The organism is Shewanella putrefaciens (assembly GCF_016406325.1).
Lineage (GTDB): Bacteria > Pseudomonadota > Gammaproteobacteria > Enterobacterales > Shewanellaceae > Shewanella > Shewanella putrefaciens.
The window spans coordinates 2,593,499-2,651,169 of sequence record NZ_CP066370.1 but is presented as its reverse complement, the minus strand read 5'-3'; the positions used below and the strand labels follow the sequence as shown (position 1 = coordinate 2,651,169).

Below are 57,671 nucleotides of genomic sequence, written 5' to 3'. Positions count from 1 at the left end.
GCCAACGACGGGGTGGCTTAGTTCATTGATTAGAATATTGGGATGAAGTAGAAATTTCCCCGTGAGCAGTAATAACAAAACCGCACCGATGAGTGCGCCTGTCAGTTGCCCCATGCCATTCAGTGAGGGCACCATATTCTCCCAGGTCCAACCTAAGCTCGCAATGGCAAGGGCTAAACCTGCCATTGGGCTTGGTAATTTAGCGGCTTGTGCAGTCCAGCGTTTACGTTTTGAAGTCATTTTAACTACCTCTCAATACTGACGTTACTTAACATTGTCTCGATGGAGAGTTCTGTTTTAATGACCTCAGTTTACATCCGTCCTTTGTGTTAAATAAAATTGATTATATTTATTCGTATAGTAAGTTTTACTTACTTAGTTGGTTTTAGCTTACAGCGAAGCAGAGTATGCCCAAGACCGAGATTGTCGATATCTTCATCGACATACAGCCCCGCTTGATGCAATAGGGTTAATAAATCCTTTGAGTGGTACATACGGCTATTGCCATTCGCTATTGCACTGAAATAGAGGCTAGTAGCATTGACACAATAGGCTGAAGCGGCACAGGGTTGTCTATCCCAAAAGGTTTCGACGATAAAGAGTTGGCTATCCATGGTCATCGCTTTGGCGGTGCGCTGCAAGATGCTTAGTATTTGTGCTTTAGAGAAGCAATCTAAAAACTGGCTCATCCAATAGGCGTCTGCGCCTTCAACAAAGGGGCTAGATTCATCCAGTAGATCGGTGGCAAAGGTATGCAAACGGGAGGTATAGCCTTGGGCTGTGGCATGCTCAGAGGCAACGTCAAGCTGTCCAGGAAAATCCATGATAGTCACTTCAACCTCTGGATTGTATTGACAACAGCTCAGTGCCCATTTTCCGGTATTTCCACCAACATCGACTAAGTGTTTGGGGTTGTGGGCAAATACTAAGGGTAAAAGCTGTGGGAAGGCATGATCAGAATAGTAATGATCAAAGGCAAACCAACTTTCTTTGGCTTTGGGGGGGCAAATCCTTTAGTGCGGGATAAATCGTCTTCCAATCACCAAATACGTCGAGTCCAGCGGCTTTTCCCTCGAGCAAGGCATTATCTAACTTAAACAGACCTTGGTAGCAAACATCTTGGATAAAATGAAGATTGATAGCAGCCATATCATCATGTAGCAAAAAATATCCTGTTTTATCGAGCACATAAGCTGAATCATTTCGCCAAATTAACCCCATGCTTAACCCCATATCGAGTAAGACACTGAGGGCGTATTCACTGAGTGTTGAGGATAGGCATAACTCTGCCAAACTGATCCCGTCTTCAGCAGCTTTATCAATCGTGGCCAAAATATCAAACTTGAGTAGGCAGTGAGCCACTTGAAAACTAATGGGACCAAAGGCGATTTTTTGAGCTTCAAATTTAGCATCGAAGGCGCTTATATTGCGAGGTGTATGATAGAACGGCATAAAAAAGAATGAGTAGACTTGCGATGTTCCCTTTATAGCGAACTCTGCCTTGAAAGTCTGTTTAGTGATAAAGAACTATGAACTGTGTCCTACTTGATGTATGAAATTGTCCTTTCCATTAAAAGCATAATGTAGTTAATTGAATTTCAAATATAAAAATACCCAGCCATAGCCGGGTATTTTGTATGAGTTTAGTCACTATTGAATGTTTTCTTCGTCGCCAAATTGGCCTTGGAATAAAACAGAAGATAAATAGCGTTCTGCTGCCGATGGCAATACCACTACAATGGTTTTATCTGCAAATTCTGGTAATGCAGCAATACGGTTTGCCGCAACCACAGCAGCCCCCGATGAAATACCCACTAAAATGCCTTCTTCTTGCATTAAGCGGCGTGCCATTTCGATGGCCTCATCGTTGGTAACGGCTTCAACGCGGTCAATCAATTCCAGATCTAAGTTGCCAGGGATAAAGCCAGCACCAATACCTTGGATTTTATGTGGACCGGGTTGGACTGGTAATCCCGCTAAGGTTTGAGTGATAACTGGAGAGTCAGCTGGTTCAACCGCAACAGAAGTAATGGTTTTGCCAGCCACTTTTTTCAAGTAACGGCTCACACCTGTGATAGTACCGCCAGTGCCTACACCAGCAACAAACACATCTACTTCACCATCGGTATCATTCCAGATTTCTGGACCTGTGGTTTTTTCATGGATTTCTGGGTTTGCAGGGTTATTAAACTGCTGCAGTAAAATATATTTTTCAGGTGCTGATTGACGAATTTCTTCTGCTTTATCAATTGCGCCTTTCATGCCCTTTGCGCCCTCAGTCAGCACAAGGTTCGCACCAAGTGCTTTGAGCAGCTTACGGCGCTCTAAACTCATGGTATTTGGCATGGTTAAGGTCAGCTTATAGCCACGGGCTGCAGCAACATACGCCAACGCAATACCTGTATTGCCAGAAGTTGGCTCAATCAGTTCGTGATCTTTCGTCAGTAACCCCTTTTTCTCGGCATCCCAAATCATATTGGCGCCGATACGGCATTTAACACTGAAACTTGGGTTACGTGCTTCGACTTTAGCCAGTACTTTACCTTGGCTAACGCGGTTTAAACGTACTAGCGGTGTATTACCGATAGTATATGAATTGTCTTCGAAAATTTTGCTCATGGATTGCTTGCTCCTATGTTGGCACTATTGAATCATAATCGGCTGTGGCGCTTTGAGAAGTGATTGTTTGTTCTTCTTTATTCGATTTAGTTATTAAAGGGTTCTCTGTTATTCGCAAACCCTGATTGGCAGCCAGTTTAACTGTGTTAACCTCTTGCTAACATAAAAAAAGATTGTTGCATTCTTAAGGATAACGCCTTGATGTTTCAATCGTAAAACAAGCCTACCACTCGTATTGGACAAGCGCAAAGATGAAGCAACAGCAAATGGATTTGGGTGAAGACCCAAAAACAATGGTAACACCAAGGGCATTTACCATTGCACAAACCGTGCTATATACCCCATTGGCAACGCCGCTAAAGCGGGCATTAGCCATCATGATTGATGGTTTGTTAATCACTGTGTTAGCCGAACAGATGGATTGGATGTTTATCTTGCTGGTGATCGGCATTATCTGGATTGAAAAGCGCAGTCGTAAGTTTGGTCGTCTACTCAAATGGGGACTTTATGCTGCGCTGTTAGCTTTTATGCTGCTTACCACAGTGGGTAATCTGTTTAATCTAAATACCTCAGTCGGTAAACATGATGAGCAAACCGAGTCGCAGTTGGCCGTAGGAGAACAAGTGATTAGATCGCTACCCGCATTGATTTCGTTAAACCAGTGTACCAGCTACGATTGCGGTAAGACCCAAATTCAAGCTTTACGGACAACGACAGAGCGTGTTGCGAGATCAAATGGAATGAAGGACATAGAGTTACGGGAAATGGTTTTACAAACCATCGCAGACAGCAGTCTACCGACAGAAGATCGCGCTAAATTGCGGGAGGACGTCCTTAACGGCACTCTTTGGCCTGTTATAACACTTCACACTGAGTTGGCTACGACTGGCTCCCCACTCGAACCCATATCAAATCAATCCCTATCTTCCGCTCAATCACCACACCGTACGGCGGATATCGAACTCGCCGCTTCTCAATCTTCTCGCACAACAAGTAGCGATGAGGATGAAGCTACTCGCCATAGTATTATCGCTTGGATTAAGGGCTTTATGAGTGATATGGGACTAGGCTTTGGTTGGGCCGCATTTTACTTTACCGTTTTTACTGCGCGGTTCGATGGCCAAACCTTAGGTAAGAAAATACTGGGTATTCAGGTGATTCAACTTGATGGTGCCAATATCAGTTTATGGGCCGCGTTTGGTCGTTATGGAGGCTATGCCGCCGGTTTTACCACAGGCTTACTTGGCTTTATGCAAATATTTTGGGATCCCAATCGGCAGGGGATCCAAGATAAAATATCTTCAACAGTCGTGATAGACTTAGTGCAAATGCATAAAAAGCAACGATTAGAGCAGCAAGCACAGCGTCAAGATGTGATGCCTGTGCTGACGAATGATCCTTCTACGTCTGCTCACCTTACAACAAGCACCCGTTCGGAGCACCTATGAAACAGGTCGTTATTTCTGGGAGTGGCTTATTTACGCCGCCCTACAGTATTTCCAATGAAGCTTTGGTTGAAAGCTTCAATGCCTATGTTGATATTTTCAATCTTGAAAATGCAGGCTTAATTGAACAAGGCCATGTTGCGGCCTTATCCTATTCATCAAGTGAGTTTATTGAAAAAGCATCTGGGATTAAGCACAGATATGTGATGGTGAAAGAGGGCATACTCGATCCTGAAATTATGATGCCGCTCATTCCTGAACGCAGTAGCGACGAGTTATCAATGCAGGCTGAAATAGGGGTTGAGGCGGCGCTGATGGCGCTAAACAATGCCAATCTTAAGGCGGAGCAAATTGATCTTGTGATTGTTGCCTGTGCTTATACTCAGCGCGCTTATCCCGCGATGGCGATTGAAATCCAACGCGCCCTTGGTACGCGGGGTTACGGTTACGATATGCAGGTGGCTTGTTCATCGGCGACCTTTGCGATTGTTGCGGCTGCTAATGCGATTGCGACAGGTTCTGCCTCAAGAGTGCTAGTGATCAACCCCGAAATTTGCTCGGCGCAGGTGAATTATCGCGACCGTGATAGCCATTTTATCTTTGGCGATGTGGCGACGGCCCTTGTACTTGAAGAGCAGAGTTTAGTCGAGCCCAATAAAGGCTTTACGATTCTCTCAAGCCGTTGCTTCACCGATTACTCAAACAATATTCGCAGTAATTTTGGCTTTTTAAATCGCTGCGATCCGAGTTCGGCACATCAAGCCGACAAGTTATTCCACCAACAAGGGCGCAAAGTATTTAAAGAACTCTTGCCGATGATTTATCAGCATTTGGATGAACATCTGGCCGAGCAAGCATTAACGCCACAGTCCTTCAAACGGTTGTGGTTGCACCAAGCTAACATCAATATGAACCAATTTGTGGTAAGAAAAATGCTTGGGGATGAGGTATCGCCGGAGCAAGCGCCAGTGGTGTTAGATGAATATGCCAATACGGCATCGGCAGGTTCTGTGATTGCATTTCATAAATATTCCAGCGATTTTAAGGCTGGCGATTTAGGTCTATTAAGCTCCTTTGGTGCGGGTTACTCCATCGGCAGCGTGATCCTGCAAAAACGCTAAATTAATCTAGGAATAAGCAGATTGTTCTACAATTTTTTAATAAAAACAGCCTCATTTGAGGCTGTTTTTATTTTGTAGGGATTTGTTGCTTAAACTACTCTGGAGCTATCACTGGATTACGGTAGGCTTCGCGGTACTTATCGACCCACATGGCGGTGGCGCCACAAATCGCCACTGGCATCACGATAAAGTTAACCACAGGGATCATCGAAAACAGGGTGACCGTGGCGCCAAAGGTAAAAGTGGTGCCTCGGGTCTGATTCAGAGCAAAGCGCATATCCTTAAAACTCACCTTATGGTTATCAAAGGGATAATCACAATATTGAATTGACATCATCCAGGCACTGAATAAAAACCACAGAATAGGCGCTAAGGTTTGCCCCACCATGGGGACTAAAAACAGCAGTAAAAACACCAATGCACGGGGTAAATAGTACTTAAGTTTTATCCACTCACGTCCAAAAATTCGCGGAAGATCTTTAACAACATCAATACTTGTGCCGGTATAAAGAGGTTTTCCTGTCAGAATTTGTTCAACTTTTTCCGCTAAAAGGCCATTAAATGGTGCTGCAAGCCAGTTCATTACTGAGCTAAATACAAAGGCAAGCATGACTAGCATAGTCGTAATGGCAAGCGGCCAGAGTAAAAAGTTTAGCCAACTTAAATACTCTGGTAACTGAGCATTTATCCAAGTGAACATCGTTTCTAACTGGCCGATGGCCACATAAATCACTCCTGCAAACAGGATCAAGTTAATCATTAACGGAATAAATACGAAGGTACGGAGGCCTTTACGTGTGATTAACCCAAAGCCTTCGAGAAAATAGTTAACGCCACTTTTAGTTGGGAAGGGTAAAGATGTTTTATGTGTCATATCGTCTTTCCAAAAAGTTAAGCTACGGCTTTATGCGATTGTGATCAACTCATCGGCAGATGACAAGCTAAAAGCCACATGAATTCAATAAAAAGCGTTACAAAATACGGTTTGCTTTGCTAAAGTTGCCAGCAGAATGCATTTGCACCATTAGGTCGATTGGCGGACCACACTTCAGAGACACACTAACTGGCATTATGAGATTAAAACAGATAAAACTTGCCGGCTTTAAGTCGTTTGTCGATTCCACTAAAATTCCTTTTTTACAGGCATTAACCGCCATTATTGGCCCAAATGGTTGTGGTAAATCTAACGTGATCGATGCAGTGCGCTGGGTGCTAGGGGAAAGCTCGGCGAAACACCTACGTGGCGATTCAATGAGCGACGTGATTTTTAACGGCTCAAGCGCGCGTAAACCTGTCTCTGTGGCAGGGGTTGAACTGGTCTTTGAAAACAAAGAAGGGCGCCTTGCTGGCCAGTATGCCAGCTATGAAGAAATTTCGGTAAAGCGTCAAGTGAGTCGCGATGGTGAGTCGTGGTATTTTCTCAATGGGCAAAAGTGTCGCCGTAAAGATATCACCGATTTGTTTATGGGCACGGGGCTTGGCCCGCGCAGTTATGCCATTATTGAGCAGGGCACCATCTCTCGGCTTATCGAATCTAAACCCCAAGATCTACGTACTTTTATCGAGGAAGCAGCGGGGATATCCCGCTATAAAGAGCGCCGCCGCGAAACCGAGAATCGCATTCGCCATACCCGTGAAAACCTCGAGCGTTTAGGCGATATTCGTAGCGAGTTAGGTAAGCAGCTAGATAAATTAGCCCAGCAGGCCAAGGCCGCTAAACAATATCGTGAGCTAAAACAGGCAGAGCGTAAAACCCACGCAGAACTCCTCGTGATGCGCTACCAAGAGTTACAAGATCAGATGGCGAGTTTGTCTGAGCAAATCAGCGCTATCGAAGTGCAACAAGCGGCCGCACAATCACTCGCCCAAACCGATGAATTAAAGGCAACAGAACTGCAAGTACAGCTTGCCCAATTGGCTGAGCAGGAGCAGCGGGCAGTTGAAGCTTATTATCTAACTGGCACTGAAATCGCCAAGTTAGAACAACAGTTACAGAATCAAAAACAACGGGATTCACAGCTTCAAACTCAACTTACCCAAGTTAACGATCAAGTCCGTCAACAAACGGATAAACTCGCAGGTTATCAGTCCAGTCTCAGTGCGTTGGAGTTAGAGTTGTCTCAACTGGCGCCACAGCACGAACAGCAGCAAGAGATAATGGATGAACTGCAATCCCAATGGGAAATGAGTGTTGAGCGCAATGAGCAGCAGAGCGAAACGGCACGTCAACAGGCCGCCATTGTATCTCAGCATCAATTGCAGCTTGAACTGCGTCGCAGTCAGTTGGTGCATCAAGAGCAGTTATTACAGCATAAACAGCAACAACATGATGAACAGCAAACCGAGCTTAATGCTCTGGCTTGTATTGATCTTGAAGATAAGGTTACGCCACTGACTCAAGATCTTACTCTTTTAGATGAAGCGATAGCAGCGCAAATTGACGTTAATTATCAGTTAGAAGCGCAGGTGAGTTTGAGTACTCAAGGTTTAGATGAGGCGCGCGTGAGTGTTGGTCTTATTCAACAAAAGCTGACGGCGACTCAGGCTCGTTTTGATTTAGTTGAACAATGGCTCTCTAAACAGGAGCAGCTCAGTGATAAGCCGCAGTTGTGGCAAAGTATTAGGGTAGAAAATGGTTGGGAAACCGCAGCAGAGCTGGCATTAAGTGGATTACTGACCTTACCCGTTGGTGTGTTAAATAACGAGGTCGGGTTTCAGAACTTAGCGCAAGAATCGGCCTGCACATACATTCAGGATGAGCATTGCACCAAGATCCAGTCTAACGTCAATTTAGCGCCTTGGTTAACAGGGCTTAAATGGGCACAAGATCTTCAATCTGCGAAACAGATGCTAGCAAAGCTTAAGGATGATGAACGTATCGTCACCGCCGATGGTTATTTGCTGGGGCGAGGCTTTTTAATTGCCAAGCAAGACAGCGCAGAATCCTTAGTACAACTGAGTAAAGAGCAGGCACAGCTTGCGCAGAGTATCGCAGATTTAGACATCGCGCTTGGCTTGCAGCAAATCAAGCTAACCGAATTAACGGAGATGTTGAATCAACAGAAACTGCAACTTGTCACAAGTACGCAAAAGTTGCACCAATTGCAGCTTGATAAAGCCACAAAGACCACTCAACTCACTAATGCAACAGAGCAAGCTAAGCAACTCACCGTAAAGCGTAACCAACTTAATGAAGCCGTAGCGCGAAGTGTGGCTGAAATATCAGCTTTAACCGAACAGTTAAATCTGCTTGAGGAGCAGGAGGCCGAATTAGATGAAGTGCTACAGTTAAGCCTTGAAAAACAATTACAACTTAGTCAAGACGCTCAAGCAGATTTGGCGCGGCATCAAGCATTAAAAGTGCGTTTGACTGAGGTTGAACGTGTTTTATCTACCTTAAGTGCACGTTTGCAATCTGTGTCGATGCGAATTGCTGTTAATGTTGAACAAATTGAATTGCAGCAAGTACGTGTCAATGAATTGATTCAGTCTCAGGAAACCGTATCAGCGCAGCTTGCTATGGCTGCTGAACAAAGTGGCGTGGATAATAGTCATCAGTTAACTGATCAATTAACCAGCTTGCTTAAACAGCAACAGATGCAACAACAGGGCTTAAAAGCCGTGCGAATGGAACAAAGTTCCCTTACTGAGACCTTAAATAGTATAGGAATAAAGCAAAAACAAGAGCTTGGTAGGCTTGAGGGCTTGACTCAAAGTCTGAGCACGTTAAAGTTACGTCGTGAGGGTTTAAAAGGCCAAGCAGAGAGTCAGTTAGCAGCCTTACAAGAACAGCAAATTGTTCTGTCACAGATTATCAATACATTGCCCGCTGAAGGCAGTCCTGATAAATGGCAGAGTGATTTAGATCATATTCGGCAAAAAATCGTTCGTTTAGGTGCTATTAACCTTGCAGCGATCGAAGAATTTGAACAGCAAAGTGAGCGAAAATCCTATCTTGATCATCAAGATGAGGATCTCAATAAGGGGCTTGCGACCTTAGAGGAAGCCATCCGTAAAATAGACAAGGAAACCCGCACGCGCTTTAAGGCAACGTTTGACTCTGTTAACGAAGATCTTGGGCGTTTATTTCCGAAGGTGTTTGGTGGTGGAAGAGCCTATTTGGCGCTCACCGAAGATGACTTACTCGAAACGGGTGTGACCATTATGGCGCAGCCACCCGGTAAGAAAAACAGCACAATCCATCTTCTTTCGGGTGGTGAAAAAGCATTAACCGCTTTATCATTGGTATTCGCAATATTTAGGCTCAATCCTGCCCCCTTCTGTATGCTAGATGAAGTGGATGCGCCATTAGACGATGCTAACGTAGAGCGTTTCTGTCGATTACTGAAAGAAATGTCACAGAGTGTACAGTTTATATATATTAGCCATAACAAAATAACCATGGAGATGGCTGATCAACTTATAGGGGTAACTATGTACGAGCCGGGTGTATCTCGTATAGTTGCAGTAGATATAGAGCAAGCGGTGGCGATGGCTGACGCTGGATAACTAGAAGAAAGACAGGGTAACCAATGGAAGATTTGCAACTAGTTTTGTTCATTTTGGGCGCCATAGCCATAGTTGCTGTGCTGGTGCATGGATTTTGGTCTATCAGAAGGCAACAACCTAAGTCATTAAAAGATAGCCCTATGGGCAACTTTTATAAGCAACAAGCGGATAAGGAAAGCCCGCCTAAACGTGTTGATGCCGATGGATTTGATGCGGACGGTATTGGCGCTGTACGAGTGCGTAAGGTGGGGGAGTCGAATCCCCATGAGACGCCACCAATTAGCCCCTATCTTAAACAAGACGTTAAAGCTGAACCTAAACCATTATTCAAGCACACAACGTCAACTGAGATAAAGCAAGAACCCGTTCCACAACCGGATTTCAGTTTGCAGTCGCCTTTAGCGACAGAACAACAGCGTGGCGCTAAAGTATCCCGCCAAGAACCTGTGCTAAATGGTCATGTCCCGCCGTTAGGCCAATCCCATGCGGCGATGGTCGCTCAAAAAGCGCTTGAACAGGAAAAACACGCCCAAAGCACAACGGTACCGACTCAAACAGCCCTATTTGATGAAGACGCTTATCTAGAAAATACTGAGTCAGAAGATGAGTATGCTGAAGAAACAGTGGACGAAGGTTTAGATGAGCCCCGTGATGTTTTGGTATTACACGTGGTCGCCAAAGAAGGGCAGCAGTTAAATGGTGCTGAATTACTACCGTGCTTTTTAACCTTAAATTTTAAATATGGTGATATGAATATTTTCCACCGCCATGTTGATAATGCAGGTAATGGGAAGGTATTGTTTTCCATCGCTAATATGTTAAAGCTTGGAGTCTTCGATCCCGATAATATGGAGCAATTTAGCACTCAAGGAGTGGTGTTTTTTATGACCTTGCCTTGCTATGGCGATGCCTTAATGAATTTTTCTATTATGCTGAACTCAGCGCGCCAACTCGCTGATGATATTGATGCAGTCGTGCTCGACGGTCAACGCCAACCTTGGGGCGAGTTCACTAAACAAGATTATTTACACCGTATTCGCGCTAATGCGTAACATTAAATCACTCTGACATCATGAGGCCGCAATTGCGGCCTCATTTTTGTGTTCTAAAGAGATCTGGATAAAAAATATGCAAGACATTCAACTCGATAAACTCCTTTCTGCCGATATGTCACCTGAGAATGCACAGCAGGTGATGCAGGCCCTTAGCCAATCGCTGAACGAACACAATATTCGTTACTATGTGGATGATGCGCCAACTATTACTGATTCTGAGTATGATAGGTTGATGCAATGCTTGATAAAGCTCGAAGCGCAGTTCCCTCAGTTTATCGTTGCCGACTCGCCAACCCAGCGAGTCGGTGGGCTGGCGCTGGCCAAGTTTGATCAAATCACTCACCTTAAGCCTATGTTGAGCTTAGATAACGCTTTCGGTGAAGCGGACTTCAGCGCTTTTCATAAGCGCGTTACCGATAAAGTCGGTGAGGTGAGTTTTTGTTGTGAACCTAAACTCGATGGTTTAGCTGTTAGTATTTTGTATCGCCATGGTGTACTCGAGCGCGCAGCGACCCGTGGCGATGGAACAGTAGGTGAAGACATCACTGAAAATGTGAAGACCATTAAATCCATTCCACTTAAATTGCGTGGCAATGATTTTCCTGAAGTGGTTGAAGTTCGCGGTGAAGTTTTTATGCCCAAGGCTGCTTTTGAGGCTCTCAATGAGCGTGCGCGCGCAAAGGATGAAAAGCTGTTTGTCAATCCACGTAACGCGGCGGCGGGGAGTTTACGTCAACTCGACAGTAGAATTACGGCCTCTCGCTCACTTGCTTTTTATGCTTATGCATTGGGTGTGGTTGAGCCCGATTCTTATTCGTTGGGCAAAACCCACTATGAACAGTTACAGCAGCTAAAATCTTGGGGTTTACCCGTTAGCAACGAAATCAAAGTGTGCGAAGAGTTAGATCAAGTATTCGATTATTACAAAGATATTCTTACCCGCCGCAGCGATTTACCCTTTGAAATCGATGGTGTGGTGATGAAAGTCAACGATATTGCCCAACAGCAACGCTTAGGTTTTGTGGCTAAATCCCCCCGTTGGGCCATTGCCTATAAGTTTCCCGCTCAAGAGGAAATGACATTACTTGAAGGTGTCGATTTTCAAGTAGGGCGTACCGGTGCCGTCACCCCTGTTGCACGCTTAAAACCAGTATTTGTAGGCGGGGTAACTGTTTCTAATGCCACACTACACAATGCCGATGAGATTGAGCGTTTAGGCATTAAAATCGGTGATACTGTGATTATTCGCCGTGCTGGCGATGTTATCCCACAAATTGTGGCGATAGTGCCCGAAAGACGTCCTGAAACGGCGACTAATATCGTCTTTCCGCACAACTGTCCTGTTTGCGGCAGTTTAGTCGAGCGTCTTGAAGGAGAGGCGGTGGCTCGCTGCAGCGGCGGTTTGTTTTGTGAGGCGCAGCGTAAAGAAGCGATTAAGCATTTCGCATCCCGCAAGGCGTTAGATATCGATGGTATGGGCGACAAAGTCGTCGAGCAATTGATTGATAAAGAACTCGTCCAAAGTCCTGCAGATTTGTTTAAGCTTACCGCTTCAATGATGACTATGCTCGATCGCATGGGCATGAAGTCGGCAACCAATTTAGCGGCAGCGATTGAAGCGGCCAAAACCACAACACTTGCACGTTTCTTATATGCCTTAGGCATTCGTGAAGTGGGCGAGGCGACGGCGGCAAACCTTGCGGCGCACTTTGCCAGTTTAGATGCGCTGCGCGTTGCGACTGTTGAGCAGTTAACTGCAGTGGAAGATGTGGGCGTTGTTGTTGCTCAGCATGTAGCACATTTTTTTGCTCAGCCCCATAATCTTGAAGTAATTGATGCCTTGATTGCAGCAGGAGTCCACTGGCCTGCTATTGAAGCGCCGAGCGCGGATGCACAACCCCTTAAAGGTCAGACTTGGGTATTAACGGGCACCTTAAACCAACTTAATCGTAACGATGCTAAGGCGCAGTTGCAGACCCTTGGGGCGAAAGTGGCTGGCAGTGTTTCCAAAAATACCGATTGTTTAGTGGCAGGTGAGGCGGCAGGTTCAAAACTGGCTAAAGCGCAGGAACTGGGGGTAAAGGTGATTGATGAAGAGGCGCTATTAGCACTCTTCGCGGCTAATCGCTAACAGCCACTCTCCCGTAAAGAGCACTCAAGTGTTGAATACGAAAAGAGTCTTGCGGTGCAAGGCTCTTTTTTAATTCAGTGTTAAGTATTTGGTATCGGACAAAGAACCATTGAAATTGGCAGAATAGACACCATCTTACCTTTACACTGTAGTTACTTCTTTAATTGGAAACCTATTTGAATTTCAGTCACATCACTTGGCTTGATGATCAAGGCCATATCAAACCTCCCATTTTCCTCTACGCGATTTTAGCTTTTTTAGCCCGCGGCTGGTGTATTTTTATCGCATCTTTAACACAGGCAAATGATAGGACTGAATTAGTACGGATTTTTTACCCTGAAAAATCTGACTTTTTACTTGCCCTTGCCACAGGCTTTGGGGCTGTACTGCTTTATATTTTAGTGCTTTGTGAGCGTCGTCGTTCACCTCAATGGTTAAGCCCTTTTTTTGCACACCTAAAATGGGGCTTATGGCCGTTGTTATTGGTGGATGCTGTTCTGCTTGGGCAACGATTGACGCATGGGCAGTTTATGTTTCACTGGAGCCTTGCTCTTGATGCACTTGTATTGTTTTGGTCCAGTTTATATGTTCTAAAATCGAAACGGCTTCATTATTATCTTGCCGATTGGCCTAAAATGGTGGATGTTGGACCCAAAATATAAATTATCTATCTGTTTGTAATTAAAAATGATTTCACATTATTGGCATAAGGTTTTTAGCATAGTGTGTGTTACCCCCCAGTTTGATAAGCATTTTTTGACTGATTACGTACTGAATTTCCTTAATCATCTATAGTTATATGTACTTAGCTTGAATATGTTGGTTGATTCATGGTGTGCCTATCCATTTTCTTCCGCATATTTTAAAGGAGTCATATTGCGTGGCAAAAGCAGCTCAACGAAAACTATTATTGTCTGAACTTCAGCTAGGGATGAGAGTGAAGTTGCCTTTGTCATGGACAAATCATCCCTTTTTATTCAATCGTGTAGATATAAACAGCCCTGCTCAAATTGAAATGATCCGCGGCTTGGGGGTGCCATATGTTTTTTTACTCTCCGAAGTTAATACTAAGAGTGAACAACCTAGTACAGATAACAAAATCATTGAAGTTCAAGAACGACCAAAAACGGAACGGGATATTAAGAGTGCTACACGCAAAGCGATGCGTTTAAGCCAAAAGCGGTTTTTGGAAGGGGTTAATCAATGCCGAAATATGTTTGGTAAGATTGTGAGTGATCCTGAAGGGGCGTATCGGCAGTCGGCAACGTTAGTTGAAGAGATGTTGAGCCATTTACAGGAAGTGGATCAGCCTTTCTTGACGTTGGTAGGAATGGATGAAAACGAGGTAAGTGTCACCCAACATGGCGTATCTGTTGCGGTGATTGCAATGATGATAGGTCATGCCCTTGATTTAACTCCTCGAGAGTTAAGAGATATTGCCCTTGGTAGTTTGCTCCACGATATTGGTAAGTTGAAAGTGCCAGAGAATATTCGCCGAAAGCTCGGCGCTCTAACCACAAATGAAGCGAATTATTTGCAGATGCACCCCAATTTTGGTTATGACATGCTCAACCGCAGCGGCTTATTTCCCAAAGAAGTGCTTAATATTGTGTTACACCACCATGAATTTATTGATGGTTCAGGTTTTCCTGATGGATTAACGGGCAATAAAATTCCCATCGTGACTCAGATTGTGGCCCTTGCAAATGATTTTGATCAGCATCTCAGTGGGCAGCAGGCTTCGTCACCCCAAGTTGCTTTGGGCTACTTATTTAAAAATCGAGCCGCCAAGCACGCTGAGTCCTTAATCTCCGTACTGGTCAAAATTTTGGGTATTTATCCCCCAGGTACGATAGTTAAGCTCTCGGATGACTCCGTCGCTAAAGTGATCATGACGACAAAAGAGGTTGCACAACCCCAAGTATGGGCTTGTAAGCCGGATGGCAGTGAGGCTTCATTGCGCTTTTTAAGTGAGGAGGGCGTAACAGTGCAAAAAGCACTCAAGGCTGAAGAGTTGACGGAGGGTGCTATTCGTACACTACAGGTCGATAAAGGCGTCAGTTTTTATTTTAGTGCGCTGCAGGCTTGAATCTTATCTATTAAGTTCCGTATTCTATCGGCTGATGTTGAATCTTCGGGGCGAATATGGCTGATGTAGTAGATAAGGGTATCTCACCAAAAAGTGTTGCCGTAGTAGGATGTGGTTGGTTTGGATTGGCGTTAGCGACGCATTTAGTCCAAGACGGGTATCGAGTGACAGGATGTAAGCGTCATATTGATGAACTTGCGCCATTGATAGCGGCTGGGATAGAAGCTTTTCCATTGCAATTAGGTGATGAGTGCGACGTTAAACCCGATGCGAAGGTATTGGCAGCGTTATTCCAAACTGATTTTCTCGTAGTCAATATTCCCCCAAGATTAAAGCGTGGTAATAGTGCTTATCTTGAGGAGTTGCAACAACTCTTATCCCTAACCCAAGGTTGGCAATATCAGTGTATCGTGTTTATCAGTACTACGGGCGTGTATCCAACCCAAGATAAATTGATGACTGAAGCGGATGCTATGGCGGAATCGAGTGATAGCCAAGTGCTTTTGGATGCAGAAGCTTTATTTCTCAGTCAAACTAACAGTTGTATCCTGCGTTTTGCTGGGCTCGTTGGGCCTAAACGTCATCCTGGACGTTTTCTTGCGGGCAAAACCGATGTCAGCGGCGCTAATGTGGCGGTCAATCTAGTCCACTTAAATGACTGCGTTAGGGCCGTCAGTGCTATTTTTACAGCAAGCCAACATGGCTTATCCATAGCTCCCATTTATAATCTCTGTGCTCCACAACATCCGACTAAGGTTGAGTTTTACCCAGTTGCAGCTCAGTCTCTGGGTTTAGTTCCCCCCATATTTAATCAACAAGTTATGCCAAGTAAGGTGATCCTCAGTGATGCAATTGTCTCCGACTTAGGTTTTCGTTATCAGTACGAATCCCCCTTTGATATGCTCAGAGTATGTTGAAAAAATGGATGCGTTTTAAGAGATAAGCGGGTACTTAGGTGGTTTTTATGGCTTAGGATTGGCTCGGTAAATGGTTTTTTTTAATCAAATGACAAAATAAAAGAGATAGTATAATGAGCACGTTAAATATTATTGTTAGACCACTGATGTCCCTTGCCTTCGGGTTCATACTCAGTGCCAGTTTTACCTTACAGGCGGCTAATTTTGAGGAAGGTAAAGATTATGTAACAGTGACGGGGATTTCTGAGGCACAACAGCCAGTGTTAAGAGAGTTTTTTTCTTATAACTGTCCGCATTGCTATAACCAAGAGCCCTTAATTGAATCGACCGTTACTTTACTCGGTAAAGAGATCCATTTTGAGCGTACTCCTGTTGGTGCCGGTCGTCCAAGTTGGCAATTGAGCCAGTTAGCCTATTATGTGGCACAAAAACTGAACATGACAAAGCAAACCCATGGTGCCATTTTTAAACAAATCCAAGTGAATGCAGAGCAATTTACTCGCCCAGAACAAGTGAAGGCTTTTTTTGTGTCCCAAGGTGCTAAAGCTGAGGATGTAGAGGCTACAATCAATTCAGTTGATGCCCAATTCACGCTAATGAACTACGACTCTCAAGCTGAGCTTGCAGGTATTAAAGGCGTCCCTTCATTATTGGTTAATGGCCGTTACATGTTGACGTCAACCGCGCACACACCTGAAGAATTGGCGGCGTTAGTTAAGTTTTTAGCGGCGAAATAACGGCATTTCATAGGTGGATGGTATGCGATGAAAGCCGCTTTTTGCGAGTATCGTATAGTCACGTTTCCTCAAGGTAGATTGAATAACCCAGCATAGACTGGGTTATTTTTTGTTGTAAACCTGCAAGGTGACGGTGAATTAAACCGTGATATTTTGACGAAATAACATGATGAAACGGTAAGTAATTGGCCTGATCTAGGTTTGATGAGAGATGTAACGTCTCTAATTGATTGCGAAACTCATTATTAAAATTCTCAATAATTTAGGCTAAAAATCTCAAATCATCTGATTTTCAGCCAGTCTAGAGTCGTATTAAAGCTCATTTAAATTTCTAATTTCCCTAGTTCAGACAATAAGTTATTTCTATTTATTGGTTGCAAAATCCTCTTTCTCCATTCACATATCACTCATTCTTGTTCGACATTGGTCTAACCTGTTAAAAAAGTTAAAACCGTATCAAAATGTAATGTCATTGTTAACTCTTTGAATTTGTTTCTATTCGCTATTTGCAGACAATGTTTTGAATCACGACTTAGACGAAAGTCGTGATTGTGCTCACACCAGCGATTGCTAGATTAAACATGACTTAAAATTAAAACAGCACAGGGGAGTCGCTATGGGTTTTGAAAATAACGAAAAAGCAAAAGGCTACTGGCACGAGAATTTACGTCTCGTCCTTAGCTTATTAGCTATTTGGGCCGCAGTATCATTTGGGTGCGGTATTTTATTGGTTGATGTTCTGAATGAAATCCATTTCATGGGATTCAGATTAGGTTTCTGGTTTGCACAACAGGGAGCTATGTATGTATTCGTTGTGCTTATTTTTGTCTATGCGGCAAAAGCCAACGCCTTAGATAAAAAATATAACGTACAAGAAGACTAAGGGGAATTGGAATGGGTGTTCAAGGATTAACGTATCTTATCGTAGGGCTTTCATTTGCGCTCTACATCGGGATTGCAATTTGGTCACGTGCGGGTTCAACAAAAGAGTTTTATGTTGCCGGTGGTGGTGTGCATCCTGTGGTTAATGGTATGGCGACGGCGGCAGATTGGATGTCAGCAGCGTCATTTATTTCATTAGCAGGTATTGTGTCTTTCGTCGGTTACGACGGCAGCGTTTACCTAATGGGTTGGACTGGCGGTTATGTATTATTAGCCCTGTGTATGGCGCCGTATTTACGTAAGTTTGGTAAATTTACTGTGCCAGATTTTATTGGGGAGCGTTATTACTCTCAGGCGGCACGAACTGTTGCGGTTATCTGCGCCATCTTCATTTGTTTTACTTATATTGCAGGGCAAATGCGGGGTGTGGGCGTGGTATTTTCACGCTTCCTCGAAGTGGAAGTTGACACTGGTGTATACATTGGTATGGCAGTGGTGTTCTTTTATGCCGTACTCGGCGGAATGAAAGGGATTACCTATACTCAGGTTGCTCAATATTGTGTATTGATTTTCGCTTTTATGGTGCCAGCAATCTTCCTCTCGGTGATGATGACGGGCCATATTATTCCGCAAATTGGTTTTGGCGCTGAACTGATTGATGCCGCGGGTAATAATACGGGTGTCTATTTACTCGATAAGTTAAATAACCTCTCTGCTGATTTGGGGTTTGCACCTTATACCGATGGCTCGAAAAGCATGATTGATGTGTTCTGCATTACGGGTGCTCTGATGGTTGGAACTGCAGGTTTACCCCATGTTATCGTTCGTTTTTTCACTGTCCCTAGTGTAAAAGATGCGCGTATTTCAGCAGGTTGGGCACTGGTGTTCATTTCTATCATGTATACAACTGTTCCTGCATTAGCGGCGTTCTCTCGCGTGAATATGATTGAAACCATCAATGGCTCTGATGCTAAAGGTGTTGCCTATGAGACTGCCCCAGGTTGGATTAAAAACTGGGAGAAAACGGGTCTTATTAAGTGGGACGATAAGAATGCTGATGGTAAGTTATATTATGCTGCTGGTAAGTTTGAAGACCCAGCAAGTCGTAATGAGATGAAAATCGATAACGATATCATCGTATTAGCTACACCTGAAATTGCAAACTTACCTGCGTGGGTTATTGCATTAGTCGCTGCTGGTGGTTTAGCAGCAGCGTTATCGACTTCGGCAGGTTTATTGTTGGTGATTTCAACCTCAGTATCACACGATCTGCTTAAAAAGAATTTCATGCCGAATTTATCGGACAAGAAAGAGTTGTTATATGCACGTTTAGCCGCAGGTATTGGGATTGTGATTGCGGGTTACTTTGGTGTGAATCCTCCAGGCTTTGTGGCAGCAGTGGTGGCTTTTGCCTTCGGTTTGGCGGCATCGTCCTTGTTCCCTGCCATTGTCATGGGGATCTTCTCTAAGAAAATGAATAAAGAAGGTGCCATTGCGGGTATGGTAATAGGTTTACTGTTTACCGCGGCTTATATCATCTACTTTAAGTTTGTTAATCCTACGGCAAACGTACCAGCGAACTGGTTCTTAGGTATTTCACCTGAGGGTATCGGTATGGTTGGAATGATAGTCAACTTTGCAGTCGCGGCAATCGTTAGTAAAGTGACAGCTGCAACACCATTACATGTACAGGAAATGGTTGAGTCTATTCGTTTCCCTAAAGGTTCGAGCGAGGCGAGTGGCCACTAGTAAGACGAGTACATAGTTGAAAATAAAGAGCGCTTCGGCGCTCTTTTGCTTTTTAGCCTTGGCCTGACTTTAGTCGAATGTAGCTCACCTGCAATGCGGGCTATAGTGGTGAGAATATCAGATTAAAAATAAGGTGTTGCCTATGAATGCGAGTGAATTACAACCCGTAGTGCAATTTCTCAAGGGGTTAGTTCCCTTTGATACCTTACCTGATGAGGTGGTTTTACGTTGTGCTAAGGCAATCACCATAGGTTATTACAGTAAGGCTTCGGGCTATGTTAGCTTCGATGCCAATGCACCGAAACTATATATAGTACGCAGTGGTGCTTTTGAGGTGAGAGATCCTGAAGGCGTGTTAGTTGATAGAGTGGGTGAAGGTGAATTTTTTGGTTTTTCTACACTGCTATCGGGGGAGAAGGTTGTTAACAAGGTGGCAATACTGGAGGATGGTCTGGTTTATCATCTACCGCAATCTTTGTTTGATCAATTAAGGAGTGAGAGCCGACATTTCGATAAGTTTTTCACCCGAGCTTTTGCAAAGCGTCTTCGGCATGAGGCGCGTTTTAAAGCAAAAGATCTCACGACAACAAGTCGTATCAGTACGTTAATGTCTTCCGATCCTATTATGATTGATGCCCATGCCAGTGTTACCCAAGCTGCACTCCTGATGCGAAATGCGCGCGTATCTTCTTTGTTGGTGACGGATAATCATAAATTAGTGGGTATTTTAACGGATAAGGATTTACGTAATCGAGTATTGGCAGTAGGCCTCGATGGTCGCCTAGCTGTACATCAAGCAATGACGGTTTCACCGATTTCTATTTCGTCGAATGCATTAATTTTTGAAGCTATGCTATTGATGAGTGAGCATAATATTCATCATTTACCTATTATTGATGAAGGTAAGGCTATTGGCATGGTAACCAGTACCGATATCTTGCGTGGACAAGGTTCTCAGCCGCTGTTGCTTATTGGGGAAATTGAGCGTCAGCAGGATCTGGCGAGCTTAATCTCTGTCAGTAAGCAAATTCCACTATTGCTGCAGAATTTAATCAGTGCCGATGCTAGGGCTGAAGAAATTGGACGTGTATTGACTTCGGTTACCGATGCACTGACGCGGCGGTTAATCGTGCTTAATCAGCAGCTTCTTGGTGATCCACCGATGGCTTTTTGTTGGTTAGCGTTCGGCTCTCAAGGTCGACAGGATCAAGCTGCATGTTCGGATCAAGATAATGGTCTACTGGTTGCAGAAGAAATGGATGACTATGCGAAGGGATATTTTGATGCGCTTACCCATGCGGTATGTTCTGGGTTAGATCAGTGTGGCTATGTTTTTTGTCCAGGTAATATCATGGCACAAAATCCACAATGGCGAATGTCACTAAAACAATGGCAACACCTATTTGAAAAGTGGGTGATAACCCCAGAACCTAAAGCGTTAATGCATGCCAGTATTTTTTTTGATATGCGATCGGTTTATGGGCCACAGACCTTATTTGATGCATTGCAGGATAAAGTATTAGCGCAAACCCGTGATAACGATATCTTTCTTGCGGGAATGACGGGGAATTCGTTGATTGAATCTCCCCCCTTAGGTTTTTTCCGCACATTTGTGCTCGAGCGTGATGGTAGTGAAGTAAAAGGTATTGATTTAAAACATAAAGGTAATGCATTAATTAATGATATCGCCCGTGTCTATGCGCTGTCAGCAGGCATAAAAGAAGTCAATACAGCCAAACGTATTCGCGCTTTGATGGATGCCAATATCCTCAATCGTAAGGATGCACTCAATTTGGCCGATGCCCACGAGTTTATCGCCCATATGCGCTTAGCTAATCAAGGTTACCAATATACTCAGGGACAAAAAGTGAGTAACTACTTGTTACCTGGTCATTTATCATCATTAGTTCGCCACCAATTACGGGACGCCTTTAAGGTGGTACATGATGCTCAATCTGGCATGAAAATGAAATTTATGCGGAGCTTTTAGGTGAGTATTCTGTTGATGAAGATGCGATTAAATTGGCGGGCTCTGCGTTGTCAGCATCAATTGTTCAAAGATTATTATCAATCACTTGTGCCTTTACTCTCGATGCCTGTATCCGAAGCCCCTTTAATGGCGATGGATTTAGAGATGACGGGGCTCGATCCTTTGCAAGATCAAATACTCAGTATAGGTCTCGTGCCTATTGAACACGGCGTGATCCCACTTGAGGGGGCACAGCAAAAGTTAGTGCAAATTCGGGGCAGCGTTGGCCAAAGTGCCACTATTCACGGCATTCTCGATAATCATTTAGTACAAGCAGTCACCATTGAAGACGCCATGGCATGGTTTATTGCTAAAACACGTGGCAGAGTGTTGGTTGCGCATCATTCCCCATTAGATTGCCGATTTTTACAGCAGGATATTTTGGCTATTTATCATCAAGCGGTATTTTTACCCTCGATAGATACCTTAATGCTTGAAAAGCGTCGATTGTTACGAGGACATCATGCTATTAAAGAAGGTAGTTTACGCCTTGGTGCTTGCCGTGAGCGTTATGGTTTACCTGTCTATTCAGCCCATAGTGCATTGACTGATGCCTTAGCTTGCGCTGAACTGTTACTCGCGCAGGTGGCTGCAATGGATGGGGCAAGGCAGCTCAAAGTGGCTGAGCTAATGCAGCAATCTTCCTGATGTTGTTTGTTATTATCTCGCTTTTCATAAGGTTAACTAGATGATTATGTTTGTTGTACGTTCGCATTTGTAGACTGTCTTTCATTGCTTTATCAGGAAGAGTGTCGCATCCCTTTTTTGTACGTGATTTTAGTGATTAAAAAAGCCATCATCGGATGGCTTTTTTGGAAGTGGTGATTAATCTTATTGGCCAAAACTTAGTTACAAAAATAATCAACCGCACGTTTGACCAGTTCAATACCACTTTGATCGCAAGGAGGTAACTCTGCATCACTTATATTAAGCGGCTTCACTCGCTCACCCCATTGAAGAAGAAGTGCTGCTGAAGTTAATCCGGCTCCAAAAGCGCATGACAGTATGGTTTGATGTGGCTTGATAAGTTCTTTTTCCAAGGCGTCACAAATGGCAATCGGAATCGTCGCCGCTGAGGTATTGCCATAGTTAGCAATATTCACAAAGGCTTTTTCTTTCGGGATTTTCATTCGACTTACAAGTGTATCGATAATACGTTCATTCGCTTGATGCGGAATGACTAAATCGACCTCGTCTTTATCTACACCACATTTTTCAAGCACTTGAGTGCTTAACTTGTTCATACCATTAATGGCGCGTTTAAAGATTTCTTGCCCATCAAATTGAATATAAAAATCTAAAGATTCGGCGGAGAATCTATCCATAGCGGTACCGAAACCCGCTTTTAGAATATCACGGCCATCAGGGTCATTATTAAGCTCATAACCAAGCACACCACCTGGAATAGTTGAGGCTTCTACTACAACTGCACCCGCACCATCACCAAATAGTACTGCGGTTTCACGGCGCGACCAATCTAAATAGAAAGATAGGCGTTCAGCCCCGATCACTAAAACTTTTTTGCTCTGGCCGCTTTTAATTTGAGAGCTCGCTAAACCTAAGCCGTATAGAAAACCGCTACAGGCTGCGTTGATATCAAATGCAGCGCAGTTTGAACCAATATTGGCTTGTACCGTCGATGCAATATTGGGGATTAATGTATCTGGACTGGCACTTGCCAGAATGATCATATCTATCTCACTGCCATCGATGCCCGCTGCTGCAAGGGCTCGCTTTGCGGCAACGGATGCCAGTTCAGAGGTATTCACATGGCTGATATGACGTTGACTGATCCCTGTGCGCGATTTAATCCATTCATCGGACGTTTCGATAAAAGTTGCAAGATCATCGTTAGTCAAGGTTGCGGGGGGGACACACTTGCCCCAACCTGTGATAGTGGCGTACTGCATGGTAGTTTCTCTCAAATAAAAAAGGCAGAACTTGAAGTGCTGCCTTGAATCGACAACAAAGCTTATCGGTATAACCAATAACTGTCCGTGATCTAGTCCACCTGTTTGGCGACAAGCTCGCGGATAGTCATCGCGGCATGCAAAATATGATGTCGCAGTAACGCCGTTGCTTTCTCTGTTTCTCTTAATTTGCAATGGTTGAGCAAGGCACGGTGCTCATGCTCTGCAGCAGGAATTCCCCCTGCTAACAACAATTGCAAACGAATATATCTATCGCAGTTTGTATTAAGGCCGTGGACGACCTCAAGGGTATGTGGGCGATTAGCGGCTTGATATAAACAAGTGTGAAATTGTGTATTTAGCTCGCTCCAACTGGCGACGGCATCTTCATGTTTAAAGGCCGATTCCAATTGCTCAAGTACCTGTTCTGCTTTAATTAAATCTTGTTCTTGGAGTTGCGGAATTGCCTTTGCAAGCAGATCCGTTTCAATCATTGCTCGTAATTCAAATAGTTCAGTAACTTGTTCGACGGATAATACGGTTGCAGTTGCACCCTTATGCGGTTCGAATTTGACTAACCCTTCCGCTTCGAGTTGCACTAATGCTTCTCTTACTGGGATCCTACTCACATGCAAGGCTTCAGCTAAAGCACTTTGTCTGAGCGGTTCTCCTGCGGCTATGTCCCCTGAAAGAATTTTCTCTCTGAGCGCTTCTACAACTAACTGAGTGCGGGTTTTGTGGACTATAGGCGTAGTTCGACTCATTTTTCCGTCTATTTTCGGCTGTTCTTTCATTATCCGCCCAAGGTTACCGCTAAAAACACCACAAATAAAGGGGCATGCTCGATTGAGTACATGGATAATGAGATGGATTTAACGATATAAAGTGTATGTTTTAACCTTCTTTACCGCTGAGTTGAGATTTTCCGTGTTAGATATCCTTTTGCGTAGCATCACTAAACCCTATTGCTTCTAAGCATGAGTTCCTCTGTATGGGGCCCATCGAAGTAAAGGTGAACTTCGCGGTGCAATTTATTGCAATGAATGAAATAATACCCAACAGAACGCCTTAGGCGATGTTTTGAGTGGAGTAAGTACTGTGGTTGCAGTCAATCGAGCCGTTTTTTTAGACCGTGATGGTGTTATCAATAAAGATCATGGTTATGTACATCAAGTTGATGATTTTGAATATATCGAAGGTGTGTTCGAAGCATGTCTCGCATTAAAAAAAATGGGCTACAAGTTAGTCGTCGTCACTAACCAATCCGGTATAGCCCGCGGTATGTACAGTGAAGATCAGTTTCACAGTTTAACAGAGTGGATGGATTGGAACTTTGCCGATAAAGGGGTTGATCTCGATGGCATCTACTACTGCCCGCACCATGCAGAAAAGGGGATGGGTGAATATAAAGTTGATTGTGATTGCCGTAAACCCAAGCCTGGTATGCTTAACGATGCCGCTAAATTCTTAAAAGTCGACTTATCACAGTCAGTGATGGTGGGTGATAAAGCTGATGATATGCAGGCGGCAAAAGCGGCAGGTGTGCCAACACGTATATTAGTGCGTAGCGGTAAAGTGATTGCAGACAGTAGTGATGCAACAATAGTGCTCGATAGTATTGCTGATGTACCTGATTACTTGAAAGCCTAGGTTAGATTTCACCCTAAACTCAGCAATAGGGTTGATTAAATATACATTTAGTTTAAAAAGTGTGCGCTTGAAGCGTTTTTCGTCATTATTCGCTAAAAAGGGGTTGCGATAAAATCTGCCATCCCTATAATGCGCATCCACTGACCCAGCGGGGTCAAGGTTAAACGCTGAATAAGCCGCTAATCATGCTCTTTAACAATATATCAAGCAAATCTGTGTGGACACTCACAGGTGTTGAGTTAATCGAAACTGCTTAGCCTTCGGGTTGGCAGTCAAAGAATTAAATCAACCAATTCTTTCACGAGAGTGAAGAGTGTCCATAGCAATATGTACAAAGAGTTAATCGCAAGATTAATTCGAACAGAATTCGTTGAGCCGAAACCTTCGGGTTTCACCAAAACTTTAATTGAAGAGTTTGATCATGGCTCAGATTGAACGCTGGCGGCAGGCCTAACACATGCAAGTCGAGCGGCAGCACAAGGGAGTTTACTCCTGAGGTGGCGAGCGGCGGACGGGTGAGTAATGCCTAGGGATCTGCCCAGTCGAGGGGGATAACAGTTGGAAACGACTGCTAATACCGCATACGCCCTACGGGGGAAAGGAGGGGACCTTCGGGCCTTCCGCGATTGGATGAACCTAGGTGGGATTAGCTAGTTGGTGAGGTAATGGCTCACCAAGGCGACGATCCCTAGCTGTTCTGAGAGGATGATCAGCCACACTGGGACTGAGACACGGCCCAGACTCCTACGGGAGGCAGCAGTGGGGAATATTGCACAATGGGGGAAACCCTGATGCAGCCATGCCGCGTGTGTGAAGAAGGCCTTCGGGTTGTAAAGCACTTTCAGTAGGGAGGAAAGGGTGTAGTTTAATACGCTATATCTGTGACGTTACCTACAGAAGAAGGACCGGCTAACTCCGTGCCAGCAGCCGCGGTAATACGGAGGGTCCGAGCGTTAATCGGAATTACTGGGCGTAAAGCGTGCGCAGGCGGTTTGTTAAGCGAGATGTGAAAGCCCTGGGCTCAACCTAGGAATAGCATTTCGAACTGGCGAACTAGAGTCTTGTAGAGGGGGGTAGAATTCCAGGTGTAGCGGTGAAATGCGTAGAGATCTGGAGGAATACCGGTGGCGAAGGCGGCCCCCTGGACAAAGACTGACGCTCATGCACGAAAGCGTGGGGAGCAAACAGGATTAGATACCCTGGTAGTCCACGCCGTAAACGATGTCTACTCGGAGTTTGGTGTCTTGAACACTGGGCTCTCAAGCTAACGCATTAAGTAGACCGCCTGGGGAGTACGGCCGCAAGGTTAAAACTCAAATGAATTGACGGGGGCCCGCACAAGCGGTGGAGCATGTGGTTTAATTCGATGCAACGCGAAGAACCTTACCTACTCTTGACATCCACAGAACTTTCCAGAGATGGATTGGTGCCTTCGGGAACTGTGAGACAGGTGCTGCATGGCTGTCGTCAGCTCGTGTTGTGAAATGTTGGGTTAAGTCCCGCAACGAGCGCAACCCCTATCCTTATTTGCCAGCACGTAATGGTGGGAACTCTAGGGAGACTGCCGGTGATAAACCGGAGGAAGGTGGGGACGACGTCAAGTCATCATGGCCCTTACGAGTAGGGCTACACACGTGCTACAATGGCGAGTACAGAGGGTTGCAAAGCCGCGAGGTGGAGCTAATCTCACAAAGCTCGTCGTAGTCCGGATTGGAGTCTGCAACTCGACTCCATGAAGTCGGAATCGCTAGTAATCGTGGATCAGAATGCCACGGTGAATACGTTCCCGGGCCTTGTACACACCGCCCGTCACACCATGGGAGTGGGCTGCAAAAGAAGTGGGTAGCTTAACCTTCGGGGGGGCGCTCACCACTTTGTGGTTCATGACTGGGGTGAAGTCGTAACAAGGTAGCCCTAGGGGAACCTGGGGCTGGATCACCTCCTTACCTATACGACTAACTCGATGCTTGGTCGAAAAATGCTCCTGCATTTTCGACATTCGGTACATCCGTGTACCTTTTGAGTGTTCACACAGATTTGCTTGATAGAAGAAAGAGTAAAAGATGGGTCTGTAGCTTAACTGGTTAGCACCCCAATCCCCTCATAAAGAGTAGGGTGAGGTCGGTGGTTCTGGATGGTTGTAGATTTATCAATAAGATGGGTCTGTAGCTCAGCTGGTTAGAGCGCACCCCTGATAAGGGTGAGGTCGGTGGTTCAAGTCCACTCTGACCCACCAATCCTTCCTTCTCAGCGTTGGAAAGTGACTCGTTTAGTGAACTAAACGTCGCCACTGTCCGCCTTGATAAGAAATGATTGGCAAACCAATCCTTTAAGAGGTTTGGAACATCTTATTTACTCGCACTGCATGTAAATGGGGCTATAGCTCAGCTGGGAGAGCGCCTGCCTTGCACGCAGGAGGTCTGCGGTTCGATCCCGCATAGCTCCACCATTTACTGCATTATGGTTAGAGATGCCAAAGATAAACTGAAAAATTATCTTTGGCTTTTTTAAGCCCGCTCTTTAACAATTTGGAAAGCTGATAGTATTAAACACAATGATGTCTGTCGTTGTGTTGATACGAAAAAAGTTTAATGCGAAAGCATTAAACATTGAGTTCTCAAACACTTTATTAAGTGTCTTGAATATTCAAGTCTAAGGCGCGTCCACTTCTTTGGTCAGAAGTGAGACAAGTAAAACCAGCTGGTCGCAACAATTCAAGTGAAACTCATTTGGGTTGTATGGTTAAGCGACTAAGCGTATACGGTGGATGCCTTGGCAGTCAGAGGCGATGAAGGACGTAGTAACTTGCGAAAAGCGTTGGCGAGCTAGTAACAAGCATTTGAGCTAACGATGTCCGAATGGGGGAACCCGGCCGCATAAGCGGTCATCATGTAGTGAATACATAGCTACATGAGGCGAACGAGGGGAACTGAAACATCTAAGTACCCTTAGGAAAAGAAATCAACCGAGATTCCCCTAGTAGCGGCGAGCGAACGGGGATTAGCCCTTAAGTCTATGGGGTGTTAGTGGAATGGTCTGGAAAGTCCAGCGGCACAGGGTGATAGCCCCGTACACGAAAACTAACCGTAGATGAAAACGAGTAAGGCGGGACACGTGACATCCTGTTTGAATATGGGGGGACCATCCTCCAAGGCTAAATACTCCTGACTGACCGATAGTGAACCAGTACCGTGAGGGAAAGGCGAAAAGAACCCCTGTGAGGGGAGTGAAATAGAACCTGAAACCGTATACGTACAAGCAGTGGGAGCGGTTCTTGAGACCGTGACTGCGTACCTTTTGTATAATGGGTCAGCGACTTACATTTTGTAGCGAGGTTAAGCGAATAGCGGAGCCGTAGGGAAACCGAGTGTTAACTGCGCGTTTAGTTGCAAGGTGTAGACCCGAAACCCGGTGATCTAGCCATGGGCAGGTTGAAGGTTGAGTAACATCAACTGGAGGACCGAACCGACTAATGTTGAAAAATTAGCGGATGACTTGTGGCTGGGGGTGAAAGGCCAATCAAACCGGGAGATATCTGGTTCTCCTCGAAAGCTATTTAGGTAGCGCCTCGAGCGAATACCATTGGGGGTAGAGCACTGTTAAGGCTAGGGGGTCATCCCGACTTACCAACCCTTTGCAAACTCCGAATACCAATGAGTACTACTCGGGAGACAGACGGCGGGTGCTAACGTCCGTCGTCAAAAGGGAAACAACCCAGACCGTCAGCTAAGGTCCCAAAGTGTATGTTAAGTGGGAAACGATGTGGGAAGGCTTAGACAGCTAGGATGTTGGCTTAGAAGCAGCCATCATTTAAAGAAAGCGTAATAGCTCACTAGTCGAGTCGGCCTGCGCGGAAGATGTAACGGGGCTAAACATACCACCGAAGCTACGGGTGCAGCCCATTAGGGTTGCGCGGTAGAGGAGCGTTCTGTAAGCCGTTGAAGGTGAAGGGGTAACCCACGCTGGAGGTATCAGAAGTGCGAATGCTGACATGAGTAACGATAAAGGGGGTGAAAAACCCCCTCGCCGAAAGACCAAGGGTTCCTGTCCAACGTTAATCGGGGCAGGGTGAGTCGACCCCTAAGGTGAGGCCGAAAGGCGTAATCGATGGGAAACAGATTAATATTTCTGTACTTCCGCTAACTGCGATGGAGAGACGGAGAAGGCTAGGCTAGCGCGGCGTTGGTAGTCCGCGTTTAAGGTGGTAGGTGGGTGACTTAGGCAAATCCGGGTTGCTATACACTGAGAGCTGATGACGAGGTCCTAAGGGACTGAAGTAGTTGATGCCATGCTTCCAGGAAAATCTTCTAAGCTTCAGGTTAGTGGGAATCGTACCCCAAACCGACACAGGTGGTCGGGTAGAGAATACCAAGGCGCTTGAGAGAACTCGGCTGAAGGAACTAGGCAAAATGGTACCGTAACTTCGGGAGAAGGTACGCTCCTGTTGGTGATGAGACTTGCTCTCTAAGCTGACGGGAGTCGCAGATACCAGGTGGCTGCAACTGTTTATCAAAAACACAGCACTGTGCAAACTCGCAAGAGGAAGTATACGGTGTGACGCCTGCCCGGTGCCGGAAGGTTAATTGATTGGGTTATCGCAAGAGAAGCTCATGATCGAAGCCCCGGTAAACGGCGGCCGTAACTATAACGGTCCTAAGGTAGCGAAATTCCTTGTCGGGTAAGTTCCGACCTGCACGAATGGCGTAATGATGGCCACGCTGTCTCCAGCCGAGACTCAGTGAAGTTGAAATTGCGGTGAAGATGCCGTATACCCGCGGCTAGACGGAAAGACCCCGTGAACCTTTACTATAGCTTGGCACTGAACATTGAACCTACATGTGTAGGATAGGTGGGAGACTATGAAGTTGGGACGCTAGTCCTGATGGAGTCGTCCTTGAAATACCACCCTTGTAGTTTTGATGTTCTAACCTAGACCCCTAATCGGGGTTAGGGACAGTGCCTGGTGGGTAGTTTGACTGGGGCGGTCTCCTCCCAAAGAGTAACGGAGGAGCACGAAGGTTGGCTAAGTACGGTCGGACATCGTACGGTTAGTGCAATGGCATAAGCCAGCTTAACTGCGAGACATACACGTCGAGCAGGTACGAAAGTAGGTCATAGTGATCCGGTGGTTCTGAATGGAAGGGCCATCGCTCAACGGATAAAAGGTACTCCGGGGATAACAGGCTGATACCGCCCAAGAGTTCATATCGACGGCGGTGTTTGGCACCTCGATGTCGGCTCATCACATCCTGGGGCTGAAGTCGGTCCCAAGGGTATGGCTGTTCGCCATTTAAAGTGGTACGCGAGCTGGGTTCAGAACGTCGTGAGACAGTTCGGTCCCTATCTGCCGTGGGCGTTGGATGATTGAGGGGAGTTGCTCCTAGTACGAGAGGACCGGAGTGAACGAACCGCTGGTGTTCGGGTTGTCATGCCAATGGCATTGCCCGGTAGCTACGTTCGGAATCGATAACCGCTGAAAGCATCTAAGCGGGAAGCGAGCCCCAAGATGAGTCATCCCTTGGACTATAAGTCCACTAAAGAGCCGTTCGAGACTAGGACGTTGATAGGCATGGTGTGTAAGCGTTGTGAGGCGTTGAGCTAACATGTACTAATGACTCGAGAGGCTTAACCATACAACCCAGATGGGTTTTACTGCAAAGTGAGCTTAGACAGAATATAAACACTTAATGAAGTGTGGTCATAAAATGCTCCTGCATTTATGACACACAGTACATCCGTGTACTTGAACTCAAAAAACAATCAGTTTTTCAAATTATTAAATAAGATAAGAGCAGGTTTTAGTTCCTAGAACCTAGAATCTAGCAGCACGCAGTGCGCTCTCGAGTCTTGTTTAAAACCGAATATGCTTGGTGACAATAGCATTGTGGAACCACCTGATCCCATCCCGAACTCAGAAGTGAAACGCAATCGCGCCGATGGTAGTGTGGGGTCTCCCCATGTGAGAGTAGGTCATCGCCAAGCGCCCAAATAAACACAAAAGCCCTAGCATAAACCGCTAGGGCTTTTTTGTTTATCTGCTTCGCAAAAACTTCCCTCGATGTCGGTCAATAAATGTTCCTTCATTATTGACACTTCCACCATCCATGGCGGTCGCACGCCGTTAAGCGGGGTCTCCAGCTGTACAATAAATTGCTCCGCTAGCCCGTCAGTTTTTATCCTTTATACAGAATGGTATTTTTTATTATCCTCATGTTTTCTCTTTGTTTTCTAAACGAAAAAGGAGACATTAGGTCTCCTTTTGTTCCGTATTAACTGTTAATTTTTGTGTGAGCTTAACCTAGTAGATTATTATCACGAACGTATTGTTCAAAATCTGTACAGCCACCAACATGTTTCTCATCAACGAAAATCTGCGGTACGGTTTCAACTGGCTTACCAACAGTTTTTTCTAAATCTGCTTTAGAGATGCCTTCTGCATGAATATCGACATATCTGAACTTGAAGTCATCACGCTTTTCAACGAGTTGCTCAGATAATTGCACCGCACGAACGCAATAAGGACAGCCTGGACGGCCAAAAATAACAACGAACATAATAGCTCCTTAGGATTACTTTAGTCGTTTTATACCATAGGCCTAAGTGAATTGATAATGTCAGCCGCGTTTATTTTCAGTTTGATAGCGACCTTGATAATCAAAATAGCTTTCGAGCAGATCCCAGCCTTTTTTATGTTTCTTCAGCAGCAAGAGATCGGGCATGCGGAATTTATCCGCGTCGTTGATTAACTCTGTCACCTTAGTGTACTTTTTTGGTTTTAATCCTGGTGTACGGCTATGGGGAAAGATGAATAAGGCATATAGGGCTCGCCACTGGGCCGGCGTTTGCAATTTAAAGCGGCGATTGAATTCATTACCGTCGATATCGAGGTACTGCACTTTCAGATTGCCGTCATCGTCGATGAGCGTCATATGTTGGCAGCGGAATAAATGATGGTGCTGCTGGCTGAGCACTTGGCGCAGGCGTTTATCGGGATCGATGAGGGTCGATTGGCAGTGCTGGCAAATGCGCGCCGCGATATCATTCTCTTCTCCGCAATCGGGGCAAGATTTAGATCTAAAGCGAAAGTCGCACTGCTGCTTTTTACCTTGCGGTTCGACGATACCCTGACAGCGGCGACCAAAGTGTTCGATAATGTCGCCATCGTCGTCCGTGAGTCCCCAGAATATATTGGCAAAATCGCACACAGGGCAATGCACTTGCACGGGTACCGATTTACTGTTGGGTTTCGCTTGGCCGACCTCGGGGAAATACAAGTCATAACCATTGGCAGCATAGTCGATGATAAGACAATCTTTTTTGCCTTCAGCGATTCGCAATCCACGGCCGATCATTTGTTGAAAAAGACTGACTGAGGCGGTTGGGCGCAAAATCGCAATTAAATCCACATGGGGCGCGTCGAAGCCTGTCGTTAGCACTGCTACGTTGACTAAAAACTTAAGCTCTTGGGCTTTAAAGCGTTCAATCGTCGCGTCACGTTCATCGTCGTGCGTTTGTGCTGTGATCATGGCGCTCTGTGCTGCGTGAGTCTGGTTGAGTAAATTAAAAATCTCATTGGCGTGGCGCACCGTTGCCGCAAAAATGATAATGCCTTTTCTATGTTGGCTCAGTTCAATGAGTTGTTTCACAATCGCTGTGGTCGCGCGGCCGTAATGCCCCAGCAAATCATTAACCTCGGCTTCGGCATATTCGCCATTCTCATTGGCTTTAAGTTGGCTGAAATCGTACTGGGCACTGAGGCCGTCGAATAGCGTAGGCGCTGTGAGGTAACCTTGTTTAATGAGTGGCCTGATGGGCAGCTCGAACACACAATGTTCAAACACGGCATGTTCGGGAGACCCCACTTTGCCGTGATAGTGTTGCTGATAAATCCAGCCAGTGCCAAGGCGATAGGGTGTGGCGGTGAGACCGAGCAATCTTAATTGGGGATTTTTCGTGCGTAAATGCTTGAGTACTTGCTGATATTGGCTGGTTTTTTCTAGGCTGACTCTGTGGCATTCATCAATAATGACTAACGAGAATGGTTGATCGAACTGCGATAATCCCCGCGCTGCCGATTGAATACTGGCAACGACGGTTTTTCCGTCGGTGGCTTTTTGATTGAGTCCCGCCGCATAAATACTGGCTTCGGTTGTCAGTAAACCGACTTTCTCTGCATTTTGTGCAACCAATTCTTTCACATGAGTAAGTACTAGCACTCGACCTTTAGCAATACGTGCCAGTTCAGCGATGACGATACTTTTGCCAGCACCAGTAGGCAAGACGAGTACGGCTGAAGCGGTGCTTTGCTTAAAATGTTGTATGGCAGCATCGACTGCTTGCTGTTGATAGTCTCGGAGGTTAACTGGCACGCTGATAAAAGATCTATATCGACCAAAATGAGGCGACAAGTTTAGCACAGTCATCAAAAAAAATGCCCCTTGGTTGGAGGGGCAAGCAAGAGAAAGGGGCAATCGGGCTCTTTCTCAACAGGGTTTCATCTTACTGAAAGTGACAACTTAGATAGATGCGCTTAATCCACACCAAACTAGATTAAGCGCGCGTACATTGGTTTATTCTGTACGATTTAAACGGGTTTCAATCAAGGTTTCGATAACCGCTGGATCGGCTAAGGTTGATGCATCACCTAAGTTGGTGACTTCGTTAGCAGCAATCTTACGTAGGAAGCGGCGCATAATTTTGCCTGAACGGGTTTTAGGTAATCCACTTGCCCATTGGATGAGGTCTGGAGTTGCTAATGCACCAATCTCTTTACGCACCCATTGGCGCAGTTCCTGGCGTAGCTCTTCACTTTCTTCTGTTCCACGGGTTAGCGTGACGTAGGCATAGATACCTTGGCCTTTAATATCGTGTGGATAGCCCACAACAGCGGCTTCAGCAACCAGTTCATGGGATACCAATGCACTTTCCACTTCAGCGGTACCTAAACGGTGTCCAGAGACGTTAATGACGTCATCGACACGCCCCGTGATCCAGTAGTAACCGTCTTCATCGCGACGGGCACCATCACCGGTAAAATACATGCCGCGGAAGGTTTTAAAGTAGGTCAGCACGAATCGTTCGTGATCGCCATACACAGTCCGCATTTGGCCTGGCCAAGAATCGAGTAAAACTAAGTTACCTTCATTCTCACCCTCTAAAATGTTACCCATATTGTCTACTAGGGCGGGTTGTACGCCAAAGAATGGACGGGTGGCTGATCCCGGTTTTGTGTCCGTCGCACCCGGCAGTGGCGTTATTAAAATACCGCCAGTCTCGGTTTGCCACCAAGTATCGACAATCGGACAATGCTCGTGACCAATGACTTCGTGATACCAACGCCATGCTTCTGGATTGATAGGTTCGCCAACTGAGCCCATGATCCGCAGTGTACTTCCATCGAATTGATCAAAATGCTGTTTGCCTTCGGCCATTAATGCACGGATCAACGTCGGTGCGGTGTAAAGGATATTGACCTTATGACGGTCAATCATCTCACCAAGTCGAGCGGGGCTTGGATGATTGGGCACGCCTTCGTGGATAAGTACAGTGGCACCATTGGCGAGTGGACCGTAAACCATATATGAGTGGCCCGTGATCCAACCTACATCAGCCGTACACCAGTACACTTCTCCGGCTTTATAATCAAAGACATATTCATGGGTCATCGACGCATAAACCATGTAACCACCAGTGGTATGTAAAACACCTTTAGGATTACCGGTAGAGCCTGAGGTATAGAGTAAAAACAGTGGGTCTTCGGCGCCCATTTCTTCTGGCTGGCAGTGCTCCGATGCGGTTTCAAGTAAGCTGTGCCACCAAACATCACGGCCTTCAACCCAGTCGATTTTGCCACCTGTACGTTTAAGTACAATGACTTTTTCTACGCTAGTGACATCGGGATGATTGAGCGCGTCATCGATATTACGCTTTAGCGGAATGGCTCGGCCACCGCGCATCCCCTCATCAGAGGTGATCACCACTTTTGATTTGCCATCGATCACACGGGAGGCGATAGAGTCAGGTGAGAAGCCACCAAATACGACTGAATGAACCGCGCCAATGCGTGCGCAAGCAAGCATAGCAACGGCGGCTTCTGGCACCATTGGCATGTAAATGGTGACTATGTCACCACGGTGCACGCCTTGACTGCGCAGTGCGTTGGCAAACTTACACACTTGAGTGTACAGCTCGCCATAGGTAATTTTACGCTGTTCATTGGCGTTATCACCTTCCCATATAATGGCAACACGATCACTGTGTTCGCTAAGGTGGCGGTCAAGGCAGTTAGCTGATGCGTTTAGGGTGCCATCGTAAAACCAGTTAATTGACAAATTATGATCGTCAAAAGAGGTTTTTTTGATCTTTGTATAGGGTTTTATCCAGTCAATGCGTTTGCCGTGCTCTCTCCAGAAACCCTCTGGGTTGACAATCGACTCTTGGTACATTGTTTTATATTGTTCGTTATTTACAAGTGCATTGGCAGCGATATTGCCGGAGACTTTGTAGAGAGACTGCGAGCTCATAGGGCTTCCCTTTAAAAAAATTGCGTGGACTGAGTATGGTATGCAAGGGGGCGGCAACTCCATTAGACCTTGGTCTAGTGTTAAAATTTCCTTTATATTTAGTCTGTTGCACTCTAAAATCTGGCTAGATTTCATCCATTATTTATCGCATTATAATGGGAAAAAAGAGCAAAATATGAATTTAACCTTAGTCGTTTCCGTCATTGCTGTTTGTTATGTATCACTTTTATTCCTGTTGGCTTGGGGAGCCGAGCGTTGGTTTGGTGGGGTGACAAAAAAGTTACAGGTTGTGATTTATGGCCTTAGTCTTGCCGTTTATTGCTCCTCATGGAGTTTTTTGGGGACTGTAGGGCAATCAGCTAAGGATCTTTGGTCTTTTTTACCCATATTTATCGGCCCGATCCTGATCTTTACTCTGGGGTTTGGCATGTTGCGCAAAATGGTACTTGTGTCTAAAGCACAAAATATTACCTCTGTTGCTGACTTTATTGCCGCACGTTATGGAAAATCCCAAACCCTTGCCGCTCTCGTCACTTTGATTGCGTTGTTTGGCATCATGCCTTACATCGCTTTACAACTTAAGGCGATGGTGTTTAGCCTGAATTTATTTCAACCCGCAGATGATCCCCTTGATGGGGTCACCATTTCGTTATTGATCACCGCATTACTCGCCATTTTTGCCATTTTATTTGGTACCCGAAAACTAGATGCAACTGAGCATAATCCCGGCATGATGCTCGCGATTGCCTTTGAGTCTTTGGTTAAACTTGCGGCTTTTCTGTTAGTTGGGATTGTCATTAGCTTTGGGGTATTTGATGGTTTTGGTGATATCTGGCAGCAGGCAAGTGCCAAGTCATTAATCAATAATCCCAATCCGCGTATTGAAGCCTTAATGCCTGAGCTATTAGTGGGCATGGCAGCCTTCCTGTGTATGCCAAGGCAGTTCCATGTCATGGTTGTTGAATGTGCTGATGAGTCCGTTTTATCAAAAGGGCGGTGGTTATTTCCTTTGTATTTAGCATTATTTGGCTTATTTGTTGGACCACTCGCCCTTGCTGGTCAATTGATCTTGGGGGATTCAGTTGCCGCCGATACTTATGTGATCAATTTGCCACTCGCATTAGATCAACCTCTGCTGGCCGTTATCGCTTTGCTAGGGACTTTATCGGCGGCGACGGGAATGGTCATTGTGGCCGTTGTGACCATCAGTGTTATGGTCAGTAATGAATGGTTAGTGCCGGTAATGTTACGCGCTGGGCATATTCGCGAGAAAAATTTTAGCCAATTCTCCCAAATGCTCCTTAATGTTCGCCGGTTAGCTATCGTCATTATCCTTGGTTTGGGCTACTGCAGTTACCTCGCTCTAGCGGACAGTGACTCTTTATCTCACTTAGGTATGTTGTCCTTTGGTGCTTTTGCCCAGCTAGCCCCTGCACTTGTGGGCGGGCTTTATTGGAAGCATGGTAACCGTGCAGGTGTGTTTTTAGGATTAGGCGTAGGTTTTGTCCTATGGTTTTATCTGATGCTCCAAGGTATGGCGGATACTCAAAGCTCTGGCGCACCGATTTCAACCCATTTTGAACTGACTAGTGCGATTCAGCCTAATGTGCGTGATGCCTTAACGGCGTTATTTGTCAATATTGCGTGTTATATACTGGGTTCTATTTGGTTTAGGGCAGGGGTGGCTGAGCGTATTCAGGCCAGTGCTTTTGTGAGCCCCGGTAAACTCAAAAATAATGCTAATAAAAAGAATGGGCCAATTTCACAACAGGATTTATTAATCCTTGCGAGTCGCTTTGTCAGCCCAACCCGTGCCTATGAGAGTTTTAGCCGTTTCTCAACTGATGCGGTTAAAAGTGATAGTTGGCATAAAGCGGCTCCTCCTGCGCTGATTTCTCATACTGAGCGTTTACTTGCCAGCGTCCTTGGTGCCTCAAGTGCGTCTTTGGTAATGGATTCTGTGCTGCAAGGGCGCGATCTTGCTTTGGATGAAGTATTTAGCCTTGTCGATGAAGCATCATCAAAAATCATGCTTAGCCAAGATATGCTACGCGGCGCGATTGAGCATGCCTATGAGGGGATGAGTGTTATTGATAGCGATCTGAACCTCGTGGCGTGGAATTATAAATATGTAGAGCTTTATCAATATCCAGAAGGTTTTTTGCAGCAGGGAATGCCTATCAGCGAAGTGATCCGCTTTAACGCTGCGCGGGGGTATTGCGGGCAAGGGGATATCGAATTACAGGTTGAAAAGCGGGTACAGCATATGCGTAATGGTACGCCGCATACTTCAGAGCGATATCGTAAAGACGGGAAAGTTATTAAAATTCAAGGGAACCCTATGCCAGATGGTGGGTTTGTTATGACTTTTACCGATATTACCCAATACCGTGAGCAGGAACGTGCTTTACTCGAAGCCAATGAAACCCTTGAAAGCAGAGTTAAGGAACGTACCTTTGAACTTGCGATGTTAAATAGCGAACTGTTAGAGGCTAAAGCCCAAGAGGAAATGGCGAATGCGTCTAAGAGTCGTTTTCTTGCCGCGGTAGGCCACGATTTGATGCAACCCTTAAATGCGGCGCGGTTATTTACCGCATCGCTATCCCAATATCCCAACTTAGACCGAGAGGCGCGCACGACCTTATCCCATGTGAATAGTTCGCTGAAAATTGCGGGTGAACTCCTAACCGATTTACTCGACATCTCTAAGCTGGATTCGGGGATGGTGGAGGTAAATCGGCGTGATTTTGCAATATCAGAGCTGCTTAATGGATTATCCGTCGAATTTGAAGCGATGGCGGGGGATAGTCAAATTCGCTTTAAGATGATGCCTTGCAGCGCCACAGTAAACTCCGATCCGTCACTCCTTAGGCGAGTGCTGCAAAACTTTTTAACCAATGCCTATCGCTATGCCCGTGGTGGGCGGGTACTTTTTGGTTGTCGTCATCGGGGGCGCGAACTTGAAATTCAAGTATTAGATACGGGTTGTGGCATTGATGAACGTGAAACCCAAGAGATTTTTAAGGAGTTTAAACGATTAAATAATCCTAAAAGTAATAGTGTGAGTGGTTTGGGTTTAGGATTAGCGATTGCAGATAGGATCAGTAAAGTGCTAGAGCACAGTATTTATGTGTCATCACAACTCGGCCGTGGCTCAGTGTTTTCGATTCGCGTCCCTTTAGGTGAAACCGTGCGCCAACCACAGATCAAAGCGTTACCCTCATTATTACAGCCCTTATCCGGCATTAAGGTGTTGTGTATCGATAATGAGGAGGCGATTTTGGCGGGATTAGAAAGTTTATTAAGTCGTTGGCAGTGCGAAGTTATCTGTGCCAAGAATTTATCAGAAGCCCGAATTAAGCTGGGTTTGAAAGGCGTAGCACCAGATATCGTCTTAGCGGATTTTCATTTGGATGATGGACAAAATGGGGTCGATGCGATGGACGGTATTCGTGCCTTGTATGGGCAAGATTTACCCGGTATTTTGATCACTGCGAATACCCGTAAAGAATTGGTTGAGGATGTGCAGCGCCGTGGTTATCACTATATGGCGAAAATGATTAAGCCAGCAGCACTGCGAGCCTTGATTTCAAGCCTCGTAAAATCAGTCTGACAATCTGAGTAACAAGCAAAACGCACTGAAATATCAGTGCTTTTTGCTTATACCGTTAAATCTTAAATATTGCTAATTTGCTGTTTAAATTCAGTGAGAGTTCCGCTAACGTCTCACTTTCTTGCGCAAGATAAGTGGCCGACTCAGATACCTCCAATGCGGAATTATTGATACCGCATACATTTCGATTCATATCCTCTGCGACCACACTTTGTTCTTCGGCAGCGGTGGCTATTTGGGTGGCCATATCACTCACATGTTTGATATGGTTGACAATTAAGGATAAATCATTCCCAGCTTTTGTCGATTGCTCAACGCTTTTTTCTGCAAGTTCTCGACTTTCATCCATGGCGTTGGCAGCATTGACGGCCCGCTGCTGTAATCGTGAAATTGTGGTTTGAATTTCTTCAGTGGATTGCCTCGTTCGACTAGCAAGTTGCCTGACTTCATCTGCAACGACAGCAAATCCACGGCCTTGCTCCCCCGCGCGGGCCGCTTCAATGGCGGCATTTAATGCGAGTAAATTGGTTTGCTCTGAAATGGCGCTGATCACAGAGGTGACTTCACTTATTTGCATCACCTCTTCTTTTAATTGATTGACTTGGGAGGTTGCCTGTTCAACCTCTTTTGCAAGGGCATGAATACCATCAACACTCGCATGGACATCTTGGTTACCTAGCCCCGCTTCCCATGTTGCTTCTTTGGTATCTTTTGCCGTGTTTTCAGCATTGTTAGCAACATCTGCAATGGTCGCGCTCATTTCATTCATTGCAGTGGCTAATTGGGCGAGCTGATCCCGTTGATTATTAACCGCTTGGTTGGTTTCTTCTGCTGTTGAGGCTATTCTCGCTGAAGCCTGTGCCACATTATCCGCTCCTTTGCTTGCTTCACTCAGCGCACTGCGGATCGCTGCCATACTTTTGTTTATGTTCTGGGCAAGCTGGCTTAGTTCATCCGTCCCATAAATTTTGAGTTCTATGGTTAAATCCCCTTGGGCAATACCGTGCATTGCCTCGTTGATATCATCAACTGAGCGAATAATGGAATAGCTAATCACATAACCTAGCCAAGCCATAAAGAGGATAAGTACAAAGGTGGTACTTCCCATGATGATATATTCTCGCCAAATAGTGTCTTCGATATCTTGGAGTAACATTCCTGACCCTAAAATCCAACCCCAAGGCTTAAAGCCTATAACGAGTGACATTTTTTGTGCTGCATCCCCAGATGCTGTCATCCATTGGTATTGTAAGACGCCATGTTGTCCATTTCGGCCGAGATCGACCATCTTAAACCAGTAATTTTCCTTGCCCGAATCTCCCATTTGCTGTCCAACCAGCTCTTTTCTGATGGGATGGACGACAACACGTCGTGATTCATCAATGACAAAAATATAGTTGTCTCCATCAAAGCGCATATCATTCAGCATCTCCTTCGCAGCTTGCTGAGCTTGCTCCATCGGGAGTGATTGCGCTAGTGCTTGAATACGGCTCATTGCCAATGTTAAGACGGCATTAAGCCGCGCCTCCCTCTCTGTCATCAGATTGTTTTTAAGGGCGTTAGCTGAAAGAAACAGTAAGATTAAGGTGCCCGTAAGTGCTGCAAATAATGGGAGGGCGAGTTTTCGATTAACGCTGATGTTCGCGAGTTTTAACATGTGATCTCCTTGTCTTTGTATCGCGGCTTAAGCTATTCCTCAGCTTTTGTAGTTACAGGGAATGTTAGAAAAATGGCAACTAAACTGAGCGATATAAGCATTGCCATATTTACTAAATTTTCCAGTTAACCCGCAAAATAAACAGCGTAAACACCAGTCTATTCGTCACAATTGTGAGCAAGGTTGCAATTGCAACATTGCTCATCGCCAATAAGTGATCGTTATTTAGAGACTAGCCATGGCTGATCAATTGCTTAGTGTTGTTTGAGCGAGCTTGAGTTAGGTTTACTGGCGTAATTGTTGCTGCAACTCGCTTCATTGCTTGAGTGAGTTGGCTTAATTGTGTCGTATTAATGATATAAGGCGGCATAATATAAATCAGGTGTGAGAAAGGGCGAACCCATACCCCTAAATCGACAAATTGTTGTTGCAGTGCGGCTGTATTGACTGGCTCATGCATTTCCAGTACTCCCACGGCACCGAGTACTCGCACCGCCTTCACACTTGGAATTTCAATTGCATCTTTAAGCTCTGTACGCATTTGCTGTTCAATGGCTGCTACTTGGATCTGCCATTCATTCCGATTAATGACATCAAGACTTGCACAAGCTGCTGCACAGGCAAGAGGATTACCCATAAAGGTGGGGCCATGCATAAATACGCCTGCGGGGGATTGGCTTATCCCCTGAGCCACTTCATCAGTACATAGGGTTGCCGCTAAGCTGATATAACCACCGGTCAGCGCTTTACCTAAACATAAGATATCTGGGGTGATTTGGGCGTGTTCATAGGCAAATAGTTTACCCGTGCGGCCAAAGCCAGTGGCGATTTCATCCAAGATCAATAGGATGTTGAATTCATCACACAGGGCACGAAGTCCTATTAAATACTCCGCACTGTAAAAGCGCATACCGCCCGCGCCTTGCATGATAGGCTCGATAATCACTGCAGCAATATCATTATGGTGCGTACTTAAGGTGTTACGCATTGCGGTTAAATCATCCGCTTGTAATGCTTCGCCAAAAGCGGTTTGTGGCGCATCGACAAAGCATTGTTTAGTCACAGCATCCCCAAACATGGTGTGCATACCACCCTCGGGATCGCAGACACTCATAGCAGCAAAGGTGTCGCCGTGGTAGCCCTTTTTAACAGTCAGAATGCGTTGCTTCTGAGGTTGTTCTTGGCCTTGCCAATATTGCAAAGCCATCTTGATGGCGACTTCGACGGCGATGGAGCCAGAGTCGCATAAAAAGACTTTTGTTAGCGGCTCACAGGTCATGGCAATGAGCTTTTTACACAGTGCGATAGCGGGCTCGTGGGTAATGCCGCCAAACATCACATGGCTTAGTTGATGTAATTGCTTTTCCATCGCACTCAATATGTCGAGATGGGCATAACCATGGACGCATGCCCACCATGAACTTGTGCCGTCAATCAGTTTACGACCATCGATTAACTCTAACTCACAGCCCTTTGCACTGTGCACGCCAAAAACCGGAAGAGAGTGGGTCATGGAGGTGTAAGGGTGCCAAATATGGGCACTGTCAAAGTCAAAATCGAGTAAATTACGCATAATAGCTCACATTTTTGGTTGTAAAGTAATCAGTAGTAAACTTGCCTTACTGGTTGGCGTTGACAGTTTAAGGGCTGAGGTTATCCTAGCCAAGATAAAAGACAGAATAATAAAAGGTGTGTAATGTCGCAGTTGCAAGTTCGCCATGATTGGAAGCGGGAAGAGATCGAAGCCTTATTTGCGCTACCGATGAATGACTTATTATTTAAAGCCCACAGTATTCACCGTGAGGTGTACGATCCTAATGAAGTGCAGATCAGCCGTTTGCTATCAATTAAAACGGGGGCTTGTCCTGAGGATTGTAAATATTGCCCGCAGAGTGCTCGCTATGATACAGGTCTAGAGAAAGAGCGTTTGCTGGCGATGGAAACCGTGTTGACCGAGGCTCGCAGTGCGAAAGCCGCGGGAGCTTCCCGTTTCTGCATGGGTGCAGCTTGGCGTAACCCCAAAGAAAAAGACATGCCATACCTTAAGCAAATGGTACAAGAGGTCAAAGCCTTAGGTATGGAAACCTGCATGACGCTTGGTATGTTATCCGCTGAACAAGCGAATGAGTTAGCAGATGCTGGACTAGATTATTACAACCACAATTTAGACACTTCGCCTGAATATTACGGTGATGTGATCACGACGCGTACCTATCAAAATCGTTTAGATACATTAACTCATGTACGCGCATCTGGGATGAAAGTGTGCTCAGGTGGAATTGTCGGTATGGGTGAAAAGGCAACTGATCGCGCAGGCTTACTGCAACAGCTGGCTAATTTACCGCAACATCCTGATTCAGTGCCTATCAATATGTTAGTCAAAGTGGCGGGGACGCCGTTTGAGAAGCTTGACGATCTCGACCCACTCGAATTCGTGCGTACTATCGCCGTGGCGCGTATCTTAATGCCACTTTCTCGCGTGCGTTTATCGGCGGGTCGCGAAAATATGAGTGATGAACTGCAGGCGATGTGTTTCTTTGCTGGTGCCAATTCGATTTTCTATGGTTGCAAATTGCTAACCACACCTAACCCAGAAGAAAGCGATGATATGGGGTTATTCCGTCGTTTAGGTTTGCGTCCTGAGCAGGGCGCCGTGGCAACCCTTGATGATGAACAGGCGGTGCTGGCTAAAGCGGCTGCCCATCAAGATAAATCAACAGCGCAGTTCTATGATGCTGCGGCGCTGTAATTAAATGAGTTTTCAGCTCGATGCGAAAATAGCGGCTCGTCAACAGGCTTTGTTTGAGCAAGGACTGCTGAGACAACGCAAAGCCTTATGCACGGATGCTTTATGCACGGATAGCATAGGAGATTTAAGTCCTCGATTTTTATTCGAGGGGGGTAGCTATCTTAATTTCAGCAGCAACGATTATTTAGGTTTATCCCGTAACCCCGCGTTGATTGAAGCGCTGCACAGTGCGGCGCTTCAATATGGGGTAGGCAGCGGCGCATCCCCCTTAGTGACAGGTTACAGTAAGGCACATTTTACCCTTGAGCAAAGGCTCTGTGAACTGACAGGTCACCAAGCGGCGTTGCTCTTTAGTTCAGGTTTTAGTGCGAATACTGCCTTGATGAAAACCCTGTTTGATAAACAGGATATAGTCGTTGCCGATAAGCTAGTGCATGCCTCTATTATTGATGGTTTATGCGATAGCGGCGCCGATCTTAAGCGTTTCCTACATAATTGCCTCGAGAGCGCCGAGCGGCTCCTTAGCCGTAACTCTGCATCGGCGCTTATCACCGAAAGCGTATTTAGTATGGATGGAGACTGTGCGCAGCTCGCCGCATTATCGACCCTCTGCCGTCAACATCATACTTGGTTGATAGTCGATGATGCCCATGGTTTTGGTGTACTGCCAGAGTTTGATGCGGGCAAAGCTGCCGAACTTATGGATGTGCAAGTGGTAACCTTTGGTAAGGCTTTAGGTTGTCAGGGTGCTGCGGTTTTAGGTAGCAAAGCCTTGATCGACTTTTTGGTGAGTAATGCCCGTGAATACATTTATTCTACGGCACTTTCGCCCGTAAATGCAGCGCTGGCATTGGCCGCAACTGAGCACTGTGTTGCACACCCTGAACTGCGGCTAAAGCTTCTTGAAAATATTCAATTATTTAAACAGTTATGTCTTGAGGCAAAAGTGCCGTTACTCGGTTCAGATACCGCTATTCAGCCAGTGATCATTGGCGATTCCCAGCAAACTTTAAGGATTTCAAGTGCGCTAAAGGAGAGAGGGATTTGGGTTGGGGCGATTCGTCCACCCACTGTGCCCGTTGGATCCGCGCGGCTTCGCATTACGTTAACGGCATCCCATAGTGCCAGTGATATTGCCTACTGTGTCAATGTGCTCGCTCAGGTGCTGGATAATGCTCATCTGCCTTCGGTCAGCGAACGTGAACGTCCAGAGTAATCTCGTTTGAGCGATGTTATCTTTTATGTCGTTTCTTTGTCGTTTATGACAAAAGTCCATTATTCATGCTGACTTTGGACTGTACCAATATGAGTATCGTGAGTGAATGCAGATTGTAAAAACAGAATGTGAGTTGTTATGAACCAAATCAAGTCGAGTGAGCTTAGCTATGCAGGGGATATCCAAGTTCCGTCGATTGCGGAGCGTTTTTCCGCTGCCGCCCATCACTATCAAGATCATAACAAGTTACAGCGACTGAGTGCCGCGAGTTTACTGGACGGTTTTATTGCTACTGGCAATCTTTTAGATATTGGCGCAGGACCAGGAACTCGGTTTGAATTTCCACAAGCGGCAATCTCTAAGCCGAAGGTTTTTGCGCTAGATATTGCCTTGGGGATGCTGAAAAAACTGAAGCAGACTTATCCTCATTACCAAAGTATTTGTGCTGATGCCGCGCAATTACCTTTGGGTGAGGGTACTATGGATAGCATTTACTCCAATCTTGCGTTGCAATGGTGTGCGGATTTTCCGGCTGTGGTGGCCGAAATGGCGCGGGTGCTAAGGCCAAGTGGTGAATGCCATTTGGCGATTGTTGCCGATGGTAGCCTTAATGAATTGTCAGCATTAGGCCTACGAGTCAATGCTTTTTCTCCTATGGATGAGTTAATCGGTGCTTTTGATTCTGAGAAATGGCAACTATCCAAGGTTACATTAGTCCCAATGACAGTGCATTTTGACACACTTAAAGCACTGCTTTATTCCATTAAAGGGGTTGGCGCTTCTGTTCAATCTTACCGTGTTAGCGCATTGCCACATGGTGAAATACTTAAGCTTCGCGGCCGTAAAGATTGGCAGGATCTCATCTTACATGCTGAAATGTTGCGCCAACCGCAAGGCTTACCTCTGACTTATCAAATTGCACAAATTCGTGCGCGTCGATTAGGTTAACCGAATCGGATAACGGGGTAGTTTAATAAAGGATCTAATATGTTTTTTGTAACAGGAACAGATACCGACAGCGGTAAGACCTTGGTTTCGTCGGCATTATTAACCGCAGTAAATCGTTTAGGTAATATCGCCCATGCTGACTCCGCTGTGAGTATCCTTGCGGCTAATACTATGTTGACTTTAGGTGTTAAGCCTATTGCCTCTGGCTGCACGCAAACCTCTGAAGGATTGCGTAATGCCGATGCGTTACAGTTGATGACGTCATCGTCACTAAAACTTGCCTATCCCGTCATTAACCCATTTACCTTCGAACCTGCGATTGCACCGCACATTGCCGCCGCCCAAGTGGGCGTGAGTTTAGCGCCTGAAGTTATTATTGAAAGTTTAGATTTAGTGGCATTTGCTCAAGCGGATTTTTGCTTGATTGAGGGCGCGGGTGGCTGGCGTTTACCCTTAGGTGATGGCAGGTATCTTTCGGAAGTCGTACAGAGATTAGAACTGCCTGTGATACTCGTGGTTGGCATGAAACTCGGTTGCTTAAATCATGCATTGCTGACTCAAGAGGCGATATTGGCCGATGGGCTTAAGATTGCAGGTTGGGTCGCGAATAGTGTCGATCCGAACATGAGTATGTTTGAGGAGAATCTGACGAGTCTTAAAGAGATGATGACTGCACCTTTCCTCGGTTGTGTGCCATTTCTCGATGAGCCCTCGGCTGACAATGCGGCGAATTTTTTACATTGTGAAGCATTACTAAAACGGGTTATTCCTGAAGCTCATTAACCGGAGTAGCTCGGCATGTTGCTTTTAGTGTTATGCGAGCTGTATTTAGCAAAAGGTCACACCTGACCCTTTGCTAACAGTATGAAAATTAAGATAAGCCTAATAACTTAGACGTAATTCTGCAAACCAAAAACGCCCCGGACTGAGATAAAACTGGTTGTATTGTTCATTGAATAAGTTATTGATCCCTAATGAAGCTGTGATGTTGTCGGAAACAAAATAAGTGGTTTTTACATCGGTTAACATAAAGGAGTCTGTTGAGCCTGGCACGTGAGTCACGACATCCGTATTGGTTACATTCGTAAATCGCTTACTTTGATAGCTATGGTTTGCCGTGATATACCAATCGCCTTGGCGCCAATTCAGGTTCAAGTTGTACATATTTTTTGGGGTATGGGGGAGTGCTTTACCGACAACATTCGGATTGGGGTCTTGGGTGACTTCACTGTCCGTATAAGTGTAGTTGGCTGACCAGCCTAAACCGTAGTGCCATGTGCCTTTGAGTTCTAACTCGACTCCTTGAATTTTTGCCTCAGCGACGTTTTGAGGCATGCTAATACCATCAACCGTTTGAGTTGCTATTCGATCATCAATCTCGGAACGGTAAATCATCGCTATCGCATTGATATTATTTTGAAAGCTGTGGTCAACCCCCAACTCCCATGACACCAAAGTCTCTGGTTTTAAATCAGGGTTACCGACATAGATATTTCCTCCTAGGTTTGCAGTACCAAAAAACTCGTACAAATTGGGCGCTCGAAAAGCTTTGCCTAGAGAGGCGCGGTAACTGGTATTGGTACTGGGTTTATAAACCATTGATATTTTAGGACTGATAGGGGAGTCCGTTACCTTGTCATAGGTAATACTGCCAGTTCCACCTGCTTGAGTATAGGAGTGAGATTCTCCACCGCGCATTTTCCACCAATCTTGTCTGGCACCGATATAGGCAGTGAATTTATCATTCAGTTGCCAAGCATCTTGGACATAAAAAGAACGTATTTGGTCTTTGGCTGTGGTGTCCGCCGACATAAATACTTTGGACGTTGGATCTGTCCAATTGCTTAAGCTCCAACGCTCTTCAGTGACATCCCCTTCGTTTGCAGCGACTCCTAGCACTAGCGTATGGTTATCACCTAGGGGCATATCTAGCTGAACATCAATGCTTTTTCTGGTGCTTTCAGTTGCAGGTGCTAGCCGACCATCGCCACCCTCAAAGGTGACCGGATTTATGGGGGCATGTCCAGCATTGGCGGTGGTGAGTCCTGCAATAATTGTCGTAGTCTCTTTACTAATATGCCCAGCGGAGATGTGTAAATTGATTTGATCCCAGCTTGTACTCAAATTTAACCCTGTATTGGTTTGCGTTGTACTTCCCCCTCGAGCAAATAACGCACCATTTAGCCAAGTCGTCATGGGGATATTGCTATAGGTTGGAATGCTATCGACCTTGCCTGATTCTGTGACTTCGGTGGTGCGTAGTAGGCTATGGGGCTGATCATAACCATATACTGAGTCTGAGTTAGCGTAGCTAAGGTTTAGACGAGTATCATCTGATGGGGTGTAAGTTAATCGAAGGCCGTAGGTTTCATCATTGAACCAGTTATCTCCCATATCACCAATAAGATTGCTTTTTCCACCGACGTTAGTTGTGTAGGGGACCCAACCTGTAACGCCTTCGGGAAGTTTATCAATAACAGCATCGGACGCATTTACATGGGTTGTTGGATAACCATCGGTTTCACGTTTGCGGTAGTTTGCGCCTAATGCAACGGAATCCAGTATTTTTAAGGTACCCTGTAAGGCTTGATCGCTAAAATTTTCAGGAGCGATACCATCAGCTGGACCGCCTATCCCCATTTTCATTGAAAAACTGTTTTCTTCGGGGACTTTGGTAAAAATATTGACGACACCGCCAATAGCATTACCACCATAAAGGCTAGAAAAGGGGCCGCGTACAACTTCAATTTGCTGCACATTTTCACTATCAATCATCGTCCAGTTGACTTGCCCATTGCGGGAATCATTTTGGGGAACACCATCGACTAGCACTAATGTATCTCGTGCATTACTCAATCCCCGTATCGTGAGCGATGGAGTGGTTTCCATAAATCCTTTAGTACGTCGGTCCATTACACCTGCAGTTTTTCCTAAGGCTTCATCAATGGTAAAGAGTGTCATTCCTTGGATATCTTCTTCCGTGATCACATTGATGGCGGAAGGGGAGGATTTAATATCCTGCGCAGTACGTGTTGCTGAAACGACGATGATCTCCATTTCATCGGTCTCTTTTGTGGTTGATGCTTGTGCTTGCATACCCGTGGTAGCAAGAAAGAGTGTTAGCGCGAGTACACTTAAAGGATAAGGAATATGGGGGCTGCGGCCTAGATACATCATTATTATCTCCACGCGTATTATGGATTAATTGCTTTCGGGGATCGGTTGAAACCAAAGATAAAGGCTAAGCACAGCAACAGGTAGCTAAGCCAATGAAACCAAACTGAGGTATTTTGCTGGTCAGTTGGATGTGTCAAATTGACTTCTTCGATGGCATATCCTTGGATGGCTTGTGTTGCCTCATTCGGCTTTTTGAGCGTTTCAGGTGATGCCTTGCTTGGCGAAATTGGGGGCGCTGGCATCATTGGTTGTGGTGCTAATTTAGGGGCTGCTACTAATTTTGCCTGGATCAGCTTTGCTAATATGGGATCTTCACATCCTTGGTCGTCACAAAGAACGCCTTGCTCTTCTGCCAGCTGGGTGATGCGCTCACTCAGATCTTGAATGGTTTTTGCATCCGCTTGCCAATAGCCTTTTCGGACGGCTTCCAGCATGCGGGACATCATCATTTGGTATGCCCCTAAATTTTCAGACTCACGGAAAAATTGTTCCATATCTAATTGATAGCGATCCTGTACATAGGTTTGGTACATCTCATCCCATTTGCTTGCATCCACGGCGTCTGGCACTGTGACCTGCCATCCCCACATATTCTGCACCACACTATTAATGAACTTAGCGCCAGCATAGCCCTCTGCTTGCATTGCTTTTATCCATTCTGGATTTAGGTAGCGAGAGCGTAATTCGCGCCCCATAAACCGTTCTAGGGTTTCTTGTTGAGCTTGGTTCGGATCCGCAAGGTTACTTATCATCACCTCGGGGCTTTTGCCATCTACGGCTCTGACGGCCATGGATACGCCGCCAAAGGATGCAAAGGGATCGTCGCCATCAAGGACTTGAAATACATGACTAGAGCGCGCATGAACAGTGATGGCGGTTCCCGATAAGGCATTTTTGAGTAGTATTTGCCCAACTTGGGAGGATTTACCCGTTTCAGCCGTATCTCCAGATTCTCCCCAAAAGCCTTGTCCATAGAGATGGCTCATTCGATTAAAGTACATCTCTGTCAGCGTCTGCTCGTTATCCCAAGTATCAGAACGATCTATCGCGCTTTCCAAGTTTGTGCCATAGGCTCCAGAGGGAACGGAAAATAGCCTAACCGAGGCCATTCTGGTGGCTAAGGTGGTTTCAACGCCTTTGGCTTCAAGCATAGCTTGTGTTTTTATCGTATTGATACGTAGTTGGTTATCCGGCTCATCCTGTGCTTGGGCAAGCGTAAAAGCTTGGTCTAGTAAGGTAACTACATTAGCAAAGAGATCCCGATGTAATCCGGATGGGATCACTGTGACATCAATTCGAGGTCTGCCTAATTCTTCACGCGATATGGCTTCAACGCCGCGCACTATGCCTCTTTCATCGTAGCGAGGGCGTATACCGAGCAAATACATGATCTGCGCTTCTTGAACTCCTTCATTACGCATAGTTTCAACGCCCCAAAGGGTAAAGGTTAACTTTTTAGGGTATTCGTTATGGCGTTGTCGATAGTCCTCAATGAGTTGATTGGCGAGCTTTTTACCTATTTCATAAGTTGATTTAGCTGGAATTCGGCGTGGGTCAAAGGAGTAAAAATTGCGTCCAGTGGGTAACGCATCGGGATTACGCAATGGATCCCCCCCTACGCCTGCTGGAATGTACTGGCCTGAAAAACCAGCAATAAGAGCATCGAGTTCTTGTTTAGCGCTAGATGAAATAGCTGACGTTAATTGTGCTATGCGTTGTTTGTACTGCTGTTTATCCAGTGAAGGCTCAATTGATAGAATCGCTTGCGCCGTTTTTTGGATTTGGTCTGCACTTGGAGACACTCCAAAGCTATGCAGTCCCATCGGATTAATACGGTCTGAAATTTCTTCAAGATAATGATGAATATCCTCAACGAGTTGATGGGATGGCTCATTCTCCTGAGTGATTAATGTCGATGTGTTTGCGCCGATTGCAGTGGGGGTTTTACCCAAGTCTTGTAAAATTCCGAGTTTTTCTGCCTGTAGCTCAATTTCTTTAATTTGTGATTTTGCTAATTGTGGGTTTTGTTGCTGCGCACGCTGGTAACTTTCGATCAGTTCTTTCAGGGTTTGTAGCTCAGGGTTTAAGGCGGTTCGATCCATGGGAGGGGTTAAATGGGTGATCATAATGCCCATACCACGACGCATTGCAATGGTACCTTCTCCGGCATTATCCATGATAAAACTATAAAAGTTTGGCAGATCTCGAATGAGATATTCGGGTGCATCGGTAATGCTCATACCCGCTTCTCGGCCAGGAAGCCATTCATGGGTGCCGTGTGTGCCAAATTGAAACATGGCATCGGCTTTAAAAACGTTGTGCAGCCAAAGGTAAAACGCAATATATTGATGTGACGGTGGAAATTTTAGGTCGTGATAGAGTTTTTCAGGATTTTCAGTTTTCCCTCTGGAGGGCTGTGGTCCAAGTAGGACATTACCATAGCGGCGTACAGGTAAAACAAAGTATGCCATTCCTGCACTGTCTTTATAGGTCATGGTGTTACTTTCTTCTGGACTTCCCCAGGTATTTGTTACCATTTCCTGTGCTGACTGTGGTAATGCTGAAAACCATTGTTGATAGGTCGATATTGGTAAAAGTACGGGTTCACCTGAGGCGGCGAGGGTATCAATTTGTGATTGCTCCCAATTGGGGAGATTGGCACCATATTTGAGAATGTCTTCACGTAATAGGGCTGGATCCTGAGGCAGGTTTTGGGTGTGATATCCTTCTTGCTCGAGGCGTTTAACCACTTGCCAAATGCTTTGCGGCAACACATTAAGGTATGCGGCACCAACATTGTCTCGTCCAGGAGGAAAATTAAAATACTGCAAAAAAATGCGCTTTTCTGAATTAGGTTTTTGACGCAAGGTTACCCATCGTTTGACTCTGTTTGCCAACATGGCAACGCGTTCTGGTATGGGCTGCTCTTCTATATAAGTCATACCAGTTAGAGGATCTTGTATCATCTGTTTAGCAGCATATACGGTAGGTTGTATTAACCCGGCCATTTCCGGCATGGCTAATTGCCAAGAGCGTTCGGTAATATCCATCCCAACCGATGAAGCCTCCCAGTCCTCGATTGATGTTGAAAACAGTGAAATAGCATTTATCACCGGGACATTGAGGCGTTGAAATAATGGTGTCAGGATCTCTGGAGTGACGCCAATTTTTATGCTTGCAGCAATAATGACTTCTACCCTTGAATGGCCTTGGTCATCGAAAAAATAGCGCTCGATGGGAAGTTGTGCAGGATAACCAAATACTGTCATCACGTTTAGGTCCCGATTCTCCAGAGCGTTAATGACAGCATCAATATGGGAGGTACTGCCTGCAATAATATTGCTTTGATAAACCACAAATCCAACCCAAGGTTTACCAGGTTTGTATTGATGATAATCTTGCTTAAAACGATCAAAATCAGCATAAATCGTTCCCGTACCTGCATGATATAAACCTATTTCAGGTACAGTTTCAGGTGGCTGATAGGGCAGATTAACTCCTATTTGATTAAGTGCGTAAAGCAATCCATTACGGATATTATTTGCTCCAGCATTGACAAAATACTGTTGGACTTGAGGATCCTCAATAATGCCAGCATTTTTATCGGTTTCATTAATACTAGTGCCAAACGCATATACTTTGGCACCATTATTCATTGCCTGTTGTAGATCGAGCTGCACACGGTTTATTAGATTTCTTCCAATCGTTTGTATGATAATTAAATCTGATTGGCGAAGATGACTTAAATCTTGCTCGTTTAGCTTAGTGCTCGAGTAAATACGAATATCAGTATCCGTGATTAGATCAAATTCTGAGTAAATATCTTTTATCACTGAGGAGGATTGTCGTAGTGAGCTATCACCCAGCAATAAACTGGCACGCGTCGTTTTAGCCCATGCAAGTTGAGTAACGAACAGCAAAAACATACAAAGGAATAGAGTAAATGATGTTTTATAATATTTAGTCTGGAACATATACCACTCGGCCATCATCTAGTTGAAAGGCGGTACCTAGCCTTACACCTTCACCACTCAATTCAGTCTTGGTTACTTTTTGCACTTTTATTTCTGCCCCTTGTTTGGTGACAATTTGCATTTCTCCTTGGGCATTTTTAGTTGTAATAGTCACTTGGGATTTTTCATCCATTAGCCCAAGCAAATTAAAAGTGGTAAAGAGTGCGATCATCATGCTGACAATCACAACAATACTGGCATCAAATAAGTTAGCGATACCCGCTAAGGGGTCTATATCTTCACGGTGAGAAGTTAACGTGTTCTTTCGCATAAATTTCAGACTCATAGTGAGCCCTCTATTGCATGCGCTTCATTGAGTGGATTTGAATTGAGGGTCGTTTGCGAACAAATTGATGTGTGGTCGATCGATGCTAGCTCCGCAAGGTAACGTATTTCATTCTTGTCGTTATTTATCCAGCTTTCTTTGACTAACGCTAGCGCAAAAGCAATGACGCCTGTTCCTAATCCAACAATGGCAGAATTAAATGCGTTAACCATCATTCCGGCCATTTCAGGCATATTCCCCTGTGCAAGGGCGGCGAGCGCAATCCCCATCGGAATAAGTGTTCCCATCAATCCAATCCCTGGTGCGGCACGGACGATAAAACGAAGACGTTCAATATTCGTATTGGCTAAATGTTCTGTTTGTTGTATTAATTTTTCGAGTTCGAGATCTAAATATTTTTGTTGGGAAGCTTGGATAACATGGACTAATTTATGACGGAAAGTGTCAATTAGAGGACGTTCTCCTTGTCTACGATTGAGATATTCTCGGAGTTGGTTACCAGCCAGTATCACCACGTAAAGTACCATTGCGACTAATCCGAGTTTTACTGGGTAGTAACATAGGGTGGCGACCGTAACTAAAAAATCCTCAGTCATAACCATTATTTGCATTAGCGTTTCCTTATTAAAAGGGGTACCCTTAATTTGCTTGAGGAGGATACTGAATTAATGGGTTGTGCATAGGTGTCAAAAATCATAGGTGTCAAAAATCAAATGCAACTTGAGTCACAGAAAAATATCGGACTTAGTGATGCCCGTCATTATTCCTTAAGATATTGTTTAAAACCACCTGGCGGGTCACAAAAAAATTACATTCGAAGTATTATTTCCTTGAATGTAATTTAAATATTTTAGCTAGAAAGAATGGGCTGTACTCTTTTTGTACAGTGTTGTAAGAGGGAATCGGATTTGGAGTGGGACTAATAAAAGCAATAATATTTTTAAATTTACAGTTTTTTGCTATAGCCAAGAGTGAATGCAATATCTGTACTATTATCCATGTTGAGGAAGTTTTCAATTACAGTAAATTCAATTGCGCTATTATCTAAGTAGTATCTATATCCCAGTAATACTTCATTTGAGGATTTTGAAAAATCATTATCAGTTTCAAGCACACCCTGAAAATGGTGAATTTCAATTAACCAACCGTGACGATCTACCTGATACTCATATCCTAATCCATACATTAAGGCATTATCATTATAGGGAATATTTCTTAATACTTCTTCATCTTGCCTAAAACTAATGCCAAGAGTGGAGTGGAAGTGATGTCTATTTTGGCGGTAACTGTAATTAAGTTGTACTGCTTGTTCAAAGTTTTCATTTGCAAAAGGACCTGAATCAACTGTGTTGTAATACAAGCTGCCACCAATCGAGAGACCGTGACATGCGTTCTGAAATAACTGATAACTTAAATAAAAAGTGAATGCATTATTTAATGTTTCACCTGAAAAGTCAGTTAAATGAATACCATCATTTGAATATATTTGATTTTGATGCTTTGGTGTGTCGCCTCGGCCATTTTGATTAAAGCCGAGAGCATCATGAAACCACGTTGTAACAGAGTCGAGGTGGTTATTCGAGCTAAAACGCCATTGATAATTTGTGTCAAGCATCCATTTGTCACTAAACTGCCATCGCAGGCCTGCACTCAGGGTATTGTGATAATAGTCGGCAAAGTAGTCATCGGTTTCAGCCCACACACTTGCTGCTGTCCCTGATAAGTAAACTTCTTTTTGCCCATGGGGTAATGCAAAACCAGATCGTAGCAGAGGTGTTAAGCTTACAGCTTGGGCAGGTGACTGAGCATAGACTCGTAATGGCCCATAGTCGCTAAAAGTGGTATTAGTTGCGAATGCATTAGAGACCGATGCTATCGAAAAGAGCAGTGTTAACCGAATATAAAGGGGCAACATAAAACATAATCCATAGGCAACGATATTAGAATAATACTTTAGCTCTTGATACGAATTATACTAATATCTTTAGATTGATATATTCAAAATTTACTATAGTTCAAGTTAACCATATGAAATGGTAAAGTAATACTAATCCAAGCCAAAGAAGTCTACCGATAAATGGGGCGCATAGTAAAAGTAATAGTGTATATAATATGATTGATAATGCTGCAGATTTAAATGTGTGTTCAATGTTAACTTGGATTGGTCTCATTGCATTTTCTCTGACATTTTGATTCAAAGATAGAAAATATATTAGTTACACTACTAATTAAAAGTATCTTTAGCGAATAGAGTTTAATACTACCTTTATCTAGAAGGTGAGTAAATGTAGCTTTTATTAAAAGTTCCTGTATTTAAAGAAAATTAGTGGAACTGAGAATTCATCTTTTTATTCGTGCTACAGGGCTGTTTATATGGTTTGATTCGATTTATGTGAAGGTATTTATTATTGTTTTAAATTGTATTTCCTTTTTTATTCAAAGGCTTAATTATTTTTATCATGTTATAAAAAAGCCAGCAAATGCTGGCTTTCAACGTCTAGGATGCAACCAACCTTTATTGGGGGCAACTATGGCCAGTCATCACTATTCCAGCGGTATAACCATGTTGCTGCAATGGGCTTATCGTCTTTTTTCAACTGGATCCTCAGTTCTGCTACATTTGTACTTTCAGGTTCAAAAGTGACAAATACGCGTACACCATTGATATCTGGATGTGCAACCATACGTGATGAAAGGATTTTACCTTTACTGATACTGGCATCTATTGCAATTTTATCAATATCTTGGCTTTTTACATTGCTGTAATCAATCAGTAATTCTTTACCTTTAGACTGTTTCTGTCCTTTTGAGCTACGAACAACACGGGCCTTAGAAGCCATATTCGGGCTATCATTTGAAGCCGTTATGCGATAGGAATAGCGATAAGGTTCACCTTTTTTCAGACCTCCCTTAGGTTCCCAATAGGCCACAATATTATCATTGGTTTCGGCATTAGAAGGGATTTCTAGCAGGGTAAGTTGGCCTTTACCCCAATCGTTTAGTGGCTCAATCCATGCGGATGGACGTAAATGGTAATTTGATTCGAGATCTTGGTAATAATCAAAATTACGATGGCGTTGTATTAAACCAAAACCTTTAATATCTTCATCGCCAAAAGCACTGATCTGCAATTTATTTGGGTTATTTAATGGACGCCATAAACGCTCACCATTACCACGATCAATTTGTAATCCTTCTGAGTTATGCACCGCGGGGCGATAATCAGGTTTATCTGGTGAATCTAACCCACCATATAAAAACATGGAGGTTAAAGGTGCTAGGCCGACATATTGGATATCACGACGAGGAAATAGGGTGACATCAACCTCCACTCGAGTTGGTGAGCCTGGATAAATCCCAAAACGATAGGCTCCTGTCACACTTTGACTATCCAATAGCGCATGTACGACTATGGCGGTTTGATATTTAGAAGGCCTTTCTACCCAAAAGCGTTTAAAGAGGGGATATTCTTCACCTTTAGGCTGCGCGACATCTATTGCAAGGCCGCGATTGGATAATCCGTAGGTTTGTCCCTTCGAGAGGGCTCGAAAGTAACTGGCGCCTTGGAACATAATGAATTCATCTTTTATCCCTTCATCATTGATAGGATAATGAAGTCGTATACCAGCGTACTGACCGACTTGTGTGAGTAATTTTTCAATAGCATCACTTGGAACATTAAAGGCGGTTTCAGTCAGCTCTATTGGAAAAGCATGGCTATTTTCGACCACATCAATATCTACAAGGTTTTTGTATAAAAAACCTGGGGCAAATAGTTGGACTGAAAACTTTGTGGGACTTCCCCCCCCAAATGGCGGCATCTTCTTGATAATTAATTTTGCCATAGGTTACAAAATCTAAATCGGTCAGTTCTTTTGGGGCTTTTTTTGCCTCTTTAAAGGGCTTTTGTGCAAGTTGCTCTGCAAGCGTCACGACAGTGTCATGAGAAAATGTTTTGCCTTTTTTATTATCAGCACTGCTGGCAGCAAGAGCGGGGTGGATAACAATGTTACAGGCAAGAAAACTCCATAGACAGAAGGTGAATGTAGTTAATTTTTGCTTTGCTATTGCGCCATGGCAATAGTGGGTTAAATTACGAAATGTTGAATGCAGTCGCAAAATGGAAACTCCTCACTTTCATGATCCTAGATGATGTCGATTGAATCTTAGCGTTTAATCTCTATTGTACTTATTTAGTAGACTCTTACCTATTATGAACTATGGGACTATTATTGATTGAGACAAGGGGCATTTCTTTTACATTTTAAAATATCTATCAGTAATAACCCTATCAGCAATAGCAAGTGTTGATAGTTTAGCGGCACAAGCATTTTATCTGTACTCAATTATCACTGAAAAGCGATCTATTTGGGCGAAATTCACACATTTTTAAATTTTCTTGTTTCAATGTTAATCGATTTGTAACAATTTACGCGTAAAAATAGTCACTTTGACAGAATGCTGTAGAGTTACATCTATTTCAATAAATGCGATAAATCACTACCAATAGGGATTAACATTTCCTGTTGCTCACCGCAGAATAAATAAGCGGGATTTTCCCCGAGAAGTACTAAGGTATTATCTCTACGCCAAAGAGCAGAGCCTTCGGCAATGGCAATTACAGGCGTTAATGGCTCAACCTTCGT

At 44.8% G+C, this 57,671-nt stretch carries 35 protein-coding genes, 2 tRNA genes, 3 rRNA genes and 2 pseudogenes (2 of these 42 running past the window's edge); 24 read left to right on the top strand and 18 right to left on the bottom strand.

Going from position 1 to position 57,671, the window contains the following annotated elements; genetic code table 11:
* From JEZ96_RS11845 to cysK, 3 genes and pseudogenes are all read right to left on the bottom strand, one after another.
* A protein-coding gene (locus tag JEZ96_RS11845) for a TDT family transporter (RefSeq protein ID WP_011788973.1) crosses the window boundary here: on the bottom strand, nt 1-240 show its 5' end (the start). Its footprint begins 765 nt before the window's first position; only the first 240 of its 1,005 coding nucleotides appear in the window; the start codon lies at nt 238-240; the stop codon falls past the left edge of the window.
* A gap of 131 nt (nt 241-371) precedes the next feature.
* A pseudogene (locus tag JEZ96_RS11840) lies at nt 372-1,452 on the bottom strand (methyltransferase).
* A 198-nt stretch (nt 1,453-1,650) separates the two neighbouring features.
* On the bottom strand, nt 1,651-2,619 hold the full coding sequence (gene cysK / locus JEZ96_RS11835; RefSeq protein WP_011788975.1) for a cysteine synthase A: 969 nt from the start codon (nt 2,617-2,619) through the stop codon (nt 1,651-1,653).
* Nucleotides 2,620-2,870: 251 nt separating this feature from the next.
* Here cysK and JEZ96_RS11830 point away from each other — a divergent pair, with 251 nt between their 5' ends.
* Both JEZ96_RS11830 and JEZ96_RS11825 read left to right on the top strand, forming a co-directional pair.
* Complete coding sequence (locus JEZ96_RS11830; RefSeq protein ID WP_128090308.1) at nt 2,871-4,067, top strand: RDD family protein; 1,197 nt, start codon at nt 2,871-2,873, stop codon at nt 4,065-4,067.
* Nucleotides 4,064-5,185, top strand: coding sequence for a beta-ketoacyl-ACP synthase III (locus tag JEZ96_RS11825; RefSeq protein WP_011788977.1), 1,122 nt, complete (start codon nt 4,064-4,066; stop codon nt 5,183-5,185). Before JEZ96_RS11830 ends, JEZ96_RS11825 begins: the two co-directional genes overlap by 4 nt.
* 94 nt (nt 5,186-5,279) lie before the next feature.
* Here JEZ96_RS11825 and cysZ read toward each other — a convergent pair whose 3' ends face one another.
* On the bottom strand, nt 5,280-6,059 hold the full coding sequence (gene cysZ / locus JEZ96_RS11820; RefSeq protein ID WP_011788978.1) for a sulfate transporter CysZ: 780 nt from the start codon (nt 6,057-6,059) through the stop codon (nt 5,280-5,282).
* Nucleotides 6,060-6,256: 197 nt separating this feature from the next.
* Between cysZ and smc the strand changes: the two genes are divergently transcribed.
* From smc to JEZ96_RS11765, 11 genes are all read left to right on the top strand, one after another.
* Complete coding sequence (gene smc, locus JEZ96_RS11815) at nt 6,257-9,694, top strand: chromosome segregation protein SMC (RefSeq protein WP_025008295.1); 3,438 nt, start codon at nt 6,257-6,259, stop codon at nt 9,692-9,694.
* Nucleotides 9,695-9,717: 23 nt separating this feature from the next.
* A complete protein-coding gene (gene zipA / locus JEZ96_RS11810) occupies nt 9,718-10,746 on the top strand; it encodes a cell division protein ZipA (RefSeq protein ID WP_061783276.1) in 1,029 nt (342 codons plus the stop codon).
* Between the two features lie 76 nt (nt 10,747-10,822).
* Nucleotides 10,823-12,880, top strand: a complete 2,058-nt coding sequence (gene ligA / locus JEZ96_RS11805; protein ID WP_198779806.1) for an NAD-dependent DNA ligase LigA — start codon at nt 10,823-10,825, stop codon at nt 12,878-12,880.
* 176 nt (nt 12,881-13,056) lie between these two features.
* On the top strand, nt 13,057-13,542 hold the full coding sequence (locus JEZ96_RS11800; protein ID WP_082785981.1) for a DUF2919 domain-containing protein: 486 nt from the start codon (nt 13,057-13,059) through the stop codon (nt 13,540-13,542).
* Between the two features lie 218 nt (nt 13,543-13,760).
* Complete coding sequence (locus JEZ96_RS11795; protein WP_025008298.1) at nt 13,761-14,969, top strand: HD-GYP domain-containing protein; 1,209 nt, start codon at nt 13,761-13,763, stop codon at nt 14,967-14,969.
* 56 nt (nt 14,970-15,025) lie between these two features.
* Entirely contained in the window at nt 15,026-15,886 is an 861-nt protein-coding gene (locus tag JEZ96_RS11790; protein WP_025008299.1) for a Rossmann-fold NAD(P)-binding domain-containing protein, read from the top strand.
* Between the two features lie 113 nt (nt 15,887-15,999).
* Nucleotides 16,000-16,623: a thiol:disulfide interchange protein DsbA/DsbL gene (locus JEZ96_RS11785; RefSeq protein WP_011788985.1), complete on the top strand. Its 624-nt coding sequence runs from the start codon at nt 16,000-16,002 to the stop codon at nt 16,621-16,623.
* A 616-nt stretch (nt 16,624-17,239) separates the two neighbouring features.
* Nucleotides 17,240-17,506 carry a DUF4212 domain-containing protein gene (locus JEZ96_RS11780; RefSeq protein ID WP_025008300.1) on the top strand — a complete coding sequence of 89 codons (267 nt, stop codon included), beginning with the start codon at nt 17,240-17,242 and terminating at the stop codon, nt 17,504-17,506.
* 11 nt (nt 17,507-17,517) lie between these two features.
* Nucleotides 17,518-19,254 (top strand): sodium:solute symporter family protein, encoded by a 1,737-nt coding sequence (locus JEZ96_RS11775; protein WP_025008301.1) that lies wholly within the window; start codon nt 17,518-17,520, stop codon nt 19,252-19,254.
* Between the two features lie 142 nt (nt 19,255-19,396).
* Entirely contained in the window at nt 19,397-21,244 is a 1,848-nt protein-coding gene (locus tag JEZ96_RS11770; protein WP_014610777.1) for a DUF294 nucleotidyltransferase-like domain-containing protein, read from the top strand.
* Between the two features lie 15 nt (nt 21,245-21,259).
* On the top strand, nt 21,260-21,931 hold the full coding sequence (locus JEZ96_RS11765) for an exonuclease domain-containing protein (protein WP_011919484.1): 672 nt from the start codon (nt 21,260-21,262) through the stop codon (nt 21,929-21,931).
* 197 nt (nt 21,932-22,128) lie between these two features.
* On the opposite strand, the gene JEZ96_RS11760 is transcribed toward JEZ96_RS11765, so the two are convergent.
* Nucleotides 22,129-23,193, bottom strand: a complete 1,065-nt coding sequence (locus tag JEZ96_RS11760) for a ketoacyl-ACP synthase III (RefSeq protein WP_011788990.1) — start codon at nt 23,191-23,193, stop codon at nt 22,129-22,131.
* A 92-nt stretch (nt 23,194-23,285) separates the two neighbouring features.
* The gene (locus JEZ96_RS11755) at nt 23,286-23,957 is read right to left on the bottom strand and encodes a GntR family transcriptional regulator (RefSeq protein ID WP_014610775.1); all 672 of its coding nucleotides are present in this window, start codon (nt 23,955-23,957) and stop codon (nt 23,286-23,288) included.
* A gap of 334 nt (nt 23,958-24,291) precedes the next feature.
* Here JEZ96_RS11755 and gmhB point away from each other — a divergent pair, with 334 nt between their 5' ends.
* From gmhB to rrf, 6 genes are all read left to right on the top strand, one after another.
* Nucleotides 24,292-24,843, top strand: a complete 552-nt coding sequence (gene gmhB, locus JEZ96_RS11750) for a D-glycero-beta-D-manno-heptose 1,7-bisphosphate 7-phosphatase (RefSeq protein ID WP_011788992.1) — start codon at nt 24,292-24,294, stop codon at nt 24,841-24,843.
* Nucleotides 24,844-25,246: 403 nt separating this feature from the next.
* Nucleotides 25,247-26,789 (top strand): 16S ribosomal RNA (locus JEZ96_RS11745).
* A gap of 213 nt (nt 26,790-27,002) precedes the next feature.
* A tRNA-Ile gene (locus JEZ96_RS11740) sits at nt 27,003-27,079 on the top strand.
* Between the two features lie 137 nt (nt 27,080-27,216).
* Nucleotides 27,217-27,292 (top strand) — tRNA-Ala (locus JEZ96_RS11735).
* 291 nt (nt 27,293-27,583) lie between these two features.
* Nucleotides 27,584-30,476, top strand: a 23S ribosomal RNA gene (locus JEZ96_RS11730).
* Nucleotides 30,477-30,709: 233 nt separating this feature from the next.
* Nucleotides 30,710-30,825, top strand: a 5S ribosomal RNA gene (gene rrf, locus JEZ96_RS11725).
* The 16S, 23S and 5S rRNA genes sit together here with 2 tRNA genes alongside, the layout of an rRNA operon.
* A gap of 311 nt (nt 30,826-31,136) precedes the next feature.
* On the opposite strand, the gene JEZ96_RS11720 is transcribed toward rrf, so the two are convergent.
* The 3 genes from JEZ96_RS11720 to acs form a co-directional block, all read right to left on the bottom strand.
* Nucleotides 31,137-31,397, bottom strand: a complete 261-nt coding sequence (locus JEZ96_RS11720) for a GrxA family glutaredoxin (protein WP_007648921.1) — start codon at nt 31,395-31,397, stop codon at nt 31,137-31,139.
* 60 nt (nt 31,398-31,457) lie between these two features.
* Entirely contained in the window at nt 31,458-33,266 is a 1,809-nt protein-coding gene (locus tag JEZ96_RS11715) for a DEAD/DEAH box helicase (RefSeq protein ID WP_011788993.1), read from the bottom strand.
* A gap of 147 nt (nt 33,267-33,413) precedes the next feature.
* Nucleotides 33,414-35,366, bottom strand: a complete 1,953-nt coding sequence (gene acs, locus JEZ96_RS11710; protein ID WP_025007719.1) for an acetate--CoA ligase — start codon at nt 35,364-35,366, stop codon at nt 33,414-33,416.
* A 175-nt stretch (nt 35,367-35,541) separates the two neighbouring features.
* On the opposite strand from acs, the gene JEZ96_RS11705 reads away from it, so the two are divergent.
* On the top strand, nt 35,542-38,979 hold the full coding sequence (locus JEZ96_RS11705) for a hybrid sensor histidine kinase/response regulator (RefSeq protein ID WP_011788995.1): 3,438 nt from the start codon (nt 35,542-35,544) through the stop codon (nt 38,977-38,979).
* Between the two features lie 55 nt (nt 38,980-39,034).
* Here the strand turns inward: JEZ96_RS11705 and JEZ96_RS11700 are convergent, their stop codons facing one another.
* Together JEZ96_RS11700 and bioA are read right to left on the bottom strand one after the other, a co-directional pair.
* Nucleotides 39,035-40,636: a methyl-accepting chemotaxis protein gene (locus tag JEZ96_RS11700; protein ID WP_061783170.1), complete on the bottom strand. Its 1,602-nt coding sequence runs from the start codon at nt 40,634-40,636 to the stop codon at nt 39,035-39,037.
* A 232-nt stretch (nt 40,637-40,868) separates the two neighbouring features.
* On the bottom strand, nt 40,869-42,209 hold the full coding sequence (bioA, locus tag JEZ96_RS11695) for an adenosylmethionine--8-amino-7-oxononanoate transaminase (protein WP_025007720.1): 1,341 nt from the start codon (nt 42,207-42,209) through the stop codon (nt 40,869-40,871).
* A 123-nt stretch (nt 42,210-42,332) separates the two neighbouring features.
* Between bioA and bioB the strand changes: the two genes are divergently transcribed.
* The 4 genes from bioB to bioD all read left to right on the top strand — a co-directional run bounded on the left by bioB (nt 42,333) and on the right by bioD (nt 46,332).
* Nucleotides 42,333-43,385: a biotin synthase BioB gene (gene bioB, locus JEZ96_RS11690; protein ID WP_011788998.1), complete on the top strand. Its 1,053-nt coding sequence runs from the start codon at nt 42,333-42,335 to the stop codon at nt 43,383-43,385.
* Nucleotides 43,386-43,389: 4 nt separating this feature from the next.
* Nucleotides 43,390-44,601: an aminotransferase class I/II-fold pyridoxal phosphate-dependent enzyme gene (locus tag JEZ96_RS11685; protein ID WP_025007721.1), complete on the top strand. Its 1,212-nt coding sequence runs from the start codon at nt 43,390-43,392 to the stop codon at nt 44,599-44,601.
* A gap of 138 nt (nt 44,602-44,739) precedes the next feature.
* Nucleotides 44,740-45,549: a malonyl-ACP O-methyltransferase BioC gene (gene bioC, locus JEZ96_RS11680; RefSeq protein ID WP_025007722.1), complete on the top strand. Its 810-nt coding sequence runs from the start codon at nt 44,740-44,742 to the stop codon at nt 45,547-45,549.
* A 39-nt stretch (nt 45,550-45,588) separates the two neighbouring features.
* Entirely contained in the window at nt 45,589-46,332 is a 744-nt protein-coding gene (bioD, locus tag JEZ96_RS11675) for a dethiobiotin synthase (RefSeq protein WP_011919477.1), read from the top strand.
* 99 nt (nt 46,333-46,431) lie between these two features.
* Here bioD and JEZ96_RS11670 read toward each other — a convergent pair whose 3' ends face one another.
* The 7 genes and pseudogenes from JEZ96_RS11670 to pepE all read right to left on the bottom strand — a co-directional run.
* Entirely contained in the window at nt 46,432-48,726 is a 2,295-nt protein-coding gene (locus JEZ96_RS11670; RefSeq protein ID WP_061783171.1) for a TonB-dependent receptor, read from the bottom strand.
* Between the two features lie 17 nt (nt 48,727-48,743).
* Complete coding sequence (locus tag JEZ96_RS11665) at nt 48,744-52,700, bottom strand: cobaltochelatase subunit CobN (protein WP_188960030.1); 3,957 nt, start codon at nt 52,698-52,700, stop codon at nt 48,744-48,746.
* Nucleotides 52,687-53,025: a DUF2149 domain-containing protein gene (locus JEZ96_RS11660; RefSeq protein ID WP_011789004.1), complete on the bottom strand. Its 339-nt coding sequence runs from the start codon at nt 53,023-53,025 to the stop codon at nt 52,687-52,689. The genes JEZ96_RS11665 and JEZ96_RS11660 overlap by 14 nt, the downstream gene beginning before the upstream one ends.
* A complete protein-coding gene (locus JEZ96_RS11655; RefSeq protein WP_025007723.1) occupies nt 53,022-53,636 on the bottom strand; it encodes a MotA/TolQ/ExbB proton channel family protein in 615 nt (204 codons plus the stop codon). Before JEZ96_RS11655 ends, JEZ96_RS11660 begins: the two co-directional genes overlap by 4 nt.
* Before the next feature lie 335 nt (nt 53,637-53,971).
* Nucleotides 53,972-54,940 (bottom strand): DUF3187 family protein, encoded by a 969-nt coding sequence (locus tag JEZ96_RS11650; RefSeq protein WP_025007724.1) that lies wholly within the window; start codon nt 54,938-54,940, stop codon nt 53,972-53,974.
* A 613-nt stretch (nt 54,941-55,553) separates the two neighbouring features.
* Nucleotides 55,554-57,144, bottom strand: a pseudogene (locus JEZ96_RS11645) (glucan biosynthesis protein G).
* Nucleotides 57,145-57,500: 356 nt separating this feature from the next.
* A protein-coding gene (gene pepE / locus JEZ96_RS11640; protein ID WP_011919470.1) for a dipeptidase PepE crosses the window boundary here: on the bottom strand, nt 57,501-57,671 show its final stretch. The gene runs 540 nt beyond the window's last position; 171 of the gene's 711 nt are visible here — the last part of the coding sequence; its start codon lies off the right edge, out of view; its stop codon occupies nt 57,501-57,503.

Coding starts and splice junctions, on each gene's coding strand:
- cysK (WP_011788975.1), bottom strand. CDS start 2,619: ATGAGCAAAATTTTCGAAGACAATTCATATACTATCGGTAATACACCG.
- JEZ96_RS11830 (WP_128090308.1), top strand. CDS start 2,871: ATGAAGCAACAGCAAATGGATTTGGGTGAAGACCCAAAAACAATGGTA.
- JEZ96_RS11825 (WP_011788977.1), top strand. CDS start 4,064: ATGAAACAGGTCGTTATTTCTGGGAGTGGCTTATTTACGCCGCCCTAC.
- cysZ (WP_011788978.1), bottom strand. CDS start 6,059: ATGACACATAAAACATCTTTACCCTTCCCAACTAAAAGTGGCGTTAAC.
- smc (WP_025008295.1), top strand. CDS start 6,257: ATGAGATTAAAACAGATAAAACTTGCCGGCTTTAAGTCGTTTGTCGAT.
- zipA (WP_061783276.1), top strand. CDS start 9,718: ATGGAAGATTTGCAACTAGTTTTGTTCATTTTGGGCGCCATAGCCATA.
- ligA (WP_198779806.1), top strand. CDS start 10,823: ATGCAAGACATTCAACTCGATAAACTCCTTTCTGCCGATATGTCACCT.
- JEZ96_RS11790 (WP_025008299.1), top strand. CDS start 15,026: ATGGCTGATGTAGTAGATAAGGGTATCTCACCAAAAAGTGTTGCCGTA.
- JEZ96_RS11785 (WP_011788985.1), top strand. CDS start 16,000: ATGAGCACGTTAAATATTATTGTTAGACCACTGATGTCCCTTGCCTTC.
- JEZ96_RS11780 (WP_025008300.1), top strand. CDS start 17,240: ATGGGTTTTGAAAATAACGAAAAAGCAAAAGGCTACTGGCACGAGAAT.
- JEZ96_RS11775 (WP_025008301.1), top strand. CDS start 17,518: ATGGGTGTTCAAGGATTAACGTATCTTATCGTAGGGCTTTCATTTGCG.
- JEZ96_RS11770 (WP_014610777.1), top strand. CDS start 19,397: ATGAATGCGAGTGAATTACAACCCGTAGTGCAATTTCTCAAGGGGTTA.
- JEZ96_RS11765 (WP_011919484.1), top strand. CDS start 21,260: ATGAAGATGCGATTAAATTGGCGGGCTCTGCGTTGTCAGCATCAATTG.
- JEZ96_RS11760 (WP_011788990.1), bottom strand. CDS start 23,193: ATGCAGTACGCCACTATCACAGGTTGGGGCAAGTGTGTCCCCCCCGCA.
- JEZ96_RS11755 (WP_014610775.1), bottom strand. CDS start 23,957: ATGAGTCGAACTACGCCTATAGTCCACAAAACCCGCACTCAGTTAGTT.
- JEZ96_RS11720 (WP_007648921.1), bottom strand. CDS start 31,397: ATGTTCGTTGTTATTTTTGGCCGTCCAGGCTGTCCTTATTGCGTTCGT.
- JEZ96_RS11715 (WP_011788993.1), bottom strand. CDS start 33,266: ATGACTGTGCTAAACTTGTCGCCTCATTTTGGTCGATATAGATCTTTT.
- acs (WP_025007719.1), bottom strand. CDS start 35,366: ATGAGCTCGCAGTCTCTCTACAAAGTCTCCGGCAATATCGCTGCCAAT.
- JEZ96_RS11705 (WP_011788995.1), top strand. CDS start 35,542: ATGAATTTAACCTTAGTCGTTTCCGTCATTGCTGTTTGTTATGTATCA.
- JEZ96_RS11700 (WP_061783170.1), bottom strand. CDS start 40,636: ATGTTAAAACTCGCGAACATCAGCGTTAATCGAAAACTCGCCCTCCCA.
- bioA (WP_025007720.1), bottom strand. CDS start 42,209: ATGCGTAATTTACTCGATTTTGACTTTGACAGTGCCCATATTTGGCAC.
- bioB (WP_011788998.1), top strand. CDS start 42,333: ATGTCGCAGTTGCAAGTTCGCCATGATTGGAAGCGGGAAGAGATCGAA.
- JEZ96_RS11685 (WP_025007721.1), top strand. CDS start 43,390: ATGAGTTTTCAGCTCGATGCGAAAATAGCGGCTCGTCAACAGGCTTTG.
- bioC (WP_025007722.1), top strand. CDS start 44,740: ATGAACCAAATCAAGTCGAGTGAGCTTAGCTATGCAGGGGATATCCAA.
- bioD (WP_011919477.1), top strand. CDS start 45,589: ATGTTTTTTGTAACAGGAACAGATACCGACAGCGGTAAGACCTTGGTT.
- JEZ96_RS11670 (WP_061783171.1), bottom strand. CDS start 48,726: ATGATGTATCTAGGCCGCAGCCCCCATATTCCTTATCCTTTAAGTGTA.
- JEZ96_RS11665 (WP_188960030.1), bottom strand. CDS start 52,700: ATGTTCCAGACTAAATATTATAAAACATCATTTACTCTATTCCTTTGT.
- JEZ96_RS11660 (WP_011789004.1), bottom strand. CDS start 53,025: ATGAGTCTGAAATTTATGCGAAAGAACACGTTAACTTCTCACCGTGAA.
- JEZ96_RS11655 (WP_025007723.1), bottom strand. CDS start 53,636: ATGCAAATAATGGTTATGACTGAGGATTTTTTAGTTACGGTCGCCACC.
- JEZ96_RS11650 (WP_025007724.1), bottom strand. CDS start 54,940: ATGTTGCCCCTTTATATTCGGTTAACACTGCTCTTTTCGATAGCATCG.